The organism is Pseudomonas sp. FG29 (assembly GCF_057809355.1).
Map to the genome: position 1 here is coordinate 341,870 of NZ_JBMDJU010000002.1, position 57,114 is coordinate 398,983.

A 57,114-nucleotide genomic window follows, 5' to 3' on the forward strand; every position below is an offset into this window, starting at 1 on the left:
ACGTCGGTCACCAGGGCGCCGACAAGACCGCCAACATGCCCGACAGCATGGAAATCTGCGGCTGCAACGGCGTGTGCAAGGGCACCATCGTCAAAGCCATCCAGGAAAACGGCCTGTTCTCGGTCGACGAGGTGAAAAAGCACACCAAGGCCGCCAGCTCCTGCGGCTCCTGCGCCGGCCTGGTGGAGCAGATCCTGATCAGCACCGTGGGCGGCGCGGCGGACGTCAAGCCCAAGAGCGAGAAGGCCATCTGCGGTTGCTCCGACCTCAACCATGGGCAAATCCGCAAGGCCATCCGCGACGAGCACCTGACCTCCATGGCGCAGACCATGACCTTCCTCAACTGGAGCACGCCCAACGGCTGCGCCACCTGCCGCCCGGCGCTGAACTACTACCTGATTTCCACCTGGCCAGGCGAGGCCAAGGACGACCCGCAGTCGCGCCTGATCAACGAACGCGCCCACGCCAATATCCAGAAGGACGGCACTTATTCGGTGGTGCCGCGCATGTGGGGCGGCGTGACCAATCCGTCCGAGCTACGGCGCATCGCCGACGTCGCCGACAAGTACAACGTGCCCATGGTCAAGGTCACCGGCGGCCAGCGCATCGACCTGCTCGGCATCAAGAAGGAAGACCTGCCGGCCGTGTGGAAGGAGCTGGACATGCCCTCCGGCCATGCCTACGGCAAGTCCATCCGCACCGTGAAGACCTGCGTCGGCAGCGAGTTCTGCCGCTTCGGTACGCAGAACTCCACCCAACTGGGCATCGACCTTGAGCACGACCTGTTCAACATGTGGTCACCGCACAAGGTCAAGCTGGCGGTCTCCGGCTGCCCGCGCAACTGCGCCGAGGCCGGCATCAAGGACGTCGGCATCATCGGTGTGGATTCGGGCTTCGAGCTGTACATCGGCGGCAACGGCGGGATCAAGACCGAGGTGGCCGAGTTCTTCGTCAAGGTCAAGACCGCCGAAGAGGTGCGTGAATACAACGCCGCCTTCCTCCAGCTCTACCGCGAGGAAGCCTTCTACCTCGAACGCACCGTGCACTACCTGCAGCGTGTCGGCATGGAGCACATCAAGAAGGCGGTGATCGAAGACGAGGCCAACCGCAAGGCCCTGGCCGCACGCCTGCACTACGCCCTGTCGTTCGAGCAGGATCCGTGGAAGCAGCGCATCGAGACGCCGCAACTGAAGAAGGAATTCGACCCCATCAAGGTCGTGCAACTCGAGGAGGCCACGGTATGAACTGGCTGGATATCTGCGCCCTGGACGAAATCAACCCGCTGGGCTCGCGCATCGTTACAGGCCCCAAGGGCGATATCGCCATCTTCCGTACCGGCGACGACGAGGTTTTCGCCCTCGACGACCGCTGTCCGCACAAGGGCGGCCCGCTGTCCCAGGGGCTGATTTACGGCAAGCGCGTGGCCTGCCCGCTGCACAACTGGCAGATCGAGCTGGACAGCGGCACCGCGGTGGCGCCGGACGTGGGCTGTGCCCATCGACACCACGCCCGGGTGGAAAACGGCCGCGTACTGCTGGCCTTCGCCTAACGCCGTCTGGGAGGGGCTTTAGCCGCGACACCTCCCACTCTTTTCCCGTTTTCCGCAGGAACCACGACCATGGCCAGCCCCACTCAAGTCACTGCCTCCACCTGCTGCTACTGCGGCGTGGGCTGTGGCGTGCTGATCGAGCACGACGGCGAGCAGATCCTCGGCGTCACCGGCGACCCCAGCCACCCGGCCAACTTCGGCAAACTGTGCAGCAAGGGCTCGACACTGCACCTGACCGGCGACCTCGACGCCCGCGCTCTCTACCCCGAGCTACGTCTGGGCAAGGGCCTGGCCCGTACCCGCACGGACTGGGACAGCGCCCTCGATCACGCCACGGCAATCTTCGCTGAAACCATTCGTGAACATGGCCCGGACAGCGTCGCCTTCTACATCTCCGGCCAGTTGCTGACCGAGGACTACTACGCCTTCAACAAGCTGGCCCGCGCCCTGGTCGGCACCCACAACATCGACTCCAACTCGCGCCTGTGCATGTCCAGCGCCGTGGTCGGCTACAAACGCAGCCTCGGCGCCGACGCTCCGCCCTGCTCCTACGAGGACATCGAGCAAAGCGACTGCCTGCTGATCGCCGGCTCCAATATGGCCTACGCCCATCCGGTGTTGTTCCGCCGCCTGGAAGAGGCCAAGGCGCGCCGCCCGGAGATGAAGGTGATCGTCATCGACCCACGACGCACCGACACTTGCGAGCTGGCCGACCTGCATCTGGCGATCCTGCCCGGTACCGACGTCGCACTGTTCCACGGCATCCTGCATATCCTGCTCTGGGAGGGCTGGATCGACCGCACCTACATCGACGCCCACACCCAGGGTTTCGAGGCGCTGAAGGAGCTGGTGCGCGACTACACCCCCGCCGCGGTCGCCGACATCTGCGGCATCGACCGCGAGGCGCTGCAGACCTGTGCCCGCTGGGTCGGCCAGGCACCGAGCTTTCTCTCGCTGTGGTGCATGGGTCTGAACCAGTCCAGTGCCGGATCGGCGAAGAACAGCGCGCTGATCAACCTGCACCTGGCCACCGGGCAGATCGGCAAGCCCGGTACCGGCCCCTTCTCCCTCACCGGTCAGCCCAACGCCATGGGCGGCCGCGAGACGGGCAGCCTGAGCAACCTGCTGCCAGGGCACCGTGAGGCCAACAATGCCGAGCATCGCGCCGAAGTGGCACGCTACTGGGGCGTTGACGCCCTGCCGGAGACGCCTGGCCTGTCCGCCATCGAGCTGTTCGATGCTTTGCACAACGGGCGCATCAAGGCGTTATGGATCGCCTGTACCAACCCGGCACAGTCGCTGCCGAACCAGAGCAAGGTGCACGAAGCCCTGGCTGGCTGCCCCTTCGTGGTGGTGCAGGAAGCCTTCTTCACCACCGAAACCTGCCGCTACGCCGACCTGCTTCTGCCCGCCGCCAGTTGGGGCGAAAAGGAAGGCACAGTGACCAACTCCGAGCGCCGCGTCAGCCATGTACGCCGCGCCGTGCCAGCGCCCGCAGAGGCGCGGCCAGACTGGTCGATCACCTGCGACTTTGCCCGTCGCCTGGAAACTCTTCTCCGCCCCGGCCTGCCCAGCCTGTTCGATTTCCCCAGCAGCGAAGCGCTGTTCGAGGAATACAAGCACCTGACCGCCCAGCGCGACTTAGACCTCTCGGGGCTGAGCTACGCGTTGCTGGATGACCAGGGCCCCCAACAATGGCCATTTCCGCCCGGCGCACGCCGGGGTACCGCGCGTCTCTATGGCGACGGCCGCTTCCCCACCGCCAGCGGGCGCGCACAGTTCCATGCCGACCCGTACCGCGCGCCGAAGGAAAAACGCGAGGCGCGCTATTCGCTGACCCTCAACACCGGTCGCCTGCGCGATCAGTGGCACGGCATGAGCCGCACCGGCACTGCCGCACGCCTGTTTGGCCATGTCGAGGCCGCCGTGCTCGGCCTGCATCCGGATGAGCTGCGGCGCAGGCGCCTCAACGATGGCGACCTGGTCAAGTTACGCAGCCGTCGCGGCAGCCTGATCCTGCCGGTACAAGCCGACGAATCGGTACGCCCCGGCCAGGCCTGGCTGCCGATGCACTGGGGTGATCGTTTCCTCAAGGGGCTGGGCACCAATGTGCTGACCCAGCCCGCCTTCGACCCGCTATCCAAACAGCCGGAGCTCAAGCATGCCGGCGTCGAAGTGGACAAGGTCGAGTTGCCCTGGCAGCTGTTCGCCCTGGTCGAGGGCGAGGTGCAGACACGCTTCGAGGCCCTGCGCCCGCTGCTCGAAGACTTCGCCTATGCCAGCCTCACCCCTACCGGCCGCGAACGCCCAGCCCTGCTGATCCGCGCCGCCTGTGCCGTGGCGCCGCCGCCCGAGCTGTTGGCGCAGATCGACCGCCTACTATGCCTGCACGAAGGGCCGGTTCTGGCCTACGACGACCCGCGTCGCGCAGTCGGAAAACGTGTGCGCATCGAGGACGGTCGTATCCAAAGTATCCGCCTGGCCGGCGAAACCGCCGCCAGCGAATGGCTCAAGGGACTGTGGCGGGACGGCCAGGCCGATGCCGAACTGCGGCGCTGGCTGCTCGCCCCGGTTTCCGCGCCGCCAGGCAATGCCGAAGCAACCCCGCGCGGCAAGATTCTGTGCAACTGCCTGAACGTCAGCGAAGGCGCGGTGTGCGCCGGCATCGAACGCGGCCTGGATCTCGACGACCTCAAACAGACGCTCAAGTGCGGCACCAGTTGCGGCTCCTGCGTCCCCGAAATCAAGCGCCTGCTGGCTCGCCAGCCGGCAGCCGTACACGCCTAGAGGAACCTGATATGAGCGCAAAAGTCTGGCTGGTTGGTGCCGGCCCCGGCGACCCCGAACTGCTGACCCTCAAGGCGGTGAAAGCATTGGGTCAGGCCGAGGTGGTGATGATCGACGATCTGGTCAACCCCGCCGTGCTGGAGCACTGCCCCGGCGCACGCATCGTTGCCGTGGGCAAGCGCGGCGGCTGCCGCTCTACTCCGCAGGCCTTCATCCATCGCCTGATGCTGCGCTATGCGCGCCAGGGCAAATGCGTGGTCAGGCTGAAAGGCGGCGACCCGTGCATCTTCGGTCGCGGCAGCGAGGAAGCCGAGTGGCTGCAAGCACATGGCATCGAGGTGGAATTGGTCAACGGCATCACTGCAGGCCTGGCTGGTGCCACACACTGCGGTATCCCCCTGACGTTGCGCGGCGTGGCGCGTGGCGTGACGCTGGTCACCGCCCACACCCAGGACGACAGCTCGCTTAACTGGCAGGCCTTGGCCCAGAGCGGTACGACGCTGGTCATCTATATGGGCGTGGCCAAACTGGCGGATATCCAGAGCGGTCTACTCGCCGGCGGCATGAGCAGCTCGATGCCGGTGGCGATGATCGAGAACGCCTCACTGCCGCAGCAGCGTGAATGCCGCAGCAGCCTCGCAGCCATGCAGGATGACGCCACGGCATTTGCCCTGAAGAGCCCGGCCATCCTGGTGATAGGCGAAGTCGCCCGAGCCAGCACAGCACGTGGCATGCACCAGCGTCTGCATGCCTGAGCAGGTGCAACCGCCGTTTGCTCGCCGCCACTTGGCGGGCCGTTTTTGAGCAGAAAAAGAAAAACCCGGCCGAGGCCGGGTTTCTCTTTACAGCACCAGAAGCATTACTGCTTGATCTGGGCTTCTACTTCGGCTTCAACGCGACGGTTGATGGCACGACCAGCGTCAGTAGCGTTGTCAGCTACCGGGCGGGTTTCGCCGTAGCCGGCAGTGTTCACGCGGCTGCCGTCTACGCCGTACTGGTTGACCAGTACGTTACGCACAGCGTTGGCACGACGCTCGGACAGCTTCTGGTTGTAGGCGTCGGAACCGACGGAGTCGGTGTGGCCTTCAACGGTGGTGGTGGTCTGCGGGTACTGGTTCATGAAGTCAGCCAGGTTCTTGATGTCACCGTAGCTTTCTTCTTTCACGCGATCCTTGTTGAAGTCGAACTTGACGTCCAGCTCAACACGAACGGTTTCCAGAGCCGGTTCCGGAGCTGGCTCAGGCATCGGCTCCGGAGCTGCGGCTACAGGAGCCGGAGCCGGGGCCGGCTTGCTGCCGCCACCGAAGTTCAGACCGACACCGACGCCAGCTTGCCACTCGGTGTCGCCCTGGTCGATGTTGTACAGAGCCTCAACGCCGGTACGGGCGTAGAAGTTCTCGGTGAAGTAGTACTTGGCACCAGCGCCAGCGATGGCCAGCGTCGAGTGGTTACGACCACCGTCGTTGGCATCACCAATGCTCTGATGGCCGAAGCCGGCAGACACGTAAGGACGCAGACCTACACCCGGCTGGCCGAAGTGGTAGATGGCCTTCAGGTCGGTCAGGTTGCCCTTGATGTTCTTGCTGCCAGCAGCGCCTTCGCCACGCAGGTCGTGGTATTCGCCGTAGGACAGAGCCAGTTCGACATCATCGGTCAGGTAGTAGCCAACGCTGCCGCCGAACAGGTTGCCTTCATCGTGAGCGAAGTCACGCTGAGAGTCGGCGAAGTAGCGATTGACGAAGCCCTCCACCTCGACAGCGCCTTGGCCTTGTGCCAGCGCGCCGAAGGAAGTTGCGGCAACGAGAGAGCCAATGACGACGCCCAAGGTGTTTTTTACTTTCATCCGTTAAATCCCCATCTTGGTGGTTAATAAGTCGCCGGATAATGCGGTCGGCAACTTGGCGGCGATTTTAGCAGGGTTCGCCCTCCCCTTAGTGGTCGGAAAGCTGAACTAAGTTTCGGACGTTTCCGAAAAATTGTCCCGCAACCGGTCCAATGCTCGCTTGTAGCGCATTTTCGTAGCGCTCAAGCCCATGTGCATGATGTCGGCAATCTCTTGGAACTCGAGCTCTGCGACAAAACGTAGCACCAGAATCTCGCGGTCGATCGGGTTGACGTGCACCAACCAGCGATCCAGACCGCCACGCTCCTCGACTTTGGGAGCCTTTTCATCGGAAGCCTCTTCGAGCGGATCCAGACTTAGCGCGTCGATCAATCGACGCTTTCTGCGCTCTTTCCGATACTGCGTAATGCATTCGTTGTAAGTGATGCTGTAAAGCCAGGTCTTGAACTTGGATTTACCTTCGAAGTTCTTCAGACCATATAGAACCTTCAGCATCACCTCCTGACAGACATCGTCAGCGTCCCTTTCGTTCCCCAAATAGCGCGCGCACACGTTGAACAGGGTGCGCTGGTAACGGCGCATCAACTCTTCATAGGCACGCGTGATATGAAACAGCTCGTCGTGAGCGCGCGCCACCAGCTCCTCATCGGTGAGCTCGCGGGGGTCATAACGCGTGGGCAGGGTTTGAGCGTTGTTCAAAACAGGTCGGGCCGACGGACAGGACGAAAAGTGCCCGGCAGGTCATCCCGCCGGGCAGCTGCATAAAATACCAGATTGCTGTCAGCGACTGTTGACGCGTTGCTCGAGCATCACGCGATTGGCCACCGAAACCAGCTCGCCGGAGTCGGTCAGCAGGATGGTTTTCACCGTACCGATCTCCTCGATCTGTCCTTCGACCTCGCCCACGCGCACTTGTTGCCCGACCTGGAACAACTCGCGCACATAAATGCCGGCCAGAATCTGGCTGGCGATGTCCCGACTGCCCAGACCAAGTGCCAAAGCCACCGCCAGGCCCACGGAAATCAGCACGATGGCGATGACGTTGTTGAGCAGGTCGGTCTTGACCTCCAACTGGCCGATGGCCACGGAGATGCTGATGATGATCACCAGGCCTTGGGCCACTCGACCCAGCCCCTGCGCATAGTCCAGCCCGACACCCTCGGCCGCGCCGCGCACCAGGCTGCTGACCAATTGCGCCAGGAGTACGCCTGCCAGCAGCACCAGCGCCGCACCAAATACCTTGGGCAGATACAGCGCCAATACGTCCAGGGTCGAGGAAATACGCTGCAGACCGAGCGATTCGGCTGCCGACACCAGGAAGATCAGCAGCACGAACCAGTAGACGATCTTGCCGATCAGGGTCGAGACCGAAACCTGGATGCCAACACGCGCCAGCATCTTGGTCAGGCCCGTACCGGCCATCAGGCGGTCAAGACCGACTTTGTTAAGCAGTTTCGACAGCAGCGTATCGAGCAGCTTGGCCACGACGAAACCCAGCAGCACCAGCACCAGAGCGACGAACAGATTGGGAATGAACCCCGCCACCTTGGTCCACAGGGCGGTCATGGCGGAAATCAGGCTTTGAGTCCAGGGGTCGAGTTCCATTTCAATCGGCCTTATCAGCAGAAGCAGAGGATGGTGTACGGCGCACCGGCGCCACATGCGCCGAGCCATTGTTCAAGGCGATCATCAACGCCTGCAGCCAATGGCCCAGCAGACTGAACAGATCGCCGGCACCCACCTGACGGTTGGCGGTTTTCAGCACCCGATGCAGGCAGGCGTCATCATCGCGAGCCGACGGCGTCGACTTGAGCAGATCGCGCAGGGATTCTTCGAATGGATCGTGCATGGGCACCTCACAGGATGTCTGGGCTAGACGCCCGAAGCGCGGGACGGGTCACAGTTCATAGCCAACGCCAGCGGCGATAGAGCAGCAATTGCACGACGGCCAGGAGCACCATCAGGCCGCAAGCGAGGAAGAAACCGGTGGGGTTGTCCGCGCCCGGTATGCCGCCTACGTTGATGCCCAGCAGGCCGGTGAGGAAGGTCAACGGCAAAAACATGCCGGTGATCACGGTGAAGCGGTACATGATGCGGTTCATGCGTTCGCTCATGCGCTGGCTCTCGGCTTCGAGCACCAGGCTGACGCGCTCGCGAACCAGTTCCAGCTCCTCGAGATAACGCGTCAGACGGTTGTTCAGCTCGTTCCAGTAGTCGTCGTCATCTTCGACGAACCAGGGCTGGCGATTGCGCGCAAGCTGCGCATAGAGATCACGCTGCGGCGCCAGAAAGCGCCGCAGACTGGCGGCTCTGCGCCGAACCTGCAGCATCAGGCCGTGATCGGGCCGATAACGCTCGTCATCATCCAGTCGATCTTCTTCAAGATCGAGCTGCTCGCTGAGTTCGGCCACCAGATCGTCGACGCGACTGGTGAGGTGCCTGGCCAACTCCAGCAACAGTTCGGACGCCGTCCGCGGCCCCTTGCCAGCCTGCAGATCGGCAATCAGTGCATCGGTAGCCAGCAATGGGCGCAGACGCAGCGAGATGACCCGCCGCGCATCGGCGAAGATACGCACCGAAACCATGTCCTCGGGCTCGGCGCCCGGATTACGGTTGATGCCACGCAGGAACACCAGCAACTCGTTGTCCGGCAGCGGCAATAGGCGCGGCCGGGTGTTTTCTTCCAGCAGCAGGTCGCAACTGAATTCGTCCAACCCACTGCGCTCGCGCAACCAGCGCTGCGACTGAGGCTGACTACGATCCCAATGCAGCCAGAGGCTCTCCTGCTCACCGAGCTGGAGATCATCGAGCGACTGTCGCTCGATACTGCGCGCGCCACCATGCCCGTCGAGCACGAAGGCATGCAGCAGCGCCGAATCCTGATCCACCATAGGTTTAATCCGGCATGCTCAGGGCTTGCGGGGATACGATCACGCCGTTGTTGTCGGCATACAGATAATCGCCCGGCTTGAAGGTTACCCCACCAAAGGTGACCGGTACGTTCAGGTCACCGATGCCGCGCTTGTCGGTTTTCATCGGATGACTGGCCAGCGCCTGCACGCCAAGATCGGTCTGAGCGATGACGTCGACGTCACGGATGCAGCCGTACACCAGGATGCCTTCCCAGCCATTCTTGGCAGCCTTCTCGGCCAGCATGTCACCCAGCAGCGCGCGACGCAGCGAGCCGCCGCCATCGACCACCAGCACCTTGCCCTGACCGGGCAGATCCACCTGCTCTTTCACCAGAGAGTTGTCTTCATGGCACTTGATGGTGACGATCTGCCCCCCGAAGGAATCGCGACCGCCGTAGTTGGCGAACATCGGCTCAACCACCTGAACCAGGTCAGGATAGGCATCGCACAGGTCTGGGGTGATGTAGTGCATGGCAAGACTCCTCTTGAGCTGGAGCTGGCGAGCGCGAGCGCGAACCAGGTACCTCGATGAGACAGCGATTGGTGAACATCATCTCGACGGCGCGCCCGGAGAATGACCGGCGCCGCGTCGGGCGTCACATCTTACCGGGATGCCGTGTCCGAAGAAACGCCGTCATGCCATGGCCTTCTCGGGAACCTCGAGCGCCTGGGGCAGTTGCAGATGCCTCAGCCAGTACTCGACCTGAGGCCAAACTTCGGACTGCGCCTCCTTGCTGACCAGCATTTCGATATGGCCGAAGTCGCTGGAGAAACCGCTGTCCTTGCCCAGCAGGAGAAATGCCGTAGACGCCTCGCTGAACTGCTGCAAAAGCTTGCGACAGGCCCAGGCGGGATCCTGCTGATCGCCGGCCGCACTTACCGCCAGAACCGGCAGACGAACCTCCGCCAGCCCCGCCCACCAGTCATGTTCGCGGTCACCGAAACGACCGAACAGCCCCAGCCAACGCATGGTTTCACGTGCAATGCCGATCGGCTCGTCTTCCGGCCCGCGCTTCAATCGCCTGCCGGACAGATAAGGAAAGGCACGCAACGCCAACCGTGCGCCCCATTCCACCAGCGGAATCTTCAACGGCCAGTATTGCCGGCTGATCTGACTGCCGAACAGGGCAGCAGAGCGAACCCGCCTGTCGTCCAGATAGCGACCACCCAGTGCGGCGGTCAGAATCACGCCACCCAGGGAATGCCCCAGCCAATGCGCCGCCTGCCCGGTCTGTTCATAGACGAAATCGGCGATGGCCGGCAGGTCGTAGCGCACGTACTGCGCCACGCTGTTGTGACGATAGTTCTGGTTACGCGGCGACAGGCCGTGCCCCCGCATCTCGGCGATCCAAACGTCGAAACCGGCTCGCGCCAGATAGGCGCCAAGACCAATGCCACGAGGCGAATACCAGAAGCGTCGATTGGAAAAGCTGCCATGCAGCAACACGACCGGCACGCCGCGCCCAGCATCCTCAGTGGCTCGACCCAGTCGAGTCAGTGCCAATTCGACGCTGGGGTCGGGGCTGTTGTTGGGTTTGAGGCGATAGACATCTTCACTCAGATCTCCGCGCAATTCGGCGCTGATCAGCGCTACGGGGAAAAGCTCACTGCTGCTTTGCATGAATCGGACGACCGCACCGGCGACTTGCCATGAAAAAAACTCGAAACGGGCATTGAGCCCATTACGCCAAGCACGAAAAAGGGCGGGTTAGACCCGCCCTTTTTCGTCACTACCCGCGACGCTTAGGCCGACGCGCCTTCCGCGAGGAAGAACCAGGTATCGAGCACCGAGTCCGGGTTCAGCGACACGCTCTCGATGCCCTGCTCCATCAGCCACTTGGCCAGATCCGGATGGTCGGATGGGCCCTGGCCGCAGATGCCGATGTATTTGCCAGCCTTGTTACAGGCAGCGATGGCATTGGCCAGCAGCTTCTTCACCGCCGGGTTACGCTCATCGAACAGGTGGGCGACGATGCCGGAGTCGCGATCCAGGCCCAGGGTCAGCTGGGTCAGGTCGTTGGAACCGATGGAGAAACCGTCGAAGAACTCGAGGAATTCCTCAGCCAGGATGGCGTTGGACGGCAGCTCGCACATCATGATGACCTTCAAGCCATCCTGACCACGGGCCAGACCATTGCTGGCCAGCAGTTCGACCACTTGCGACGCCTCGCCCAGGGTACGCACGAAGGGCACCATGATCTCGACGTTGGTCAGGCCCATCTCGCCCCGCACCTTCTTCAGCGCACGGCATTCCAGCTCGAAGCAGTCGCGGAAGGATTCGCTGATGTAGCGCGAAGCACCACGGAAGCCCAGCATCGGGTTCTCTTCTTCCGGCTCGTACAGCTTGCCACCGATCAGGTTGGCGTATTCGTTGGACTTGAAGTCTGACAGGCGCACGATGACCTTCTTCGGCCAGAAGGCCGCGGCCAGGGTGCTGATCCCCTCGACCAGCTTCTCGACGTAGAAGTCGACCGGATCACCGTAGCCGGCGATGCGCTTCTCGACGCTGTCCTTGATCTCCGCCGGCAGGCTGGCGAAGTTCAGCAACGCCTTGGGGTGCACGCCGATCATGCGGTTGATGATGAATTCCAGACGGGCCAGGCCCACACCTTCGTTCGGCAGTTGGGCGAAGTCGAAAGCGCGATCCGGGTTGCCGACGTTCATCATGATCTTGAACGGCAGATCCGGCATGGCGTCGACCGAATTCTTGCGAATGTCGAAGCCCAGCTCACCTTCGAAGATGAAGCCGGTGTCGCCCTCGGCACAGGAGACGGTGACGCCCTGGCCGTCCTTCAGCACGCTGGTGGCATTGCCGCAGCCGACCACGGCCGGAATGCCCAGTTCACGGGCGATGATCGCCGCGTGGCAGGTACGGCCGCCACGGTTGGTCACGATGGCGCTGGCGCGCTTCATCACCGGCTCCCAGTCCGGGTCGGTCATGTCGGAGACCAGCACGTCGCCCGGCTGCACCTTGTCCATCTCGGATACGTCGTGGATCACACGCACCTTGCCGGCACCGATGCGCTGACCGATGGCACGGCCTTCGACCAGCACGGTGCCCTTCTCTTTCAGCAGGTAGCGCTCCATCACGGTGGCGCTGGCGCGGCTCTTCACGGTTTCCGGACGGGCCTGCACGATGTACAGCTTGCCGTCGTCACCGTCCTTGGCCCACTCGATGTCCATCGGGCGGCCGTAGTGTTTCTCGATGATCAGCGCCTGCTTGGCCAGCTCGCTGACCTCGGCGTCGGTGATGCAGAAGCGCGCGCGCTCGGCGCGGTCGACTTCCACGGTCTTGACCGAACGACCGGCCTTGGCTTCGTCGCCATAGACCATCTTGATCGCCTTGCTGCCCAGGTTGCGACGCAGAATGGCCGGGCGGCCGGCTTCCAGGGTCGGCTTGTGCACGTAGAACTCGTCGGGGTTCACAGCGCCCTGCACCACGGTCTCGCCGAGACCATAGGCGCCGGTGATGAACACCACGTCACGGAAGCCGGACTCGGTGTCCAGGGTGAACATCACACCGGCGGTGCCGGTTTCCGAACGCACCATGCGCTGCACACCAGCGGACAGGGCGACCAGCTTGTGGTCGAAGCCCTGGTGCACGCGATAGGCGATGGCGCGGTCGTTGAACAGCGAAGCGAAGACTTCCTTGGCGGCGCGAATCACGTTGTCGACGCCACGGATGTTGAGGAAGGTTTCCTGTTGGCCGGCGAAGGAAGCATCCGGCAGGTCTTCGGCGGTGGCGGAGGAACGCACGGCCACGGCCATGTTGTCATTGCCAGCGCTCATGGTGGCGAAGGCTTCACGAATCTGCTTGTCCAGCTCGGCGGGGAACTCGGCGTCCATCACCCACTGGCGAATCTGCGCACCGGTCTTGGCCAGGGCGTTGACGTCATCGACATCCAGGCTGTCCAGCGCTGCGTGAATCTGCGCGTTCAGGCCGCTTTGCTCGAGAAAGTCGCGATAGGCCTGAGCCGTAGTGGCGAAACCGCCAGGAACCGATACGCCGGCGCCGGCCAGGTTGCTGATCATCTCGCCGAGGGATGCGTTCTTGCCCCCCACATGCTCAACATCGTGATTGCCGAGCTTATCGAGGGAAACTACGTACTCTACCAAGGTGATCTCTCCACTAAGATGTTGGAAAAGCTCAGAATTCGCGTAAAGCCAATTGCGCTTCGGCCCTGCTGCATTAAAAGCAGGTTCTAGCTCGCAAGCCTTTGCACAAATTCTTGGGGGGCTGGATGCTCTGGCGGCTTACTCCGCAAGATTGTCGCCTTGCCCTTGAATAAGTAACAATGCCGAAACCCATGGGGCCGGCGAAAAACGCGGCCTATCATAGCCAAGAATCGAACTCAGCTTAAGGCCTTTGGCGCAAATGAAACGTACCGCTTTCTTCATCTCCGACGGCACCGGCATCACGGCCGAAACCCTGGGTCAGAGCCTGCTCGCGCAGTTCGAGAATATTCAATTCACCAAACTCACGCGTCCTTATATCGACAGCGTCGATAAAGCGCGCGCCATGGTACAACAAATCGATGCCGCCGCTGAAAGGGACGGCGTGCGCCCGATCATCTTCGACACCATCGTCAACCGCGATATTCGTGCGATCCTCGATACCGCAAATGGTTTCATGATCGACATCTTCTCCACCTTTCTCTCGCCGCTGGAGCAGGAGTTGAGCTCCCATTCCTCCTACTCCGTGGGCAAGTCGCATTCCATCGGCCAGAACTCCAACTATATGGAGCGTATCGAGGCGGTGAACTTCGCCCTCGACAACGACGATGGCGCCCGCACCCATTACTACGACAAGGCGGATCTGATTCTGGTCGGCGTGTCGCGCTGCGGTAAAACGCCCACCTGCCTTTATATGGCCATGCAATACGGCATCCGCGCAGCCAACTATCCGCTAACCGAAGACGACATGGAGCGCCTGCAACTGCCCGAGTCGCTGAAAAAATACCGCGACAAGCTGTTCGGCCTGACCATCGACCCGGATCGCCTCACCGCCATCCGTCACGAACGCAAGCCCAACAGCCGCTATGCCAGCTACGCCCAGTGCGAGTTCGAGGTACGAGAGGTGGAAGGCTTGTTCCGCCGCGAGAACATCGCCTTCATCAACTCCACGCACTTCTCGGTCGAGGAAATCTCGGCCAAGATTCTGGTGGAGAAAGGTGTTGAGCGACGCCTTAAATAATCACCGCAAGCTCATGTTTTAAAAGATAAAGGGCTCGAGACTTCGAGCCCTTTCTAGCTTCCGCCGTCAGAAACTTCCGCCCGGCACCCGCACCCTGCCTTCCATCAGGATGCGCGCGCTGCGGCTCATCACCGCCTTGGTCACTGTCCACTGGCCGTCGACCAGACTGGCCTGCGCGCCGACCCGCAAGGTGCCGGATGGATGACCAAAGCGCACCGCCTCGCGCTCGCCGCCCCCCGCAGCCAGGTTGACCAGCGTCCCCGGTATGGCCGCCGCCGTGCCGATGGCCACCGCGCAGGTGCCCATCATCGCGTGGTGCAGCTTGCCCATGGACAGCGCGCGCACCAGCAGGTCGACCTCGCCGGCCCTGATATCCTTGCCGCTGGACGTGCGGTAATCCTTGGGTGGGCTGACGAAGGCGATCTTCGGGGTGTGCTGACGTGTCGCCGCCTCTTCGGCCGTCTTGATCAGGCCCATGCGCAGCGCGCCGGCAATACGGATCTGCTCGAAACGCGCCAGTTGCGCGGGGTCGCCGTTGATGGCCTCGCGCAGTTCAGTGCCCTGGTAGCCGATGTCTTCGGCGTTGACGAAGATGGTCGGGATGCCGGCGGTGATCATGGTCGCCTTGAAGGTGCCGATGCCCGGCACTTCGAGGTCATCGACCAGGTTGCCCGTGGGAAACATCGAACCGCCCTCCTCGCCGTCGTCGGACGGGTCGAGGAATTCCAGCACGATCTCCGCGGCCGGGAAGGTCACGCCGTCTAGCTCGAAGTCACCGGTTTCCTGCACCTGGCCACCCGTGACCGGTACATGGGCGATGATGGTTTTGTGGATATTGGCCTGCCAGATGCGCACCACGCAGGTGCCGCTCTCGGGGATCCGCGCGGGATCGACCAGGCCGGCATGAATGGCAAAAGCGCCGGCGGCAGTGGACAGGTTGCCGCAATTGCCGCTCCAGTCGACGAAAGCCTTGTCGATGGAGACCTGGCCGTAGAGGTAGTCGACATCGTGCTCGGGCTGGCTGCTTTTCGACAGGATCACGCACTTGGAAGTGCTCGAGGTCGCGCCGCCCATGCCGTCGATCTGCGCGGCGTAGGGATCGGGGCTGCCAATTACACGCATGAACAGCTTGTCGCGGGCCTCACCCGGTATCTGGCAGCGCTCGGGCAGATCCTGCAGGCGGAAGAACACGCCCTTGCTGGTGCCGCCTCGGATGTAGGTGGCGGGGATTTTCACTTGCGGCAAATGGGACATACACGCAACCCTGAAAAAGTAGCCCGGATGCAATCCGGGAATGATGGCGCCGTTCTCCCCGGATTGCATCCGGGCTACGTGCACCGTTGGGAGTTATGCCGGCCCATTGACGGGCCGGCATGTCACGTCAGGTCAAGCCACCGCGCCGTCGAGGAAGTCCTTGGCGAAGCGCTGTAGCACACCGCCGGCCTTGTACACGCTGACATCCGCCGCGGTATCCAGCCGGCAGGTCACCGGCACCCGAACCACCTCGCCGTTACGGCGATTGATCACCAGGGTCAGATCGCAGCGCGGTGAAATATCCCCCTCAATGTCATAGGTTTCGGTGCCATCCAGACCCAGAGTCAGGCGCGTGGTGCCTGGCTTGAATTCCACCGGCAGCACGCCCATGCCCACCAGATTGGTACGGTGGATGCGCTCGAAGCCTTCAGCGACGATCACTTCCACACCCGCCAAACGCACGCCCTTGGCCGCCCAGTCGCGGGACGAGCCCTGGCCGTAGTCGGCGCCGGCAACGATGATCAGGTTCTGCTTGCGGTTCATGTAGGTTTCGATGGCTTCCCACATACGCATCACCTGGCCTTCTGGCTCGACGCGAGCCAGCGAGCCCTTCTTCACCTGCCCGTCGACCACGACCATCTCGTTGACCAATTGCGGGTTGGCGAAGGTGGCACGCTGCGCGGTGAGGTGGTCGCCACGGTGGGTGGCGTAGGAGTTGAAGTCCTCTTCCGGCAGGCCCATTTTCGCCAGGTACTCGCCCGCTGCCGAGTCCGCCAGGATGGCGTTGGACGGCGACAGGTGATCGGTGGTGATGTTGTCCGGCAGGATCGCCAGCGGCCGCATACCCTTGAGCGTGCGCTCGCCAGCCAGTGCGCCTTCCCAATACGGCGGGCGGCGGATATAGGTGCTCATCGGGCGCCAGTCGTACAGCGGGCTCTCGGCCTCCTGCACGCTGCCCAGGTCGAACATCGGGATGTAGATCTGCTTGAACTGCTCGGGCTTCACAGAGGCGGCGACAATGGCGTCGATCTCCTCATCACTGGGCCACAAGTCCTTCAGCGTGATCGGCTTGCCCTGGGCATTGGCGCCCAGCGCGTCCTGCTCGATATCGAAGCGCACGGTGCCAGCAATCGCATAAGCGACCACCAGCGGTGGCGACGCCAGGAAGGCTTGCTTGGCGTAGGGGTGAATACGACCGTCGAAGTTGCGGTTACCACTCAGGACTGCGGTGGCATACAGGTCGCGGTCGATGATTTCTTTCTGGATCACCGGGTCGAGCGCACCAGACATGCCATTGCAGGTGGTGCAGGCGTAGGCAACGATGCCGAAGCCAAGCTTTTCCAGCTCCGGCAGCAGGCCGGCCTCTTCCAGATAAAGCTTGGCGACCTTGGAGCCCGGCGCGAAGGAGGTTTTCACCCAAGGCTTGCGCACCAGGCCCAGCGCGTTGGCCTTCTTCGCCACCAGGCCGGCGGCGATGACGTTGCGCGGGTTGGAGGTGTTGGTGCAACTGGTGATGGCGGCGATGATCACTGCGCCGTCCGGCATCAGACCTTCGGCTTCTTCGACCTTGCCGCTCTGCAGCTTGGCTTCGTCGGCAATGCCACGCTCGGCCAGCGCCGAGGTCGGCAGGCGACGGTGCGGGTTGCTCGGGCCAGCCATGTTGCGCACGACACTACCCAGGTCGAAGCGCAGCACGCGCTCATACTCGGCGGTTTTCAGCGCGTCGCTCCACAGGCCCAGGGTCTTGGCGTAGTTTTCCACCAGCGCAACCTGCTCCGGCTCGCGGCCCGTGAGCTTGAGGTAGTCGATGGTCTGGCCGTCGATATAGAACATCGAGGCGGTAGCACCGTATTCGGGGCACATATTGGAGATGGTCGCACGGTCGCCGATGGACAGGCTGTCCGCCCCCTCGCCGAAGAACTCGACCCAGGCGCCCACGACCCTTTCCTTGCGCAGGAATTCGGTGATCGCCAGCACGATATCGGTGGCGGTGATGCCGGGTTGGCGCTTGCCGGTCAGCTCGACGCCGACGATATCAGGCAGGCGCATCATCGACGGATGACCGAGCATCACCGTCTCGGCTTCCAGGCCGCCGACGCCAATGGCGATCACGCCCAGGGCATCGACGTGCGGGGTGTGCGAGTCGGTACCGACACAGGTGTCAGGGAAGGCGATGCCACCGCGCGCCTGGATCACCGGGCTCATTTTCTCCAGGTTGATCTGATGCATGATGCCGTTGCCGGCGGGGATCACGTCGACATTCTTGAACGCGGTTTTCGTCCAGTCGATGAAATGGAAGCGATCCTCGTTGCGGCGATCCTCGATGGCGCGATTCTTCTCGAAGGCGTCCGGGTCGAAGCCCGGCGCCTCAACGGCCAGCGAGTGATCGACGATCAACTGGGTAGGCACCACCGGGTTGACCTTGGCCGGGTCACCACCCTGCTCGGCGATGGCGTCACGCAAGCCGGCAAGGTCGACCAGCGCGGTCTGGCCGAGGATGTCGTGGCAGACCACGCGTGCCGGGTACCAGGGAAAGTCCAGATCGCGCTTGCGGTAGACCAGTTGCTCCAGCGCGGCGGTCAGATCCTGCGACTCGCAGCGACGCACCAGTTGCTCGGCGAGCACGCGCGAGGTGTAGGGCAGCTTGTCCCAGGCACCGGCCTGAATCGCCTCGACTGCCTCACGGGCGTCGAAGTAATCCAGCGCGGTACCGGGCAGGCGCTTGCGGTATTGGCTATTCACGGTGTCATTCATCTTATTTGCGATCCTTGAGCGGCACGAACTTCAGGTCTTCGGGGCCTGTGTAGTTGGCGCTCGGGCGGATGATCTTGCCGTCGATGCGTTGCTCAATGACATGCGCCGACCAGCCAGCAGTGCGGGCGATGACGAACAACGGGGTGAACATGGCGGTGGGCACGCCCATCATGTGGTAGCTCACGGCGCTGAACCAGTCGAGGTTGGGGAACATCTTCTTGATGTCCCACATGATGGTTTCCAGACGCTCGGCGATGTCGAACATCTTGGTGTTGCCCTGCTCCACGGACAGCTCGCGGGCCACTTCCTTGATCACCTTGTTACGCGGGTCGGCGACGGTGTAGACCGGATGACCGAAGCCGATGATGACTTCCTTCTTCTCGACACGGGCGCGGATGTCGGCCTCGGCTTCGTCCGGGCTGTCGTAGCGCTTCTGCACCTCGAAGGCCACCTCGTTGGCACCACCGTGCTTTGGCCCACGCAGGGCGCCGATGGAACCGGCGATGCAGGAAAACAGGTCGGAACCGGTGCCGGCGATCACTCGCGAGGTGAAGGTCGAGGCGTTGAACTCGTGCTCGGCATACAGGTTCAGCGAGGTGTGCATGGCACGCACCCAGGACTCGCGCGGCTTCTCGCCGTGCAGCAAGTGGAGGAAGTGGCCACCGATGGAATCGTCGTCGGTGTCCACCTCGATGCGCTTGCCGTTGTGGCTGTAGTGATACCAGTACAGCAATGCCGAACCCAGGCTAGCCATCAGCTTGTCGGCGATATCACGGGCACCCGGGTGGTTGTGGTCGTCCTTCTCCGGCGCCAGACAGCCGAGTACTGAGACGGCGGTGCGCATCACATCCATCGGGTGGGCGGACGGCGGCAGTTGCTCCAGTGCGGCCTTGACCCCAGCCGGCAGACCACGCAGGGCCTTGAGCTTGGCCTTGTAGCCGGCCAGCTCGGCCACATTGGGCAGCTTGCCGTGTACCAGCAGGTGGGCAATTTCCTCGAACTCGCAGCGGTTGGCGAAATCGAGCACGTCGTAACCGCGGTAGTGCAGGTCATTGCCGGTACGGCCAACGGTGCACAGCGCAGTATTGCCGGCGGCAGTGCCGCTCAGGGCGACGGATTTTTTCGGTTTGAAGCCAGGGGTGGTTTCGGTGGCACTCATGGTTATCTCCTCGACTCTTTTTGTTCTGCTGAGTTCTGCGGGCGGCAATTCTCTTCGGCCCACCAGCAGCGCTGATGCGGTGGGCTGAAGCCCACCCTACCCTGATTACTTCTTGCCGGCGGCGAACAACGCATCGAGCTTCTGCTCGAAGGCGTGGTAACCGATGCGGTCGTAGAGCTCGGCACGGGTCTGCATCAGTTCGATTACGTCTTTCTGGTGGCCGTTCTGGCGAATCGAGGTGTAGACACTTTCCGCCGCCTTGTTCGCCGCACGGAAGGCCGACAGCGGGTAGAGCTGGATGGCCACGCCGACCGAGGCCAGTTCGTCGCGGGTGAACAGCGGCGTGGCGCCGAATTCGGTGATGTTGGCCAGTACCGGCACCTTCAGCGCCTCGACGAAACGCTTGTAGGTCGGCAGGTCGTAGGCCGCCTCGGCGAAGATTGCATCGGCGCCGGCCTCGACATAGCGCAGGCATCGTTCGATGGCGGCGTCGACACCCTCAGCCTGGATCGCATCAGTACGGGCGATCAGGAAGAAGTCAGGATCGGTCTTGGCGTCAGCGGCGGCGCGCACCCGGTCGCACATTTCCTCGCAGGAGACGATCTCCTTGCCCGGACGGTGACCACAGCGCTTGGCACCGACCTGATCCTCGATATGCGCGGCGGCGGCGCCGGCCTTGATCAGGTTCTTGATGGTGCGCTCGATATTGAAGGCGCTGGGGCCGAAGCCGGTGTCGATGTCCACCAGCAGCGGCAGATCGCAGACATCGGTGATGCGGCGCACGTCAGTCAGCACGTCATCCAGGGTATTGATGCCCAGATCCGGCAGCCCCAGGGAGCCGGCCGCGACACCACCACCGGACAGGTAGATGGCGCGAAAGCCCGCGCGCTTGGCCAGCAGTGCATGGTTGGCGTTGATCGCACCGATCACCTGCAGCGGTTGCTCTTCGGCGAGGGCCTGGCGGAAACGCTGGCCGGCAGAAAGCTGGGTCATGAATCACCTCGGGTCTTGGATGAAGTGGCGAGCGCTTCGGTGTAGTGGCGCTCGATATTGCGCTTGGAGGCGCCGATGTGACGGCGCATCAGCAGTTCGGCCAGCTCGCCGTCACGTTCGGCGATGGCATCGAGAATGCGGTGGTGTTCGGCGAAGGCCTGGTGCGGCCGGTTGGGCGTGGCGGAGAACTGCAGGCGGTACATGCGCACCAACTGGTACAGCTCGTCGCACAGCAGTTTGGCCAGGGTGCGGTTGCCGCTACCCTGGATGATCCGGTAGTGGAAATCGAAGTCGCCTTCCTGCTGGTAGTAGCCGACGCCAGCCTTGAAGGCAGCGTCCTGCTCGTGCAGCTCCAGCACCCGGCGCAGCTCGTCGATCTCTTTTTGCGTCATGCGCTCGGCCGCCAGGCGGCAGGCCATGCCTTCGAGGGACTCGCGAATCTCGTACAGCTCGATCAGCTCGGCATGGCTGAGCGACACCACCCGGGCACCGACATGCGGTACGCGCACCAGCAGCTTCTGACCCTCCAGGCGGTGGATCGCCTCGCGCAGCGGACCGCGACTGATGCCGTAGGTACGCGCCAGCTCCGGCTCGGAAATCTTGCTGCCGGGGGCGATCTCGCCTTTGACGATGGCAGCCTGGATCAGGCGAAAGACATGCTCGGAAAGTGTTTCCGAATCCACCTGAGGTGCAGCAGCTATATCTGATTCGAGTAGCATGATTGTCGACACTACATCCACTTGATGACCGTAAAGCTACGCCTAAAAGCGAATATCGTCAAAGCAGACCAAAGTATTGTCGACAATGTTTTCAGCAGAACCAGCTTCGGTTCTCGCGACCTTACTTGCAGAAAGCTACATAAGCGTCTGTCGGCACGGAAATTCCCCATGCTAGAATCCGCGCCTCAACGCCCGGCCATGCATTTTGCCGTGCCTGCTAGACTCCCAAGCAGGCAGCGATATGGCCGAATGCCGCCAGACGCTGCCGCCGACCCGCCCCTGGCAATACCTCTCAAGGACACATGAGACTGAAACCCTTCTGCTTCTTGCTCTGCCTGCTCACCTTGTCCTGCCCGGCTTTGGCCATGGGCAAGAGCGTCTATGGCCTCAACGAATACATCCATATCGAAGAGCTCGACCTGATGGTCGCCGCCAAGCTCGATACCGGCGCCAAGACCGCTTCGCTCAGTGCACGCGACATCAGGCGTTTCAAGCGTGATGGAGAAACCTGGGTCAGCTTCATTCTGGCCATCGACGATACTCACGAACGCACCTTCGAACGCCCGCTGGCGCGCATCAGCAAGATCAAGCGCCGCGCCGCCGACTTCGATGAAGAAGATGGCAAGAGCTACACCGCACGCCCCGTGATCGAGCTGGAATTGTGCATGGGTAACACCCTGCGCAGCATCGAAGTGAACTTGACCGACCGAAGCGCATTCCAATACCCGCTTCTGATTGGCTCCGAAGCACTCAAGCACTTCGAAGCCATGGTCGATCCGAGCCTTAAATATGCAGCCGGCAAGCCTGGCTGCACCAACGACGCAACCCCTGGCGAGTAATTCCCATGCGCTCTCTGAACCTGCATCTGAAAGTCCTGATCACCCTGCTGGTGACCCTGGGCGTTCTGATTACGGCATATCAAATCTTCATCCTCGGCATCCCGGTGACCGAAGACGAGACCGATGACCTGTGGAATATCGACGCCAAGGTCGAATTCCAGGCCAACCCACGTGAGCCGGTGAAGCTGCAGATGTTCGTGCCGCCGCTGAACCAGGACTACGTCAGCCTCAACGAGAGCTTCATCTCCAACAACTATGGCGTCAGCGTCAACCGTGTCGACGGCAACCGCCGCGTGACCTGGTCGGCGCGCCGGGCCAGCGGCAAGCAGACGCTGTACTACCGTCTGGTGCTGACCAAGCGCTACAGCGGTGAGCAAACTCAGGCCAAGGGCCCGATCTTCCGCGACAGCCTGCCGGTCGAAGGTCCGGAGAAGATCGCCGCCGAGGCGCTGTTGGCGCCTATCCGCCAGCACTCGGCAGACGTCGAGACCTTCATCAGCGAGACCATCAAGCGCGTCAACAACAGCAACGACGACAACGTCAAGCTGCTGCTGGGTGGCGACGCCTCCAGCATGAAAAAAGCCAAGGTCGTGGAGCTGCTGCTGTCCATTGCCCACGTGCCGATGGAGCGTGTGCACACCATTCGCCTGCTGAGTGAGGTGGCGCAGTCGCCGGAGCTGTGGCTGCGCAGCTTCAACGGCCAGAAGTGGCTGTACTTCAACCCGGAAACGGGCGAGCAAGGCCTGCCGGTTGACCGCCTGGTCTGGTGGACTGGCGACAGTGACCTGATCAACCTCGAGGGCGGCAAGCAGGCGCAAGTCAGCTTCAGCCTGAACAACAGCGAGATGAACGCCATCCGCCTGGCCAAGCTGACCGACGAGAACACCGACGCGACCTTCCTCGAATACTCGTTGTACGGCCTGCCGCTGCAGACCCAGCAGACCTTCATGATCATGGTGATGATCCCGATCGGCGTGCTGGTCATCCTGATCCTGCGCAACCTCGGCGGTCTGCAGACCCTGGGTACCTTCACTCCGGTGCTGATCGCCCTGGCCTTCCGCGAGACTCAGCTGGGCTTCGGTATCTTCTTGTTCACCATCATCACCGCGCTCGGCCTGTCGCTGCGCTCGTACCTCGAACATCTGAAGCTGCAGATGCTGCCGCGCCTGTCGGTGGTGCTGACCTTCGTCGTGGTACTGATCGCCACCATCAGCCTGTTCAGCCACAAGCTGGGGCTGGAGCGTGGTCTGTCGGTAGCGCTGTTCCCGATGGTGATCCTGACCATGACCATCGAACGCCTGTCGATCACCTGGGAAGAACGTGGCGGCAGCCATGCTTTCAAGGTCGCCATCGGCACCCTGTTCGCTGCCACCATCGCACACCTGCTGATGACCGTGCCGGAGCTGGTCTACTTCGTGTTCACCTTCCCGGCGATCCTGCTGATCCTGGTGGGTTTCATGCTGGCGATGGGTCGCTACCGCGGCTACCGCCTGACCGAACTGTTCCGCTTCAAAGCCTTCCTCAAGGACTAAGACCATGTTCGGCCTGATCAAGACGTGGAAGGCCCTTGAAGCCAAAGGCATCATGGGCATCAACCGACGCAATGCGGACTACGTGCTGAAGTACAACAAACGGCACCTGTACCCCATCGTCGACGACAAGATCATCACCAAGGAACGCGCCATCGAGGCCGGTATCGATGTGCCCGAGCTGTACGGCATCATCGATACCGAAAAAGGTATCGACAAGCTCGACGAGATCATCGCCGGGCACAACGACTTCGTCATCAAGCCGGCGCAGGGCGCCGGCGGCGACGGCATCCTGGTGATCGCCGACCGCTTCGAGGATCGCTTCAAGACGGTTTCCGGCAAGATCGTCAGCCACGAGGAGCTGGAGCAGCAGATTTCCAGCATCCTCTCCGGCCTGTATTCGCTCGGCGGTCACCGCGACCGCGCGTTGATCGAGTACCGCGTGACCCCGGACACCATCTTCAAGAGCATCAGCTACGAAGGCGTGCCGGACATCCGCATCATCGTGCTGATGGGCTACCCGGTGATGGCCATGCTGCGCCTGCCGACCCGCCAGTCCAACGGCAAGGCCAACCTGCACCAGGGCGCCATCGGTGTCGGTGTCGACCTGGCCACCGGCGTGACCCTGCGCGGCACCTGGCTGAACAACAAGATCAGCAAGCACCCGGACACCACCAATGCGGTGGACGGCGTACAACTGCCGAACTGGGACGGCTTCATGAAGCTCGCCGCCGGCTGCTACGAGTTGTGCGGCCTGGGTTACATTGGCGTGGACATGGTGCTGGATCAGGACAAGGGCCCATTGATTCTCGAACTCAACGCCCGCCCCGGCCTGAACATCCAGATCGCCAACGATTGCGGCCTGACCCATCGCGCCCATGCGGTGGAAGCACGCCTGGAAGAACTGAAGGCCAAGGGCATTCAGGAAAACGCCGAAGAGCGCGTGCGCTTCTCCCAGGAGCTGTTCGGCCACGTGGCTGCCAAGCAGGACTAACCGTCCAGACAGGAGCCCATCCGGGCTCCTGTACCCTCCCCCAGCCTTGCCTGGCAGGCGACTACGCCGCTTAACGCACCACTGCCAGCTCGAACTCGCCCTCATCGCCATGGGCATGGCGCTGCATCCCCGCCTCATCCACTGCCAACGCCTGCAGCGGCCGCTTGAACGGCTTGTTGTCGAGCGTCTGCAGGCCACGATCTTCATTGGTGGTCAGCAGCAGTACGTAGCGCTCACCGCGCTCGGCACGCACCTTGACCGTGCCTTCGATGAAGGCGTAGCGATACCAGGTTTCCGGATACAGCTGGTACACCGCATCGCTGACCAGGCGCGTGGGACGTTTGTTCTCGTCGAGAAACAGCAGCGAGGGGTAGACCACCTGGCGATTGGCGAAGCTGCGAATACGCAGGCCGTAGGTCTGCCTCGAAGCCGGCAAGCGCACGGCTGCGTAGTAGCTGCGCCCCATGGGGAAGTCGAAGCTGGGCGAGTAACGGCCCAGCTCCTCATAGCGCGGCTCCTCCGCTGAAAGCTCGGTGAAGTCACTCTCCCGCATCTGCCCGCAGCAGCGCGCCAGCAATTCCGCGTACAGGCCCGAGCCGCGTTCCGAGCTGCCTTCGAGCAACGCCTGCATGGCCGCTGTCGGCTGGCCATCGAGCATGGGCAAGCCAGGTGTCGCGCGCTCGAAATCGACCTGGCGGCCCTCGCTGTAGCGCACCGTTTGCGTGCCCTCGGCACGTTCGCCCTTGGTACGCGTGGCAACCGGCGAGTTGCGCACCCGCCCCTGCTCGTCGACCCAGGTGTAATAAGGGCTGTCGTACTCGCTGCGGGAAAACCCGCGCCCCTCCAGCTCATCGGCATCGATGTAATCACCAACCCGCTCGCCACTGCCGAGCAGTTGATCGCGCTCGGCGCCTTCGCGCTTGGCGTCGCCGAGGTAGAAGCTGTTGCGCAACTGACCCCCGCTATCGACCCAGGTGTAATAACGGCGCTTGCTCTCGCCAGCGCCCGGGCCATCACCCGCTGTTTTCGCCGCATCGGCCAGACGCGCACGATCGCTCTGTTCGGCACGCTGCTGCGCCAGGTGCTGCTGCTCGGCGAAACGCTCGTCGACGAAGGTGTTGTGCACCCGCCCAAGGTCGTCGACCCAGGTCAGGTAACGGCTGGCGGCCAGCAGCGGCAGGCTGGCCAGGAGCAGTGCGAAGCACAGCAGCAGGCGCATGGCGTCAGAACCTCGAGGTGTAGGTCAGGGCGAAGATGTAGGCCTTCACCGTGGTCTCGATATTGAGCCCGGCATAGGGGTTGTAGACCAGATTATCCAAGCCCTCGCAATTGGCGTTGCAACTGCTGCCGGCGGGGATTTTCTGCTTGGAGACGAAGTAGTTGAAGCCGGCATCGATGGTGGTGTCGCGATCCCAGCGATAGCCGAAGCCGAGGCCGTAGAGATCGGCATCACCGACTGGCGCGAGAACATCGGCCTTGTCCTTGGGAATGGCCGAGGGGCGGTATTCGTAGCCAGCACGCAGCGCCAGGCGGTCGTTGAGATCGTACTGCACGCCGGCACCCCAACTCCAGGTGGCGCGGTAGCCACGGTCGAGGATGATGCTACGACTGGTTGCATTGCCACCGCCGAAGGTCTTGGCGATGCGCAGGATGTCGAGTTCGCGGTCGAACTCGATCTCGAACTTGTTCCAGTCGCTGTAATCGACCCAGCGCAGGTCGAAGTTGAATTGCCACTTGTCCCAGGGCCGCAGCTTGATACCGGTGCTGAAGGCATCCGGGTAGGTCAGCTTGAGCGAGGCGTTGCCACTCTCTTCCTTCGCCCCATAAGGGAACAGCGGGCTGAAGATGGCGCCGAACAGCGAACTCTGCAGACCGCTCCAGAAGCCCGCCCAGTCCTTCGAATACTCGACGCGGTACTTGCCCTTCAGATTCATTCGCGACTCGCTCTGGTAGGTAGCCCCCCAGGAGAACCAGTCCGTAGGCTCCCACAGAACGCCCAGGTTATAGCTCGGCGCCAGACTCTGCTGCAGATCGAGGTCGAGGTTGGCCAGCGAGTCGAACGGCCCAATGCTGCCGCCGCAGACATTGAAGAATGATCCGATGACCTCATCCAGGCCGGGCAGGCACAAGGCTTCCTCAAGCATGCGGGTTAGCCCGGTGAGCATACCGGGGTTGCGAAAGTCCTGGTTCAGCGCCATCGCCTGGTGGGAAAAACCGATGGACAACCCCAGCGATAGCTCGTCGTTGACCTGGTAGGCCAGCGAGGGCGAGAAATAAGTGATGCGCTGCAGGGCCACCTGACGCCCCTGGAAGCGCCCCGGATCACTGTCCGAGTCGCGCGAATAGCCCAGCGCCATCGGCGCGTAGACATCGGTGGCGAAGGTGAACTTGGAACCCGGCGGGCTGATCGACAGGCCGGCCATGGGCGCCACCAGCATGGGCAACTCGGTCATGCCCCCCAGGCCGGGCAGGTACATGGTCGGCGTCAGCGTCCGACTGCTGGAGTTCTTGTAAGGGTCGTCGTCATAACCCATGAAGTTGTAGCCGGCACGCGGGTCGAAGTCGGCGCGGATGTCCATCACCCCGCTGATCATCTTGACCATGGTCTGGCGCCCCTTGAGCTTGCTCAGTGCGGCCGGGTTGTAGTGCACGGCGTCGATGCCGGTGGTATCGGCCGTGACGGCATTGCCCATGGCCATGGCCTTGGGGTTGCCGATGGTCAGGTTGTTGGCCAGCTGCGCCTGGGCCGGCTGCCAGCCGAGCAGGATGACCCCACCCAGCAGCGAAGCGCGCAGCGTTGCACGAGAATTCATGGCGGTCGCACTCGCTGCTTATTCGGCCTTCAGGCCCTTGATGTCCAGAGGCAGGGAAAAGCCCAGCAAAACGTCGGGCGAATCCTCGGTCATGCCGAATCCGGCATTGATGTTGATGATGCGATCAGGCGAGGTGCGCAGGCCCAGGGAGAAGTTCATCACCGCACTGGTCTGCTCGGTGCCCTCCAGCGTGGCGTCCTGGAACTTGAAAGTAGGCGCCAGGTTGTGCGCCATCTGCAGCGAAGTTGCCAGCGATACGTCATAGGACAGCGCATAGGCGAAGCCCATGCTCATGGACAGACTGGAGCCCGGATCCACCTCTTCCAGCAGACGGCCGCCGCGCACCTGATCGGCATCGCGAATCGGCAGGTTGTAGGTGTAGCCGAGTGAGCCGAACAGTACGACCGGATCGACCACATAGGACATGTTGGCGCCGACGCCCAGGCTGTAGTAGCCGTTGCCGGTGGCCATGCCATCGTCGACCTTGACGTCGTAAGGGCTTTCGCCAGTGGGCAGGCCGAGGGTGGCGAACAGGGTGGTCACCGGACGCCCACGCACCGAGGACCAGGGCTGCCAGCGCAGGCTGAGCGACAGATCGCCCAGGCTGTTGGTGTTGATGTCGCGCTCGGTGTCGTACTTGGCGACAAAGGGCACGCGCATGCTGAACGTCAGGTTGTCCCAGACGCCGTAGTCGAAGGTGAAGGAGTTGGTGAAGGTATGCTGCGCCTCGCTCTGGCCAATCACGCTGAACACGTTGTTACCGGTGCGCACCGTCTGGATCTGCATGTCGCGCAGCAGCGAGTAGTCGAAGCCGTAGGTCAGCGTACGCTCGCCCTTCTTGAGCAGCGTGTAGCTCTTCTCCGCCGCCTGGAACACCTCTTCCAGCGCCTTGCCGCTGTCGGCATCCTCCTCCTTCTTGGTCAGCGCCTCGCGGGCGTCGTCGACCGAGGTCTGTTCGGCAAGTACCTGCTGCGTCTGTGCTACGGCCAACAGCACGAATGCCAGCCGCGCATACCCCCAAAATCTCATGACGCTATCCCCAGATCGTTATTGTTATGCCGGGTGAATCACTTGCGGCGGATGTACTGAATGTCCCCGTCCGAGCCCAATCGGTCGGCCTGATCCGTCGTGAACTTGGCCACCTGGGGAAACTCGCGAAAAGCCAGCAGACTGATGGTGCGATCATCGATGGTACGCAGATCGCGGTCGTTCAATGCCAGCGCGTTGACCGGCTCGTTGCCACTGGGAAAGATCACGAACAGCACGTTCTGATCCCAGATTTCCTCGAAGCGCACTCGGGTGAAACTGATGTTGCCCAACGATGGATCGGCCACGAAGACGTGGTCGTTGTAGACGTCACGCACCACCACGAAATGTTTAAAGCCGGCGTACTCAATCGGCACGATGGCCGGGTGTTCCAGCGCATCGAGATCGCTGAATGCGGCGCGAAAGCCGCCACTCTTGTAGCCCAGCGCGGCAACGAAGCGCTTCATGTCCAACAACGAAAAGCCACGACGTTCGACGATCTTCTGCGCCTCGCCGAAGCGCAGCAGCCCCTCCATCACCTGACGTTCTTCCAGATTGCGTCCCAGGTAGTAGTCGAGCAGCGTGGTCAGCGCCGCAGAGCCGCAGCTGTAGTCGTAGGCCTGGCGGATGACGTTGCGAAACTGCAGCTGGCTCATCGGCTCGAGCACCACCGACTCGCGAAGAGGGCCATTAGGCAGTAGCGGCTGGCTGATATTCACGGTGCCGGCGGGAGGCGGTTTGGTGTCGACGGCCTCGGTGAAACCGAACAGGCCGATGAGGCTGCCCACGAGAATCTCGATCATATCGCTGTCCGCCTACTGCACATCCGCGAACGGAGGCTCGCTCCCGCATGGGAGCGAGCCTCCGGCTGCCGGTCAACTTAGGATCAGTGACCCCAGACCTTGACGGTAGAGCCCGCCATGTTCAGGTCGTTGATGGCGACGCCACCGATGCTGGTGTTGCCGATGTTGACGGCACCGACCTTGACCTCGCCGTTGATGGTCGGCAGGCCGATCTGCAGCTTGTTGTCAGCCACGTCGATGGTCAACGGAGCGTTCTCGTCGATGTTGAAGCCCGACAGGCTGACGGTGTTGAGGCTGAGGCTGTTGCTGCCATCAGTCACGTTGGCTTCGGTGTCGGTGTAGACGATGGAGCCGATGGTCGCGTTGAAGTTACCGGCGATGCTGATGCCGGCCTGACCGGTCACGTCCGCCAGATCGGTGTCGTCCAGCGCCTTGAGATCGGCGTGAGCGACGTAGGGAAGCGCCATGACAGCAGCGGCAAGAGCGATTTTCTTCAGGGTCATCATTGTTGTTATCTCCACAGTTCGAATGGGGGTTCCCCGGGCTCTGCCGGTGACATCCTGTCACCGCCAGGCGGATCGGCTCGTGCCGACCACCAGCCCTGTCGCGGCTTCCCTAGGAGCGCCAGGCCTGGATTCGCGAAACGCGGTGCGCTGCGCGATGGCTACAAGCTACTAATCCGCGATCACGCTGCCAGCCCATCCAAGGGATGGCGCTTTGACAGCTCAAGCTCGCGGGTTTGCCCTCAGGCCTCACTCAACAGCCCCAGGCTTTTGCCCTTGAGTACCGCCTGGGTACGACTGCGCACCCCCAATTTGGCGAACAGGTTGTGCAGGTGCCATTTGATGGTGGCCTCGGACAGGTGCACGGTCTGCGCGATATCGCGGTTGGACAGCCCCGCCGCCACGAGCCGCAGAATCTCCCGCTCTCTGTGGCTAACACCCTGATTTTCCTCGAATTCCTGCGGATCGACAGCCAGGCGCCGACACTGTTCGCGCAGCAGTTCGGCCACGCCTTGCCAGGCAACGGCCTGCCTGGGATGCGCTGCGCTCCACGCCTCCCAGAGGGGCAGCAGCCACAGAGCGTCGTCCTGGAACAGGCGCCGGTAACCACGCGCCCATGCATCGGCCAGGGTATTGGCGAAAAGTTCGAAGGCCTTGTCGCTGTTACCTTTGCGCCAGTACGCCACAGAAAGTAACAGCGCCAGACGCAAACGCCGGTCACGCTGGTGCTCGGCATTCTGCTTGAGCAGGCAGGTCTCCAGGCTCGACACTGCCTTGTCCACCTGCCGCTCGCTCAGGGCCAGGCGTGCCTGCGCCAGGGCCAGCGCCGTATGCGCATCGCCATAACGCTCGATGGGCAACGCGGCGAGGTGCCGTTCCAGTTGCAAGAGGATGCGCTGCGCCTCGTTGGGGCGGCGCAGCCACAGCAGAAACTGCACCTTGCAGCCCATGCCGAGGGCGAACACCCGCTCGTAGCCCGGCCCCTGAAGACAGACCAGCCACTCTTCCAGTTGCCCCAGGCCCTGCTCCGCCTCGCCGGCGAAGAAACGTGCCCGCGCCATCACCAGTTGCCCCCGGCTGATCAGCTCCACCGGCGTCGCCACGTCGCGCCAGGTGGTGGCCAGCGGCAATTCGGCGAGAATCGCGCCGTGGCGATCCTGCTCATACAGCAGATCGGCATAGGCCAGCGCCAACGGCCCGCCTACCCGGCTGCGCCGGCCGAAGACCTGGGCCACCCGTGCTCGCGCGCTTTCGGCCTGGGAGCGGCCGCGCTCCAGCTCACCGTATTCCTTGCAGATCAGCGCCTCGATCAGGCTGGCCATCACGTGCAGGTATTCACTCTCGCAATCGCGCAGGCTTTCACGCGCCACAGCGATCGCCTTGGCCGCCTCGCCGAACTCGCCGAGCAGGGCGAACGCCGCTGCCTGCACGCAGGCCAGGCTGGCGCGAAATACCGGCTGGTTGTGCGGCACCATGGCCAGCCACTGGCCGGCGACCTTGAGGCAGTCCTCGAGCTTGTCCTGGTACAACAGCACCAGCGCCTTGAGCACCTGCGCCGCGGCCATCAACTCGATCAGACCGAAATGCATGCCTTTGCCCCGGCCCTGCGCCAAACGCACGCTGACTTCTTCGATCAGCGCCTCGGACTCGGCGAATTTCTGCTCGAAGGCCAACTGCCAGGCATAGAAGATCTGGAACACCGGCTGCTCGGCGATCACCAGCGGCGGAATGTCCTTGAGAATGGCGAGGATGCCGTACACCCGGTTGCCGGCGATCAACCTGGCACCCTGGCGCTCCAGCAGTTCGGCGGCGAAGGTGTAGTCACGCGCGCGCAATGCGTACTTGATGGACTTGTCGGCCAGCTCGTGCGCCTCGCACCAGCGCGCAGCGGCATGCAGCAGGTGGGCGGGGTCGCCGCGCTTGATCACCCGCTCCTGAAGGAATTCGGCGAACAGGTGGTGATAGCGGAACCACTCGCCCTGCTCGTCCAGCGGGATGATGAACAGTTGCTCACCCTGCAGGCGACGCAGCATGTCGCGCCCATCCTGACGCCCGGTCAGGGCGTTGCACAGCTCGGCATTGAACTCGTCGAGCATCGAGGTCTGGTCGAGAAACAGTTGCAGACTCTCCGGCAGGCTCGCCACCACGTCCTCGGCGAGGTAATCGGCGATGTCGCGCTCGGCGCCGGACAAACCGGCGAGAAAGGCGGCGCGATCGCGCTGCCTGGGCAATGCCAGTGCAGCCAGGTGCAGCGCCGTGATCCAGCCTTCGGTGCGGGCATAGAGCTGGTTCAGCTCGCCGTCTTCGAGCTGCATGTGCTTGATGTCACGAAAGTAGGCTGCCGTTTCCTCACGATTGAGGCGCAGGTCTTCGGCCAGCAACCAGAACGCCCATTTGCCGAGCACGGGCTGGCCATCGAGGAACCTTGGGTGGTAGCGCGTACTGACCACCAGATGCACGTGTTCGGGCAGGTGTTCGAGCATGTAACGCGCGCCCTCGCCCAGAGATGGGTGGCGCACCCGATGGAAGTCGTCGAGCATCAGATGCAGCGGATGGCCGAGGGTCTTGAGATCCTCGATGAAGGCGTCGATCACCGCTTCCAGGGGCCAGTTGATCTCTCCCTGAAGCAGGCTGGCGGTGCCGCTGCCGAACCCCGGACAGGTGGCCTCGATGGAAGCGACCAGATACTGCAGAAAGCGCGTCGGCTCGCTGTCTGCCTCGTCGCACGACAGCCAGGCGACAGCTGCTCCCTGCTCCAGCAGACGGCGACGATACTGGCTAAGCACGGTGCTCTTGCCGAAGCCGGCCGGGGCACTGAGGATCACCAGGCGATGATCGCGCGCCGTCATCAATCGTTCGAGCAACGCCACGCGCTCGAGCAGCGGCGTGCCTTCGCCATGATGGGGATGCAGCTTGGTGCGTAGCAGCGCGAAGGCATGCAGACGAGGCTGGGATTGATCGTTCATGGTTCCAGTAGGCTCAGTTCACGGGCGCGACGGATGGCTTGGGTGCGGTTACGCACCTTGAGCTTTTCGTAAATGTTGTGCAGGTGCCATTTGACGGTGCCCAGGGCCAGCGCCAGTTGCTGGCCGATTTCCTCATTGGACAAGCCCTTGGCCGCCAGGCAGACCACCTCGCGCTCGCGCTCGGTGAGCCCCTCCTCGAGGCTGTCCGTGGCCTGCTGTGCGGCTCGCCCTGGCCAGATCGCCAGCAGGCTGCGCAGGAAATTCTGCAGCGCCGGCTGGCGCTCGGCCGCCTCGAGCTGTTGCAGCAACTGGCGGATCGCCTCCCCCTCCTCGATGAACAGGCTGCGCACCTCCTCGCGCTCGGCACCGATCAGGCATTGCGCCAACAGGCTCTGCGCCCGTTCCTGATATCCCAGGCGCTGGTAACTCAGGGCTGAGAGCAGATCCAGGCGCAGGTGATGCAGATCGTGCATGCCCTGCTGCAACTGGCTGCGCAGTTGCGCGATCTCGTGCAGCGCCTCGCTGTAGTGGCCCCGCGCCTGCTGCAGGCGGATACGCGACAACCCCTGCACCCAGAGCACCTGATTGAATGCACGGGTGCGGTAATGACCGGCCAGCTTGGCCCAGTCCACCGCCTTCAGGCGCTGTTCGGCGCGCTTGCTGCGGTCGGTGGCCGGTTCCTGCAGGATCAGCGCAACCTCCTCGCCGACCGCCTGCACGTAGAAACGCCACGACTGGTGCCGCGCCGCCAGATTCTGCATCAGCACCAACGTGGCGCCTGCCTCCTTGCAGCGTCCCTGCATGCGCTGCACCCGCGCCAGACAGAGCATGGCCTGGGCGTACAAATCGATGGGGTTGATCACATCCACGGTGGCCAGCGCCCAGCGCAAGCGTTCCTCGAGACCGTCCAGACGTCCCTGGCGGTAATCGATCAGTGCCTTGGTGATGGTGGGCAATACCACCGCCCGCGAACGCGCGCCGAACCAGGGCGTGAAACGCTCGCGCAATTGCTGGAACAACAGCTGCGCCTGCTTGACCCGCCCCTGTTCCAGGCACAGAAGTACCTCGACGTTGGCCAGTTGCATATCGAGGTAGCGCCCTTCGAGGAAATGGTTGCGCTGCTGCGCCAAGGCCAGCAAGCCACGCGCGGCACTGGCCTGGCCCAGCATCACCAGCGCCATGGCGCCGACGATGAGGATGGCCACCTCGAGAAAGGCGGTGTGCTGCCCCAGTTGCGCCTCGATACGCCGCGCCAGCGCCACGCAGGTGTCGAGATCGTCCTTCTGCAGAGCGATGACCGCCTTGATCGCCAGAGTCGCCAGCAGCCGCTCGCTGAGTGGGCCATTGCCACGGCTATCGCCCCAGCGCTGCAACAACTCGTCAAGCAGGCGATTGGCTTCGCTCAGCCCCATCTCGGTCGCACGTGTCCAGACATCCGCCAGCACCAGTACCGGATAGCGCGCGGCTACGTCATCGGGCACCTGCTTGCGCCATTTGTAGATCAGGCCGAGCTGGCCGCGATTGATCAGCTCCAGACCACAGCCATCGAGCAGGGCCGCCAGCATTTCCGCGTCTTCGGCAAGGCTGGCATGCTCGATGGCGAGATTCTGCATGTGGTGGTTGGTGAACCACAGGCTGGCGTTGAAATGCAGTTGGCGGAAACGCTCGAGATCGCGCTCGCGCAGGCGGGCACGCAGGAAATCGGCGAACAGGTTATGGAAGCGATACCACTGCCGTCCGCGATCCAGCGGCAGCAGAAACAGCTGTAGCGACTCCAACTCCTCCAGGAGCCGCTGGCCATCCGGGCGACCGGTCAGGGCGCTGGCCAGATCGCCACTGAGCTGCTGCGCCACGCCGAGCGCCAGGAGCTGATCCTGGCGCTCGGCCGGCAGTTGTTCGAATACCGAGCGCAGCAGGTAATCCCCCACGACCCGCTGTGGGTCGTCCAGCTCCACCATGCCGCTTTCGGTCTGCGGGCGATTGCGCAGCCACAGGCTGGCCAGGTGCACGCCGACCATCCAGCCTTCGGTGTGCCCGTAAAGCGTCTTGAAAGTCTCATCGGCCAGTTGCAGCCCGTCACGCTGCAGGTATTGCCGGGCTTCGTCGGGATCCAGGCGCAGCTCTTCGGCACCCAGTTCGAGCAGCAATCCCTTGGCGCGCAGCGTGGCCACGTTGAGCGCAGGCTGCGAGCGACTGCCAATGGCCAGTGTGAAGGTCGGCGGTGCCAGCTTGACCATGCGGTTGAGCGAGGCCAGCAGTTCGCAGTCCTGGATCAGGTGCACATCATCGATCACCAGCAGCAGCGGCTCCTGCAGTTGCCCCAGCTCCATCAGCAGGCTCTCCATCACCGCGGAGGCCGGCACACGCATGGCATTACGCAGATAACCGGCGGCATCCTGGCCGAGGCCGGGGATGGCGCAGCCAAGTGCATCGATCAATTGCTGGAAGAAGCGCACCGGCTCGTCGTCATCGACATCCAGCGAGAGCCAGGCCACGTGCGCGCCCTGCTCGCGGCGCTGGGCGCAGAAATCGGCCAGCGCGGTCGTCTTGCCGAAACCGGCCGGCGCGCACACCAGCAGGAGATTGACATGCGGATTGGCGGCCAGTGCAGCGGCCACACGCGGCCGTGCCAGGTGATCGGCACTGACCGGAGGAGGTGAAAGTCTGGAGCGCAACAAACTTCCGGCAGCAGGATCTCGAACTACGTCCATGGCCTGGGTCCCTTCGTCAATTATTGTTATGGCGCGACCGTTCAACGTCTGGGAAACCTCATACTAATCAGCGCACGCTGTTCGAGTAAACCGGCAGGAGAAGCTCTAGGATGAATGTTGGCCGCACATTACAATCGCCGCTCCACCTCCCTTGACCGACACGCATGCCCACCTGCCAGATTCACTCGCTGCCTTATCGATCCGATCCCGGCGACTACTTCGAGCGCATTCGCCAGGCTCCGGGCGCCGTGCTACTGGATGCCGGCCGGCCCACGGCCACACGCGGACGCTATGACCTAATGAGCGCCTGGCCATTGGCAGAACTGGCGCCGCTGGCCGACGAATCGGCCAAGGACTTTCTGCAGCGCCTGCGCAGCGCCCTTGACGGCCTGGGCCATGCCCAGCCGCCAGCAGCGCTGGAGCTGCCCTTCGTCGGCGGGCTGATCGGTTACCTGGCCTATGACTTCGGCCGTCGCCTGGAGCACCTTGCCCAGGGCAGCCAGGACGACCTGAACCTGCCAGATGCCAGCTTCGGCCTGTATGCCTGGGCACTGGTCAGCGATCACCACCTGGGCACCAGCCAACTGGTCTTTCACCCCCGCCTACCGGCTGAGGAGCGCCAGCGCCTGCAGGCGCTGTTCGAGCATGCGAGTGAGGCGGCGCCCTCGCCTTTTCGCCTGCATGCGCCTTTCCGTGCGGATCTGCAGCCCAGCGAATACCAGGCCGCCATCGAGCGCATCCAGGCCTACATCCTGGCCGGCGACTGCTATCAGGTGAACTACACCCAGCGCTTCCAGACCACCTGCGAGGGTGATCCCTGGGGCGCCTATCGCGCCTTGCGCCAGGCCTGCCCGACGCCATTTGCCGGCTACCAGCGGCTGGCGACGGGTGAAGCCATCCTCAGCCTGTCGCCGGAGCGTTTTCTCAAGGTCAACCAGGGCCAGGTGGAAACCCGCCCGATCAAGGGTACCCGCCCACGCGGCGAGACCCTGGCCAGCGATCAGGCGCATGCCGAGGCACTGCTCGGGAGCCGCAAGGATCGGGCAGAAAACCTGATGATCGTCGACCTGCTGCGCAACGATCTTGGCCGCAGTTGCCGCACTGGCTCGGTACGCGTGCCCGAGCTGTTCGCCCTGGAGAGCTACCCCAACGTCCATCACCTGGTCAGCAGCGTCACGGGTGAACTGGCGGAGGACAAGGACGCACTGGATCTGATTGCCGGCAGTTTCCCCGGCGGCTCCATCACCGGCGCGCCGAAGATCCGCGCCATGCAGATCATCGACGAGCTGGAGCCGACCCGGCGCGGGCCCTACTGCGGCTCACTGCTCTATCTCGACGTGCGCGGCGAGCTGGACAGCTCTATCACCATCCGCACCTTGCTGGTCAAGGACGGGCGCATCAGTTGCTGGGGCGGCGGCGGTATCGTCGCCGACTCGGACTGGCAGGCCGAATACCAGGAGTCGATCACCAAGGTGAAAGTGCTTCTGGAGACGCTGGAGGGGCTCTAGATACGCAGGCCGGGTGCACGCCAAATCGTGATGGCGGGTTGCACCCGCCCTACGTCGACTGATCCAAATGAACAACGCCGCGAAATCGCGGCGTTGTCGTTACAGGCTCAGCTTACGGTTGGAAGCCTTGAGGAACTCCTGCTTGAGGTCTTCATAGGTGTGCACTGCGGGGAATTGCGGGAACTCACGAATCACGTTGTCCGGCGCATGGAACAGGATGCCGGCATGGGCTTCGCTGAGCATGGTGGTGTCGTTGTACGAATCACCGGCCGCAATCACGCGGTAGTAAAGGCTCTTGAAGGCAATCACCGACTGACGCTTGGGATCCTTCTGGCGCAGTTGATAGCTGACTACACGATCGTTCTCGTCAGTGATCAGACGATGACAGAGCAGCGTCGGGAAACCGAGCTGACGCATCAACGGCTGGGAGAATTCGTAGAAGGTGTCGGAGAGAATCACCACCTGGAAACGCTCGCGCAGCCAATCGACGAACTCGACGGCGCCGTCCAGCGGCTTGAGCGTGGCGATCACGTCCTGAATGTCCTTCAGCTTCAGGCCATGCTCATCGAGGATGCGCAGGCGTTGCTGCATCAGCACGTCATAGTCGGGAATGTCGCGGGTAGTCGCCTTGAGCGACTCGATGCCGGTTTTTTCCGCGAAGGCGATCCAGATTTCAGGAACCAGTACGCCTTCCAGGTCGAGACACGCGATTTCCACAGGACACTCCTCGGTTGAGCTGAAAGATGCGGCACTCTATCGGCTCGCTTTGACGGGTGCAACGCGCCTCTTATAACCATAAGAAAGGCTGGCTGGCTCCTTAGTTATTTAGCCGCATAACCCGCCTTTGCTACCATCGAGGCCCTCACGCACACTCGACCTGGAGTCCGCAACATGGAACTCGACCTGGACGCGCTCAACGCCGAATACGGCCGCCAGCCGGAAAAACTGGTGCAATGGGCCATCGGCCTCGGCAAGCCGGCCATCTGCACCACCAACTTTCGCCCCTTCGAAGCGGTGATCCTGCACATGGTCAGCCAGGTCAAGCCGGACATTCCGATCGTCTGGATGGACAGCGGCTACAACACCGAAGCCACCTACCGCTTCGCCGATGAAGTGACCCGCAAGCTGGGCCTGAACCTGATCACCTACCTGCCCAAGCGCTCGCGCGCGCACCGCGAAGCCATCGACGGCCCCCTGCCGGGGCTGGACGATCCGCGCCATGCGGCCTTCACCGAAGAAGTGAAGCTCGAACCCTTCGCCCGCGCCCTGCGCGAGACGGCACCGAGCGTCTGGTTCACCGCATTGCGCGCTACCGACACCGCCGTACGGGCGCAGATGGAGCCGATCAGCATCAACCCGGACGGCCTGATCAAGGTCGCCCCGCTGCTGCACTGGACGTCCAAGGACCTGTATCAGTATCTGGTCGCCCATGACCTGCCGAACGAGTTCGATTACTTCGATCCGACCAAGGGCGAAGAAAACCGCGAGTGTGGCCTGCACCTCAGCCACTGATCAGCGGCTCGTAACGAAGAATGGCGCCTGATGGCGCCATTTTTCATGGGATCGAGAGGTCAGTGCATCGGCAGCTCGACGCCCTCGAACAGCTCTTCCAGCTCGGACTTGTTGTGGCACTGCACCGCCTTGGTCAACATGTCGCGGGTCAGGTGCGGGGCGAAACGCTCGATGAAATCGCACATGAAGCCACGCAGGAAGGTGCCACGACGGAAGCCGATCTTGGTCACGCTGGGCTCGAACAGATCATCGGCATCGAGCACCACCAGATCCGGATCCAGCTTGGCGTCGACGGCCATCTTGGCCACGATGCCCACCCCCAGATTCAGGCGCACGTAGGTCTTGATCACATCGGCATCGGCGGCAGTGAATACCACCTTGGGCGTCAGGCCACGATGGCTGAAGGCTTCGTCCAGCTTCGAACGACCGGTAAAACCGAACACGTAGGTGACGATGGGATGCTCGGCCAGCGCTTCGAGGGTCAGCTTCGGCAGCTTGGTCAGGGGGTGCCCCTGGGGCACCACCACGCAGCGGTTCCAGCGGTAGCAGGGCATCATGATCAGGTCGTTGAACAGCTCCAGGCCTTCGGTGGCGATGGCGAAGTCGACGCTACCATCGGCGGCCATTTCGGCGATCTGGGTCGGCGTGCCCTGGTGCATGTGCAGGGCGACGTCCGGGTACTGCTTGATGAAGGCGCTGATCACGGGCGGCAAGGCATAGCGCGCCTGCGTGTGGGTGGTGGCGATGGACAGCGTGCCTTTCTTCTCGTTGGAGAACTCCTGGGCGATCTGCTTGATGCTCTCGACCTTGCGCAGGATTTCGCCGGCGGTGGTGATGATGCGCTCACCTGCCGGGGTGACCCGGGTCAGATGCTTGCCGCTGCGAGCGAAGACCTCCACGCCCAACTCGTCCTCCAGCAAGCGAATCTGCTTGCTGATCCCTGGCTGCGAGGTGTACAGGCTTTGTGCGGTAGCCGATACGTTGAGATCGTGATGCGCGACTTCCCAGATGTAGCGCAGTTGCTGAAGCTTCATAGATTTCCCTCAAAGCTGAACGGCCAGCTCATGACGGCCGGCACTTATATAACCATATTACTGGTTTAGGTCTTAAGCATAGATCATTTCTTTGTGTTGCTCCTGCTTCCCTCTACAACTCACCATGCCCACGATGCTGCAGCATCGGCACCAGGTACACCGGCACCTCGGACAATTGCAGCAACCTGGCTGCCGTGCGCCCCAGCGGCACCGCCAGTTCGGCGCCATGGCTGTGACTGCCTACGACCAGCAGATCGACGCCTAGTTTCTGGGTTTCCTCAAGAATCACCGTGGGTGGATCGCCCTGCAGCACCCGCACAGCACGAATCAGATGAAGATCCGCCACCCCATCGCCCAGTTCGTCGCGAAAGCCTTCCAGTACCCGCTGCTCGATACTCGACATCACGGTACCCAAGCCATTGCGCCGCAGTTCGCCGAGGGTGTCGTCATCCAGATAGGTTTGCAGCACGGATTCGGCGAACAGCCCCATGGGCTCCACCGCGTGCACCACGTAGAGATCAGCGTTGAAGCTGCGCGTCATTGCCAGCGCATGCTGCAGCACGTAGGAGGCATAGAGCCCAAGATCGGTGGCGTAAAGTATCGAGCGGATCATGCGGCCTCCTTGACTGCTGACTAGGGCCCGTATCTGAGCTTAGCAGTACGGCAGACAACGCAAGGTAGACCGCGCTATTTAGGACGAATGGCTATATGTGCGCCACTCATGGCTGGGGCTCGTTGCTCACCCCATGAGGTACATGACCGGTGGCCACGACCTGGCGTGCCGCCTCACAGTGGCCGGTCTGATCATCGAAGAACACATCAGCGGCGAAGGCCTCGAGCACGGCGGACTTGTCCAGGCCACCGAGGAAGAAGGACTCATCCAGACGAATGTTCCACTCGCGCAAGGTGCGAATCACCCGTTCGTGGGCTGGCGCGGAGCGCGCCGTTACCAGCGCTGTACGAATCGGGCAGGCCTCTTCCGGAAACTCCTGTTGCAACCGGTGCAGGGCCGCCAGGAACGGCTTGAATGGTCCACCCGGTAACGCCTGGCGCGCGGCGTCGCGCTCATGGCTCTGGAAAGCGTGCAGACCGCCACTCTGGTAGACCCGCTCGGAGTCATCGGAAAACAGCACGGCATCGCCATCGAAGGCGATGCGCAACTCGTTGCTCGAGGCCCGCCGTGAGCCACCGGAGAGCAGCGTCGCCGCGCCGAAACCGGCCTTCAGCGCACTGCGCACGTCGTCAGCGTGCGTGGAGAGAAACAGGTGGCAGCCAAAGGCCGCCAGATAGGGATCGGGGCTGCGTCCGCCAACGAACGCGGCACGGGAGATGCCCAGGCCATAATGCTGGATCGAATTGAAGGCACGCAGACCGGTATCGGCACTGTTGCGCGACACCAGGATCACCTCGACACGCTGATCACTCAGCCGGGCGTTGAGCCCCAGCAGCTTTTCCACCAGGGGGAAGGCGTCGCCCGGCATCAGCACTTCGTCTTCATGCTCGATCTGATAGCGCCGGTAAGCTTCCACGCCCTCTTTCTCGTAGATCTGGTGGCTCTCGCTCAAATCGAACAGTGCTCGTGAGGAAATCGCCAGCACCAGCTTGTCACCCAGCCCCTTGCCCATACCTAGGCCTCCCGACGCGCCTGAATGAAACGCAGCGCCTGATACAGGGCGCGCACCTTGGGCATATCGCAGCCCACGCCATCAGCCGCCGCCAAAGGCGCTTCGTAGATAGCCTGCAGCTCCGCCGGGCGACCCTGGGCGAAATCGTGATACATGCTCGGCAGGTAATCGGGCATGCGATCGGTGGCCGCCAGCAGCTTGTCGGCGTAGTTGTTCGGCATGCCATGGCCAAGCGCCTGGGCCGCCTGCACCACTTCCAGCATCATGTCGCGAATCAGTGTGCGGCTGTCTGGGTTAGCCATCATCGTCCGGGTATCGGCATCCAGCAGCACGGAGAGGCCGTTATAAGGCACGTTCCACACCAGTTTCTGCCAGCGCGTCTGCTCCAGGTTGGCCATGGCCTGCGAATCCAGCCCGGCAGTGCGGAACATCGCCGCGCCCTCTTCGACCAGCGCCTGGCGCACGTCTTCAGCAATCGCAGGCCCGCTGTGATAGGCCAGGTTGATCGCACCAAGGGCCTGATGCTCGACGACGCCGGGAGCACTGCGATGAACGCAGATGTAGCAGAGACCACCGAGCAGGTGCAGACCGTCGTCCAGCAGCGGCCGGAGCTGCGCCTCCACACCGAGCCCGTTCTGCAGCAACACGACGCGGGCTTCGGGGGCGGCAACCTGTTGAATCAGCGGTGCCAGCTCGGCATTGGCCGTGGTCTTGGCGCCCACCAGCAGCCAGTCGCACGCGGGCATGTCCTCAGCACGGGCGTAGGCCTGCACCGATGGCAGGTGCATCGCCCCGTGCACCAGGCTGTTGACCTGCAAACCGCGCTCCGCAACCGCGGAGTATTCGCTGCGCAGCAGAAAGTGCACATCGAAGCCGGCTCGTACCAGCATCGCACCATAGAAACCGCCAATGGCGCCCGTGCCGATGATGCCGATACGCGGTGGGTTGTTCAGGGACATCAGGGAAGCTCCTCAGCCGGACTGCGCAGGGCGCGGTCGATGGCGGTGATCAGTTCGTTCGGATTGAGAGGCGCGCGCAAGGCGCCATGAAATTGACCATTGCGTACGACAAACAGGGCGGGCAGGTGAAACACCTCGTAGCGCGTCACCAAACCGGCATTATGCCCGGCATCGACCCAGCACAGCCTGTCCACCGGCAGGCCCATGCCTGGCAGGGTCTGACGCGCCCTGCGGCAGCTGGCACAGCCCATGCTTGTGAAGATCAGCAACGATGTGCCGTCGAGGTCGAGCAGACGTCGGTCGGCATCCAGGTCGGTCAGTTCCAGCTGCGCGGCTATACTGGACTCACTGATATCAATTGGCCGGTAGTCGAGGTCGGTGCTCATGCGTAAGTTTCTGCGTCATCCCAGCGACATGCCGGTGGAACTGGTGCTGCGCAAACAGCCCAACGTACCTCGGCAAAGGCTGCACAATATCAGCCTCGGCGGGGTCGCTTGCAACTCGAGCCGCGCCTTTCGCCGTGGTACTTCGGTCGAGATGCGCATTCCACTGCTTGGCGAGCAGGCACGCTACCCCGGCGTGGTCGCCTGGTGCCAGCGCCAGGCCGAAGGCTATCTGGTGGGTATCGCCTTCACCGACGAGGACACGCTGTTTCGCGCGCGCATGGTCGAGCAGGTATGCCAGATCCAGCATTACCGCCTCCTGCTCGAGAAAAACAGCGGCGCCCCGGTCGCCATCGAACACTGCGCCCGCGAATGGATCGCGCAGCATGCCGCGGAGTTTCCCCAGCTGTCCTGAAAGTCCCGTCTATCGGCCTCATTAGACCTCCGGGGCATTGTCGCGCCGCGCCTTACGCGCTAAGGTTCGGCACCCCCTGCGCAAACTGGCCGTGATCACCTCAGGGGAGCGCCGACGGCCTGCACCCGTGACCTGACGACCCTGACCTGATGACTAGCACGATGGCTGATTTACCGATCAACGACCTCAACGTCGCCTCCAACGAAACGCTGATCACTCCCGACCAGCTCAAGCGCGAAATCCCCCTGACCGACGTGGCGCAACAGACCGTCGCCAATGGCCGCCAGGTAGTACGCGACATCCTCGACGGCACGGATCATCGCCTGTTCGTCGTGGTCGGCCCCTGCTCCATCCATGACATCAAGGCCGCGCACGAATACGCCGAGCGCCTCAAGGTACTGGCTGCCGAGGTCTCCGACACCCTGTTCCTGGTAATGCGCGTGTACTTCGAAAAACCGCGCACCACCGTTGGCTGGAAAGGTCTGATCAACGACCCCTACCTCGACGACTCGTTCAAGATTCAGGATGGCCTGCACATCGGTCGTAAGCTGCTGCTCGACCTCGCCGAGATGGGCTTGCCCACGGCCACCGAAGCACTGGATCCGATCTCCCCGCAGTACCTGCAGGATCTGATCAGTTGGTCGGCCATCGGCGCGCGTACCACCGAATCGCAGACCCACCGCGAAATGGCCTCGGGTCTGTCCTCGGCTGTCGGTTTCAAGAATGGCACCGACGGCGGCCTGACCGTTGCCATCAATGCCCTGCAGTCGGTATCCAGCCCGCACCGTTTCCTCGGCATCAACCCGCAGGGTGGCGTCTCCATCGTCACCACCAAGGGCAACGCTTACGGCCACGTGGTACTGCGTGGCGGCAACGGCAAGCCCAACTATGATTCGGTCAGCGTCGCCATCTGCGAGCAGGAACTGACCAAGGCCGGCATCCGCCCGAACATCATGGTCGACTGCAGCCACGCCAACTCTAACAAGGATCCGGCCCTGCAGCCGCTGGTGATGGAAAACGTCGCCAACCAGATTCTCGAAGGCAACAACTCGATCGTCGGCCTGATGGTCGAGAGCCACCTGGGCTGGGGCAGCCAGTCCATTCCGAAGAACCTGTGCGACCTCAAGTACGGCGTATCCATCACCGATGCCTGCATCGACTGGGATACCACCGAGAAGGCGCTGCGCGGCATGCATGCCAAGCTCAAGGACGTACTGCCGAAGCGTCAGCGCGCCTGACTGCCGGGCAGTAAAGAAAACGCCGGGCAATTGCCCGGCGTTTTCATATCCGCTTTGTCTTCAACTGGCCTGATGGCGCTGGCGCCGCTCCAGATAACGCTCGACGTAGGAACACGACGGGATCACCGTGTAACCGAGCGCCTCGGCATAACGCAACGCATGCTCGGTCAGGGCAGCAGCGATGCCGCGACCGCGCAGCGAGTTGGGGACGAACGTACGGTAGATATCCAGCGTCTGCTTGCCCAGATCCATGTAGGCCAGGTAGGCACGATCACCGTCGACGGTGGTCACGAACTGATGACTGGCCTGGTCGTGGTGTATGGATAAACCTTCGCTCATTTCGACTCCTCTGTACTTCGCTGTGGTCTCGTCACAGCGGGTCGGTGCAGCGGCAACCGCTCGGTATTCGTACCGACGCTTCAAACAAAGCGCAAACATTTGCCCTGCAAAAATCTGTAACCAATTGAGCTTATCAGGCAAAAGCGCTAACAGCCATGCGCAATCAATCACTTAGGTCAGACTGACGGGCATGGCCATTGGCCCGGCTACGCCAGGCTCAACGCCGCGATGCAGGCCAGGCTGGCAATGACTGGAATCAGAACGGTGATCACGAAGATATCCTTGTAGGCCTGCTTGTGGGTCAAGCCCATGATCATCAGCATGGCAATCACCGCTCCGCAGTGCGGCAACGAATCCAGCCCGCCTGCCGCGATATTGGCGATACGGTGCAGCACCTGCGGCTCGATGCCCATTTCCAGATAGCGCGGCGCCAGCGTCTGCATGAAGATCTGCAAGCCGCCGGAAGACGAACCGACGATCCCCGACACCACACTGACCGAGGCGAATACCGAGAGCAGCGGCGGCATCTCCACCGCCACGATCCATTGGGCGAACTGAGTGAAACCCGGTGTCTGCGTGACCACACCGCCAAAACCGATGACCGCAGCGGTGTTGAGTAACGGCATGATCGAGTCATCCGCACCCTGCCCCAGGGTATTCAGGGTATTGCGCCGCAATGGCGCGAACATCAGGATCGCCAGCCCTGTCGCCAGCACCAGTGCCAGGCTAGGCCAGAGGATCGGTTGAGTCTGACTGAATGCCAGCAGCTGCCCCAACGCCCCTTCGCCAGGGATCGCCAACCCAGACAGCGCCAGCATCCGTGGCAGGAGGATGATCCCCAGCACCGCCACGATGGGCATCGATGCCAACACCCAATGCGGCCCCGCGCCGGGCGCCCCGGCCAACTGCTCCATGCGCACGTCTTGCGCATTGGCCTCGAACCCCTCACCGCGCTCGCGCGCCAGGCGCCATTCGCGCTGCAGATAAGCCATACCCAGCCCAACCATCAGCACGCTTGCAAACAGACCGATCCCGGCGCCTGCGAACAGATCCGTACCCAGCGCGCTGGCGGCAATGACGTTGTGAATCGAGGGCGACCCCGGTAGCGCGGTCATCGTGAAGGTACCGGCCCCGAGGGCCAATGCCGCACAGAACAGACGCTTGGGCAGGTTTGCCTCACGCATCAGCGAAACGCCCAGGGGATACATGGTGAAAATCACCACGAACACCACCACGCCGCCGTAAGTCAGCACGGCACAGACCAGCATCGCGACCCACAGCGTGCGCTGCGTGCCGAGGCCGCGAGTAATTGCCTGGGCAATACTGTTCGCCGCCTGGCTGGCCGCCATTACCTTGCCGAAGATGGCGCCGCACAGAAACAGCACGAAGAACTTGCCGGCAAAGGTAAATGCGCCCAGTGGCCCGAATGGAAAATGCTCCAGCAGCGCCTTGGGCACAGAAACGCCGTTGGTCACGGCCACCAGCACTGCACAGAGCAATGCGGCGATGAAGATATTGACCCCGCGCAAGGCCATGACGATCAATAACGCGAGCCCCACTAACAAGCCTAAGTTACCCAGCATTGTTTACGTCCTTTGTTGTTTTTAGTTGGATCGCCGGCAACTGGTCGCTTTGCCCGTAAGCACCCTACTGCAGCGGTTCCAGGGCAAGCCAGTGCTTTTTGTTTGTTTTTTGTACAGAGCACCCCACACAACCTGTGAAAGCCCTTCGAAGAGTGAAAAAAAACTGCAACTCTTGCCCTCCCTCCGTTTACTTACTAAAAGTAATAGGTAGTATGTAGGCCGGCTAATTTCCCGCAGTTGGGGAATTGCTTTTATGGAAAACTCCACCTCAAGGGGAACACGATGAACAACGTTCTGAAATTCTCTGCTCTGGCCCTGGCCGCTGTTCTGGCTACCGGTTGCAGCAGCATGTCCAAAGAAACCGAAGCTCGTCTGACTGCTACCGAAGACGCAGCTGCTCGCGCTCAAGCCCGTGCCGACGAAGCCTACCGCAAGGCCGATGAAGCTCTGGCCGCCGCTCAGAAAGCTCAGCAGACCGCTGACGAAGCCAATGAGCGTGCTCTGCGCATGCTGGAAAAAGCTAGCCGCAAGTAATAGCGACTGGTCTTTTCAAAAGCCGATCCGGGCAACCGGATCGGCTTTTTTATTGCCCTTGCAAACAGCATTAGCACACAGCCATTAAAAAGCCCGCCGATGCGAACATGGGCGGGCTCGATGACATGGCTGGCTTAGAAAGCCTGCTGCTCGCTGGTAGCCACCACGCTATTGTCGACCTGGGCGATAGGCACCGGCAACCCATCTTCGGACGCCACCACTTCACGCACCATATCCCAATCCAGACGCAGCCCCGTCAGATCCTCGCGCTTGAGCAGCGAGTTGATCACCGCCGTATGCTTGTCCACCACCGACGGCTCGCCCTGATCGTTCAGCGGAGCATGCGCCTCCAGGTACACCTTGCCGCCACTGACGCCGAACTTGTAGGGCTCGTTGATGATGCGCACCGGCGTATTTACCGGGGCCATTGCCGCCAGTTCCAGGACGTTATGGTTGAACATACGGAAGCAGCCATGACTGACCTGCATACCGATACCGAATTTCTTGTTCGAACCGTGGATCAGGTAGCCAGGGAAAGACAGAGACATCTTGTAAGGGCCCAGCGGGTTGTCCGGGCCTGGCGGCACGACGGTCGGCAGCGGATCACCTTCGGCAGCGTGCTCCTCACGGATCGACTTCGGCGGATACCACGCCGGATTCGGCGTCTTGGCGGTGATACGCCCCGATCCCAGCGGCGAACCCCAGCCATCGCGGCCGATGCCGAGCGGGAAGGTGTACACCACGTTCTTGTCTTTCGGGTAGTAGTAGAGGCGGTATTCGGCGAGGTTGATCACGATGCCCTCGCGCGGGCCAGGCGGCAGGATGAAGCGCGTCGGCAGGACGACCTCCTTGCCCTCACCCGGCAGCCAGGGATCGACGCCCGGATTGGCCGCGACCATTTCCAGATAGCCCAGGTTATTGGCCTTGCCCAGATCGGCGAAGGTGTCCTCGTACTTGGCCTTGACTACCTGTACCTGGCCGACGATGTCGTCGCCGGGAGCCGGCAGGGGAAATTCGAGTGCCTGCACCGCGGCACTGGAACACAGCGCCAGAGCAGCGAAACAGCGGCTGACCGCAGAGAATCGCGACAACATCCGGGAATCCTTGATGGGTTGAGGTTGAAAGAAGTCGATTGTACACCGCCGCCGAGCGTGTAGGCAGCCGTCAGGCATCCACCCAGTTCGAACATAGCCCCTGGCGCTGAGCGCGCAACGTCGCCAGACAATCAGGGCACAGACGCCTGTCACGCAACAGCAGGTTATCCAGTGCACGCCAGCGCGGCTGCGCCGGCAGCAATCCGCCACACAGCGTACGGTCAGCATGCCCGCCCAGGCGCAACTGTCGAGCCACCAGATGCAGACGCACCTCGCGACAGGCGAACAGATCGAGCTGTTCATCCGGCTCGATGAGCTGGTAGGCATAAAGGGACCAGACGGGACGCGGCATCGCAGGCTCCAGGGCGGGGCGGCCACATTAGCCGAAAGCCCCAGCCCGGAAAAGAGTCAGAGCAATGGCTGCAACGCAGGCCAGGCGTTCTCCAGCAAAACAGGCTGCGCCGTAACGTTGGGGTGAATGCCATCGGCCTGCATCATGCCCGGCACGCCGCCCACGCCCTCGAGAAAGAACGGCACCAGAGCCACCTGCTTCGCCTGCGCCACATCGCTGAACACCTGGGCGAAAGCCGTGGTGTAGCGCACGCCATAATTGGGCGGCAACTTCATCCCCAACAGCAGTACCTTGGCCCCGGCCTGCTGCGACGTCTCAACCATCGACGCAAGATTCTGTTGCAATTGCATGGGCGGCTGACCGCGCAGGCCGTCGTTACCTCCCAGCTCGATGATCACCACTTGCGGCTGATGCTCTGCAAGCAGCGCCGGCAGGCGCGCCAGGCCGCCTGCGCTGGTGTCGCCACTGATCGAGGCGTTGATCACCTGATGGTCAAAACCTTCGTCCTGCAGGCGTTTTTCCAGCAGAGCGACCCAGCCCTGGCGGCTATCCAGGCCAAAAGCGGCGCTGATACTATCGCCGACCACAAGCAGGGTGCCTGCCCACGCCCCTTGGGCCCAGAACAGCAGGGTCAAGGCACCACTCAGCCACCATGCACGCATTGGAATCTCCATGACTTCGAGCATTCTCGCTGCGCGGAACCTTAGCAAAGTGGTCAGCAGCGCGGAAGGCGAGCTGACCATCCTCCACGATCTCGATCTGAATCTGGACAAGGGCGACAGCCTGGCCATCGTCGGCAGCTCCGGTTCGGGGAAGTCCACCCTCCTCGGTCTGCTGGCCGGGCTCGACCTGCCCACGGGCGGCTGCGTCCTGCTGGCCGGCAAGGATCTGAGCCAGCTCGACGAAGACCAGCGCGCCCGCCTGCGTGCCGAGCATGTCGGTTTCGTCTTCCAGTCATTCCAGTTGCTCGACAGCCTCAATGCGCTGGAGAACGTCATGCTGCCCATGGAGCTGGAAGGCCATGCCGATGCCCGCCAGCGCGCCCGCGCCCTACTCGAACGGGTCGGCCTGGGCCAACGCCTGTCGCACTACCCGCGCCAGCTCTCGGGCGGCGAACAGCAGCGCGTGGCCATCGCCCGCGCCTTCGCGGCCGATCCGGACGTGCTGTTCGCCGACGAACCCACCGGCAACCTCGACAGCCAGACCGGTGAGCGCATCAGTGACCTGCTGTTCCAGCTCAATCAGGAACGCGGCACGACACTGGTGCTGGTCACCCACGACGAACGCCTGGCCCACCGCTGCCATCGCCTGATTCGCCTGGAAGCCGGCCATCTGATCGATCGCGTGGAGCCCTGATGACACGCATGCCCTTTGCTCGCCTGCTGTCGCTGGCGGCCCGCCAGCTTTCGCGCGATGCCCGTTCGGGCGAACTGCGCGTGCTGTTCTTCGCCCTGCTGGTCGCCGTCGCCGCCAGTAGCGCCATCGGCTACTTCAGCGCACGCCTGAACGATGCCATGTTGCTGCGCGCCAGCGAGTTCCTCGCCGCCGACCTGCGCCTCAGTGGCAGCTCGCCGGCCAGCCCGGAACAGATCGATGCCGGCACCCGCCTGGGCCTGACACATTCCCGCGTGGTCGAGTTTTCCAGCGTGATCGCCGCCGACCAGGGCATTCAGCTCGCCAGCATCAAGGCCGCCGATGGCGCCTATCCGCTGCGCGGTGCACTCAAGAGTGCCGCCGAGCCTTACCAGGCCGAAGAAGTCGGCCAAGTGCCGGCCGCAGGCGAAGTCTGGGCCGAAGCACGCCTGATGGTCGCGCTGGGCCTGAAGGTCGGTGACCAGATCGAAATCGGCGCCAAGCGTCTGCGTCTGAGTCGCGTCCTGACCTATGACCCGGATACCGCGGGCGACTTCTACAGCCTGACGCCTCGGGTGCTGATGAATCTCGACGACCTGGCCGCCACCGAGGTCGTGCAGCCTGGCAGCCGCGTGCGCTACCGCGATCTGTGGCGTGGCGAAAGCGAAGCCCTGGCCGCCTACCGCCAGGCCGTGGAGCCTGGCCTGCAACCAAACCAGCGCCTGGAAGACGCCCGCGATGGCAACCGCCAGGTCGGTGGCGCCCTGGGCCGCGCCGAACGCTATCTGAACCTGGCCAGCCTGGCTGCCGTACTCCTGGCCGGGGTCGCCGTGGCGCTCTCTGCCAGCCGTTTCGCCGCCCGCCGCTTCGATGCCAGCGCCCTGCTGCGCTGCCTGGGGCTGTCGCGCCGCGAGGCACTGAGCCTGTTCAGCCTGCAACTGGCCCTGCTCGGCCTGCTGGCGTGCGTCATCGGCGCCCTGATCGGCTGGTTCGGCCAGTACGTGCTGTTTCATCTATTGCGCGGCCTGGTGCCCGCCGACCTGCCACCTGCCGGCATCTGGCCGGCACTGGCGGGCATGGCGACCGGCCTGGTAGCACTGGCCGGCTTCGCCCTGCCGCCCCTCGCCGCCCTGGGCCGGGTGCCGCCACTGCGCGTGTTGCGCCGCGACATGCTGCCGGTGCCGGCCAGTTCCTGGCTGATCTATGGCGCCGCGCTGTTGGCCCTGGGACTGATCATGTGGCGACTGAGCCTGGATCTGCGCCTGACCCTATCGCTGCTGGGCGGCGGCTTGCTCGCCACCTTGCTGCTTGGCGGCCTGTTGCTGGCTGGCTTGCAGAGCCTGCGCCGGTTGCTGCAGCGCTCTGCCCTGCCCTGGCGGCTGGGCCTGGGCCAGTTGCTGCGCTACCCGCTGGCCGCCGCCGGACAATCGCTGGCCTTCGGCCTGATCCTCCTGGCGATGGCTCTGATTGCCCTGCTACGCGGCGAGCTGCTCGACACCTGGCAGGAACAGTTGCCGGCCGATGCGCCCAATCACTTCGCCCTCAACGTGCTGCCGGCCGAACGTGAGGCCTTCGCCGCGCGCGTAGCCGAACTGTCGCCGCATCCCGCACCGCTTTACCCGGTGGTGCCAGGCCGACTGGTGATGATCAACGACGAGCCGGTTCGGCAGATCGTCAGCAAGGACAGTCGCGGCGAACGCGCCGTACAGCGTGATCTGAGCCTGACCTGGTCGCAGGAATTGCCGGCAGACAACCACATCGTCGCCGGCGCCTGGTGGTCGCAGCGCAAAGCGGACGAGCTGCCGGGCGTTTCGGTCGAATCGGAGCTGGCGCAGAGCCTGCAGCTCAAGCTGGGCGACCGCCTGCGCTTCAACGTCGGCGGCATTGAGCGCGAAGCCCAGGTCACTAGCTTGCGCGAGGTGGAGTGGGACAACTTCCAGCCCAACTTCTTCATGATCTTCGAGCCGCACACGCTGCAGGATCTGCCGGCCACCTACCTCACCAGCTTCTACCTGCCACCAGGTCACGATGCCGATCTGGTCAGCCTCAGCCGCGCCTTCCCCAGCGTCACTCTGTTGCAGGTCGATGCCGTGCTGGCGCAATTGCGCAGCATCCTCGCCCAGGTCACCCTGGCCATCGAATACGTGCTGCTGTTCGTCCTCGCAGCGGGCGTCACCGTGCTGCTGGCCGGCCTGCAATCCACGCTCGACGAGCGCATCCGCCAGGGCGCCCTGCTCCGGGCTCTAGGGGCAGAGCGACGCCTGCTGATGCAGGCCCGCCGCGCCGAGTTCGGCCTGCTGGGCGGCGCCGCCGGCTTGCAGGCAGCCCTGGGCTGCGAGCTGGTGAGCTTCCTGCTGTATCGCTATGCCTTCGATATCGCCTGGCAACCGCACCCCTGGCTGCTGGTGCTGCCGTTGATCGGCGCGCTGCTGGTCGGTGCTGCTGGGGTGCTAGGCACCCGCCGCGCACTGAATGCCAGCCCACTGAGCGTATTGCGCGAAGGTTAAGCCGGATGAAGGGGTTTGCTAGACTGGCGCCCCCTTGATCCTGTCGAGTCACCATGAGCCGCTATCGCCCCCCACGCCCTGCCGGTACTCCACTGATCACGCCTGAAGGCGAAGCGCGCCTGCGCGCCGAATTGCACGAGCTCTGGCACGTGCGCCGTCCGCAGGTCACGCAGTCGGTCAGCGAGGCCGCAGCCCAGGGCGACCGTTCGGAGAACGCCGAATACACCTACGGCAAGAAGATGCTGCGCGAAATCGACAGCCGCGTGCGCTTTCTCACGAAGCGCCTGGAAAAGCTCAAGGTGGTCAGCGACAAGCCGTCCGATCCGAACAAGGTGTATTTCGGCGCCTGGGTCACTATCGAGGACGAGGACGGCGAGCAGTCGCGCTACCGCATCGTCGGCCCGGACGAGCTGGATCTGAAGCAGGGGCTGATCAGCATCGACTCACCGCTGGCGCGCGCCCTGGTCGGCAAGCCCCTGGACGCCGAAGTGCGCGTGCACACGCCCACCGGCGAGAAGACCTGCTACATCGTCGAAATCGACTATCCCTGATCGCGCGACGCCTCGACCACGGCCAGCCACTCGGCGAAGGACTCGGCCAGCCATTGGTTACCCGGTTTCAGGTTGGCCGGATCGTAACGGCGGGCACGGCCGCCGAACCAGTTCCACCAGCCCTGCCCCGGTATCTGGGCCAGAGGCACATCGAACTCCTTGATGTAGAAGCAGGTGCCTGGCGGAAAGTCCGTTTCACGCATAGCAGGATCAGCGACGCGTGATCAGGCCCTGGCGCGCCACGCGCACCAGCTCGGCGATGCGTTGTTGCGCCTGCTCGGCTGCCGGCGCCTGCACCACGGCGAAATCGAAGGCGTCGGCAGGAAAGCGTGCCAGCGACTCGTCGCGCTGGACGAACTGAATGCGGAAGGCGCGCGGGCCGCTCCAGCGCTTGGGCCAACCTTCCAGATAACGCAGCAGCGTCGGCTGGTGGCTACCGGCGAGGAGAATGCGAGGATTGCGCAACGGCAGGCCCGAAGTGATGGGCGCCAGGCGAATGTGCGATTGGGGACAGGTCATGGTCGAGTCTCCGCCTCTTCGTTACCGCTGGGCAGCGGTGGGAGGCGACACCGAACCAGCGCTTTAGCGGAATTTCGGGCGTCTTCGACTCCCTCTGGCGCCCCGCAAGTAGCTGTTTAAATCGGCGCAGAGCGGCATCCTAGAGAAGCGGCGCGGCAGCGTCAAGGGCGGGTCAGGTGGCCGCGCGTACCCAACCTTCGATTGGCTGGAGCCTTTTTTGCGCACACCATCCAATCCGTCAGCGTTCCCCCGGCGCGACCCAGAAGGGCTCGCGACGTTTCGCCCTGTAACAGATCGATAGCAGCACGTTAGCCACCAGAACCTGCACGATTATCGCAAAGCCTTACCCTAGAGCCCTGCTCATCGCTATCGCCACGATGGCACGCTTCCTGCCAATAGCCTCATTGACGTACGCGCAACGGGACGAGCGCGCGAAACCGCAGGATGCGCCCAGACTGCCCCCCAACCACGAGAGCGCCCATGAATAAGAACAAGACCCTGCTCGCCCTCTGCCTCGGTGCCGGCCTACTGGTCAGCGGTCATACCCAGGCTGCCAGCTCCGGCTACACGCAAACCAAGTACCCCATCGTCCTCGGCCACGGCATGCTCGGTTTCGACAGCATCCTCGGCGTCGACTACTGGTATGGCATTCCCACGGCCCTGCGCCGCGACGGCGCCACCGTCTACGTGACCGAGGTCAGCCAACTGGACACCTCCGAGGCACGCGGTGAGCAGTTGCTGGCGCAAGTGGAGGAAATCGTCGCCATCAGTGGCAAACCCAAGGTCAACCTGATCGGCCATAGCCACGGCGGCCCGACCACACGCTACGTCGCGGCGGTGCGTCCGGATCTGGTGGCCTCGGTCACCAGCGTCGGCGCCCCGCACAAGGGCTCGGCTGCAGCGGACTTCCTCAAGAGCGTCAGTGATGGCCCGGTCGGCCCGGTCGCCACACCGATCCTGGTGGGCATCACCAACGGCCTGGGGGCGCTGATCAACTTCCTCTCCGGCAGCTCCAGCACCACGCCGCAGAATGCCCTGGGCTCGCTGGAATCGCTCAACAGCCAGGGCGCCGCGCGCTTCAACGCCAAGTTCCCGCAGGGTCTTCCGACCAGCGCCTGTGGCGAAGGCGCCTACAGCGTGGGCGGTGTGCGCTACTACTCCTGGAGCGGCACCAGCCCGCTGACCAACGTACTCGACCCCAGCGATCTGCTGACCGGCGCCGCTTCCCTGACCTTCGGCAACGAGGCCAACGATGGCCTGGTCGGGCGCTGCAGCTCGCATATGGGACAGGTGATTCGCGACAACTACCGGATGAACCACCTCGATGAGGTCAACCAGACCCTGGGCCTGACCAGCCTGTTCGAGACCGATCCGGTGACGGTCTACCGCCAGCATGCCAACCGTCTGAAGAACGCAGGCCTGTAATCCCTCGCCTCGGTCGGGGTCACTCCCGGCCGAGGCGTTGCTCGGGGAAACTCCGTGAAGAAAGCCCTCCTCCTCATGCCGCCCTTGTTTGCGGCCAGCCTGGCGCTGATGCTGTACCTGCAGCCGCCGTCCGATACACAGCCAAGCAGTATCATGCCGCCCAACTCCGCGCCCGCGCAGCCGGAACGCAGCGAGGCGAAAACCTCTGCACCCGCCACAACGTCGAAGCCCGCCAAACCGGCGCCACCGCTGAACCTGCCGCCCTCGTTCGCCGGCACCGAAGTGGATGGCGGTCTGCATGTCGACGCGAGCGGCCAATTGATCATCGACGAAGACATCCGTCGCCTGTTCGACTACTTCCTGGCCAGCCTCGGCGAGGAGAGCCTCGTGACCAGCGTCGAGCGCCTGCGCAGCTATATCGACAGCCGCCTTGACGAGCCAGCCCGCGCACGCGCCCAGACACTGCTCGACCAGTACCTCGATTACAAACGCGAGCTGGTGTTGCTGGAGCGTGACCTGCCACAACTCGCCAATCTCGATGCTCTGCGTCAGCGCGAAGCCGCCGTACAGGCCCTGCGCGCGCGCCTGTTCGACGCCGAGACCCACCAGGCCTTCTTCGCCCAGGAAGAAGGCTACAACCGCTTCACCCTGGAACGCCTCGCAATCGCCCAGGACGCGGGGCTCGACGCCGACGCCAAGGGCCAGGCCATCGACCGCCTGCGCGCCGGTCTGCCGCCAGAGCTGCAGGACGCCGTACTGCCACAGCTGCAACAGGAACTGCGCCAGCACACCGCGCGCCTGCAGGCCGCAGGCGCCAGCGCCGCGCAGATCCGTCAGATGCGCCAGCAAGTGGTCGGTGCCGAGGCCACCGTCCGCCTGGAGGTGCTGGATAACCATCGGCAGAACTGGCAACGCCGGTTGGACGACTACCTCGTAGCCAAGGCGCGGATCGAGGCTAGCGAAGGGCTCAGCAGTAGCGACCAGCATGCAGCCATCGAGGCGCTGGCAACGGAGCGCTTCGATGAGCGTGAACGTCTGCGCCTGGATGCGGCCGAGCAGCTCGCGACAGCACGCAAGAACGACTGAGCACACCGTCAGCGAGCCATGGCTGGCACCATGGTCCCGATCCGACTCATCGGTTCCAAACCCACTGCATTCCCGCTAGAGTGACATTCGTGTTCGCCTCGCCGATCTTGAGCGACGAGCGAACCGGCAAAAAAGAACAAGAGGCTGCGAGACAACGCACCACTCGAAGGAGTGCCAATGAGCATCCACACCTCGGGATCCTGCCCCAGTGACCTGACTGCCTTCGTTGCGGATCATTTCCCCGAGCGCAACATTCGACCCGACGCGCCCATCGTCCAGTCCTGGTATCGCAGCGTCATGCAACATCGCCTCGATCCACACGGCATCGGCGAAAAGCATGTGCTCACTGCCAGTGAACTGCGTGAACACCAGCGTCTGCATCAGGATTACCTGAGCATCGCCAGCCAAGGCGTCACCGGGCTGGCCAAGCGCGTGGTACCGGCGGGCTTCGCCGTACTGCTCAGCGACGAGCATGGCGTTACCCTCGATACCCGCCTGCCGCTGCAATACGACGTTTACACCCAAGCCGGCCTGATCGTCGGCGCCTGCTGGGATGAGTCCACGGTCGGCACCAACGGTATCGGCACTGCGCTGGCCTCGCGCCAGGCGATGACCATTCACCACCAGGAACACTTCCTGGTCTCCAATTTCCGCCTGAGCTGCTCGGTGGCACCAATCTATGACGCGCAGAACATCCTACGTGGCTGCCTCAATGCCACCTGCCTGAACAGTGCAGGGCCGAAGGAAACGCAATACCTCACCCTGCAACTGGTACTCATGTACGCACGGATGATCGAGAACGCCAGCTTCCGCCAGCGTTATCGCGACCGCATGACGCTCTCGGTGAAATCCCACGACGACATCAGCGACCTGGCCAATGAACAGTTGCTGGCCCTGGACGAACAGGGCCGGATCATCGGCGCCAACCATGCGGCCTTCGTCAGCTACCAGCAGGAACGCCAGATTGACCTGCTCGGCAGCCGCATCGACCAGTTGTTGCCGGCCAGCGTTGACGAACTGCTGAGCCAGAGCAATGGCGGCGCCCGCAGCCTCAACCTGCGCACGCTGCAGGGCGACGCGCCAGTCGGCGTCAGCCTGCGTATCCCGGCCTTGCAGCCACAGACGCGCCCCCGCACGGCACCTGCCGGCAACAGCGAACATCCGGATCTGCAGCGCCTGGGCGGCAGCGATTCACGCCTGCAGGAAGGCGTGCGTCGCCTGCGCAAGGTACTCGACAAGGACATTCCGATCCTCATCACTGGTGAAACCGGCACCGGCAAAGAAGCCTTCGCCCGCGCCATTCACCAGGCCAGCGCACGCGCTCGCGGCCCATTCGTGGCGCTGAACTGTGCGGCGATTCCGGAAAGCCTGATCGAGAGTGAGCTGTTCGGCTATCGCGGCGGCAGTTTCACCGGCGCCAACAAGAAGGGCATGAAGGGCAAGCTGGAGTTGGCCAACGGCGGCACGCTGTTCCTCGACGAGATCGGCGATATGCCAGCGCATCTGCAGACCCGCCTGCTGCGCGTACTGGCCGAGCGCGAAATCTTCCCACTGGGTGCCGAAACGCCGGTACCGCTAGATGTACAGGTGGTTTCGGCAACCCACCAGGATCTGACGCAGATGATCGCCAGCAAGGCGTTTCGGGAGGACCTGTTCTATCGCCTGAATGGCATGCCGCTGGCGCTGCCGGCGCTACGCGAGCGCACCGACCGCATGGAGCTGATCGATGACTTGCTGGCCCGCCATGGT

The 57,114-nt window shown here is 63.1% G+C and carries 52 protein-coding genes (2 of these 52 only partly in view); 19 read left to right on the forward strand and 33 right to left on the reverse strand.

The window, feature by feature from the left end; translation table 11 throughout:
• The 4 genes from nirB to cobA form a co-directional block, all read left to right on the forward strand.
• On the forward strand, positions 1-1,244 hold the 3' portion of the coding sequence (gene nirB, locus ACODS1_RS04930) for a nitrite reductase large subunit NirB (protein WP_489084761.1). 1,213 nt of this gene lie to the left of the window's left edge; only the last 1,244 of its 2,457 coding nucleotides appear in the window; its start codon lies beyond the left edge, outside the window; its stop codon occupies positions 1,242-1,244.
• Complete coding sequence (gene nirD, locus ACODS1_RS04935) at positions 1,241-1,549, forward strand: nitrite reductase small subunit NirD (protein ID WP_489084762.1); 309 nt, start codon at positions 1,241-1,243, stop codon at positions 1,547-1,549. The genes nirB and nirD overlap by 4 nt, the downstream gene beginning before the upstream one ends.
• 69 nt (positions 1,550-1,618) lie before the next feature.
• Entirely contained in the window at positions 1,619-4,336 is a 2,718-nt protein-coding gene (locus ACODS1_RS04940; RefSeq protein WP_489084763.1) for a nitrate reductase, read from the forward strand.
• Between the two features lie 11 nt (positions 4,337-4,347).
• Complete coding sequence (cobA, locus tag ACODS1_RS04945) at positions 4,348-5,091, forward strand: uroporphyrinogen-III C-methyltransferase (protein WP_489084764.1); 744 nt, start codon at positions 4,348-4,350, stop codon at positions 5,089-5,091.
• Positions 5,092-5,195: 104 nt separating this feature from the next.
• Here cobA and ACODS1_RS04950 read toward each other — a convergent pair whose 3' ends face one another.
• The 8 genes from ACODS1_RS04950 to ppsA all read right to left on the reverse strand — a co-directional run bounded on the left by ACODS1_RS04950 (position 5,196) and on the right by ppsA (position 13,207).
• Positions 5,196-6,179, reverse strand: coding sequence for an OmpA family protein (locus ACODS1_RS04950; RefSeq protein WP_322977662.1), 984 nt, complete (start codon positions 6,177-6,179; stop codon positions 5,196-5,198).
• 108 nt (positions 6,180-6,287) lie between these two features.
• Positions 6,288-6,878: an RNA polymerase sigma factor SigX gene (sigX, locus tag ACODS1_RS04955; protein ID WP_489084765.1), complete on the reverse strand. Its 591-nt coding sequence runs from the start codon at positions 6,876-6,878 to the stop codon at positions 6,288-6,290.
• Positions 6,879-6,959: 81 nt separating this feature from the next.
• Positions 6,960-7,784 (reverse strand): mechanosensitive ion channel family protein, encoded by an 825-nt coding sequence (locus ACODS1_RS04960; protein ID WP_322977660.1) that lies wholly within the window; start codon positions 7,782-7,784, stop codon positions 6,960-6,962.
• Between the two features lies 1 nt (position 7,785).
• A complete protein-coding gene (locus ACODS1_RS04965) occupies positions 7,786-8,028 on the reverse strand; it encodes a CrfX protein (protein ID WP_322977659.1) in 243 nt (80 codons plus the stop codon).
• Between the two features lie 55 nt (positions 8,029-8,083).
• Positions 8,084-9,070, reverse strand: a complete 987-nt coding sequence (locus ACODS1_RS04970) for a zinc transporter ZntB (RefSeq protein ID WP_489084766.1) — start codon at positions 9,068-9,070, stop codon at positions 8,084-8,086.
• A 4-nt stretch (positions 9,071-9,074) separates the two neighbouring features.
• Entirely contained in the window at positions 9,075-9,563 is a 489-nt protein-coding gene (gene rraA / locus ACODS1_RS04975; RefSeq protein WP_322977657.1) for a ribonuclease E activity regulator RraA, read from the reverse strand.
• A 162-nt stretch (positions 9,564-9,725) separates the two neighbouring features.
• Positions 9,726-10,712 carry an alpha/beta fold hydrolase gene (locus tag ACODS1_RS04980; RefSeq protein WP_489084767.1) on the reverse strand — a complete coding sequence of 329 codons (987 nt, stop codon included), beginning with the start codon at positions 10,710-10,712 and terminating at the stop codon, positions 9,726-9,728.
• 122 nt (positions 10,713-10,834) lie between these two features.
• Positions 10,835-13,207 (reverse strand): phosphoenolpyruvate synthase, encoded by a 2,373-nt coding sequence (ppsA, locus tag ACODS1_RS04985; RefSeq protein ID WP_322977655.1) that lies wholly within the window; start codon positions 13,205-13,207, stop codon positions 10,835-10,837.
• A 259-nt stretch (positions 13,208-13,466) separates the two neighbouring features.
• Between ppsA and ppsR the strand changes: the two genes are divergently transcribed.
• Positions 13,467-14,285: a posphoenolpyruvate synthetase regulatory kinase/phosphorylase PpsR gene (gene ppsR, locus ACODS1_RS04990; RefSeq protein WP_322977654.1), complete on the forward strand. Its 819-nt coding sequence runs from the start codon at positions 13,467-13,469 to the stop codon at positions 14,283-14,285.
• Between the two features lie 66 nt (positions 14,286-14,351).
• Here the strand turns inward: ppsR and prpF are convergent, their stop codons facing one another.
• From prpF to ACODS1_RS05015, 5 genes are all read right to left on the reverse strand, one after another.
• Positions 14,352-15,539 carry a 2-methylaconitate cis-trans isomerase PrpF gene (gene prpF, locus ACODS1_RS04995; RefSeq protein ID WP_489084768.1) on the reverse strand — a complete coding sequence of 396 codons (1,188 nt, stop codon included), beginning with the start codon at positions 15,537-15,539 and terminating at the stop codon, positions 14,352-14,354.
• Positions 15,540-15,671: 132 nt separating this feature from the next.
• Entirely contained in the window at positions 15,672-18,281 is a 2,610-nt protein-coding gene (gene acnD, locus ACODS1_RS05000) for a Fe/S-dependent 2-methylisocitrate dehydratase AcnD (RefSeq protein WP_489084812.1), read from the reverse strand.
• A 13-nt stretch (positions 18,282-18,294) separates the two neighbouring features.
• The gene (gene prpC / locus ACODS1_RS05005; protein ID WP_489084769.1) at positions 18,295-19,452 is read right to left on the reverse strand and encodes a bifunctional 2-methylcitrate synthase/citrate synthase; all 1,158 of its coding nucleotides are present in this window, start codon (positions 19,450-19,452) and stop codon (positions 18,295-18,297) included.
• A gap of 105 nt (positions 19,453-19,557) precedes the next feature.
• Positions 19,558-20,445, reverse strand: coding sequence for a methylisocitrate lyase (gene prpB / locus ACODS1_RS05010; RefSeq protein WP_275545215.1), 888 nt, complete (start codon positions 20,443-20,445; stop codon positions 19,558-19,560).
• Positions 20,442-21,164, reverse strand: a complete 723-nt coding sequence (locus ACODS1_RS05015) for a GntR family transcriptional regulator (protein ID WP_489084770.1) — start codon at positions 21,162-21,164, stop codon at positions 20,442-20,444. The genes prpB and ACODS1_RS05015 overlap by 4 nt, the downstream gene beginning before the upstream one ends.
• Positions 21,165-21,466: 302 nt before the next feature.
• On the opposite strand from ACODS1_RS05015, the gene rloA reads away from it, so the two are divergent.
• Genes rloA through ACODS1_RS05030 form a run of 3 tightly spaced genes read left to right on the forward strand, consistent with a single transcriptional unit; the run spans position 21,467 to position 24,526 of the window.
• Positions 21,467-22,003, forward strand: a complete 537-nt coding sequence (rloA, locus tag ACODS1_RS05020) for a retropepsin-like aspartic peptidase RloA (protein ID WP_489084771.1) — start codon at positions 21,467-21,469, stop codon at positions 22,001-22,003.
• Positions 22,004-22,008: 5 nt separating this feature from the next.
• Positions 22,009-23,535 carry an osmotic stress tolerance membrane protein RloB gene (gene rloB, locus ACODS1_RS05025; RefSeq protein WP_322977648.1) on the forward strand — a complete coding sequence of 509 codons (1,527 nt, stop codon included), beginning with the start codon at positions 22,009-22,011 and terminating at the stop codon, positions 23,533-23,535.
• A gap of 4 nt (positions 23,536-23,539) precedes the next feature.
• The gene (locus ACODS1_RS05030; RefSeq protein WP_489084772.1) at positions 23,540-24,526 is read left to right on the forward strand and encodes an alpha-L-glutamate ligase-like protein; all 987 of its coding nucleotides are present in this window, start codon (positions 23,540-23,542) and stop codon (positions 24,524-24,526) included.
• Between the two features lie 70 nt (positions 24,527-24,596).
• Here the strand turns inward: ACODS1_RS05030 and ACODS1_RS05035 are convergent, their stop codons facing one another.
• The 7 genes from ACODS1_RS05035 to ACODS1_RS05065 form a co-directional block, all read right to left on the reverse strand.
• Positions 24,597-25,745 carry a MalM family protein gene (locus ACODS1_RS05035; RefSeq protein ID WP_489084773.1) on the reverse strand — a complete coding sequence of 383 codons (1,149 nt, stop codon included), beginning with the start codon at positions 25,743-25,745 and terminating at the stop codon, positions 24,597-24,599.
• A 4-nt stretch (positions 25,746-25,749) separates the two neighbouring features.
• Positions 25,750-27,339 carry an outer membrane protein transport protein gene (locus ACODS1_RS05040; RefSeq protein ID WP_489084774.1) on the reverse strand — a complete coding sequence of 530 codons (1,590 nt, stop codon included), beginning with the start codon at positions 27,337-27,339 and terminating at the stop codon, positions 25,750-25,752.
• A gap of 18 nt (positions 27,340-27,357) precedes the next feature.
• Positions 27,358-28,368, reverse strand: a complete 1,011-nt coding sequence (locus ACODS1_RS05045; RefSeq protein WP_322977644.1) for a transporter — start codon at positions 28,366-28,368, stop codon at positions 27,358-27,360.
• A 38-nt stretch (positions 28,369-28,406) separates the two neighbouring features.
• Positions 28,407-29,168 (reverse strand): C39 family peptidase, encoded by a 762-nt coding sequence (locus ACODS1_RS05050; protein WP_322977643.1) that lies wholly within the window; start codon positions 29,166-29,168, stop codon positions 28,407-28,409.
• 83 nt (positions 29,169-29,251) lie between these two features.
• The gene (locus tag ACODS1_RS05055) at positions 29,252-29,674 is read right to left on the reverse strand and encodes a DUF6160 family protein (protein ID WP_322977642.1); all 423 of its coding nucleotides are present in this window, start codon (positions 29,672-29,674) and stop codon (positions 29,252-29,254) included.
• Positions 29,675-29,913: 239 nt separating this feature from the next.
• On the reverse strand, positions 29,914-32,637 hold the full coding sequence (locus tag ACODS1_RS05060; protein ID WP_489084775.1) for a helix-turn-helix transcriptional regulator: 2,724 nt from the start codon (positions 32,635-32,637) through the stop codon (positions 29,914-29,916).
• On the reverse strand, positions 32,634-35,348 hold the full coding sequence (locus ACODS1_RS05065; RefSeq protein ID WP_489084776.1) for a winged helix-turn-helix domain-containing protein: 2,715 nt from the start codon (positions 35,346-35,348) through the stop codon (positions 32,634-32,636). Before ACODS1_RS05065 ends, ACODS1_RS05060 begins: the two co-directional genes overlap by 4 nt.
• A 164-nt stretch (positions 35,349-35,512) precedes the next feature.
• On the opposite strand from ACODS1_RS05065, the gene pabB reads away from it, so the two are divergent.
• Positions 35,513-36,856: an aminodeoxychorismate synthase component I gene (gene pabB / locus ACODS1_RS05070; protein ID WP_489084777.1), complete on the forward strand. Its 1,344-nt coding sequence runs from the start codon at positions 35,513-35,515 to the stop codon at positions 36,854-36,856.
• A gap of 99 nt (positions 36,857-36,955) precedes the next feature.
• Here the strand turns inward: pabB and thrH are convergent, their stop codons facing one another.
• A complete protein-coding gene (thrH, locus tag ACODS1_RS05075; RefSeq protein ID WP_024308402.1) occupies positions 36,956-37,573 on the reverse strand; it encodes a bifunctional phosphoserine phosphatase/homoserine phosphotransferase ThrH in 618 nt (205 codons plus the stop codon).
• A 174-nt stretch (positions 37,574-37,747) separates the two neighbouring features.
• Here thrH and ACODS1_RS05080 point away from each other — a divergent pair, with 174 nt between their 5' ends.
• Entirely contained in the window at positions 37,748-38,368 is a 621-nt protein-coding gene (locus ACODS1_RS05080; RefSeq protein WP_322977638.1) for a phosphoadenosine phosphosulfate reductase domain-containing protein, read from the forward strand.
• Positions 38,369-38,427: 59 nt separating this feature from the next.
• On the opposite strand, the gene cysB is transcribed toward ACODS1_RS05080, so the two are convergent.
• The 5 genes from cysB to ACODS1_RS05105 all read right to left on the reverse strand — a co-directional run bounded on the left by cysB (position 38,428) and on the right by ACODS1_RS05105 (position 42,372).
• Complete coding sequence (cysB, locus tag ACODS1_RS05085) at positions 38,428-39,402, reverse strand: HTH-type transcriptional regulator CysB (protein WP_489084778.1); 975 nt, start codon at positions 39,400-39,402, stop codon at positions 38,428-38,430.
• A gap of 112 nt (positions 39,403-39,514) precedes the next feature.
• Positions 39,515-40,015: a universal stress protein gene (locus ACODS1_RS05090; RefSeq protein WP_322977636.1), complete on the reverse strand. Its 501-nt coding sequence runs from the start codon at positions 40,013-40,015 to the stop codon at positions 39,515-39,517.
• Between the two features lie 106 nt (positions 40,016-40,121).
• Entirely contained in the window at positions 40,122-41,027 is a 906-nt protein-coding gene (locus ACODS1_RS05095) for a 5'-nucleotidase (protein WP_322977635.1), read from the reverse strand.
• Between the two features lie 2 nt (positions 41,028-41,029).
• A complete protein-coding gene (locus tag ACODS1_RS05100) occupies positions 41,030-41,986 on the reverse strand; it encodes a putative 2-dehydropantoate 2-reductase (RefSeq protein ID WP_489084779.1) in 957 nt (318 codons plus the stop codon).
• Positions 41,986-42,372 (reverse strand): YbbN family protein, encoded by a 387-nt coding sequence (locus tag ACODS1_RS05105; RefSeq protein WP_489084780.1) that lies wholly within the window; start codon positions 42,370-42,372, stop codon positions 41,986-41,988. Before ACODS1_RS05105 ends, ACODS1_RS05100 begins: the two co-directional genes overlap by 1 nt.
• Here ACODS1_RS05105 and ACODS1_RS05110 point away from each other — a divergent pair.
• Both ACODS1_RS05110 and ACODS1_RS05115 read left to right on the forward strand, forming a co-directional pair.
• The gene (locus ACODS1_RS05110; RefSeq protein WP_322977632.1) at positions 42,371-42,784 is read left to right on the forward strand and encodes a PilZ domain-containing protein; all 414 of its coding nucleotides are present in this window, start codon (positions 42,371-42,373) and stop codon (positions 42,782-42,784) included. The genes ACODS1_RS05105 and ACODS1_RS05110 overlap by 2 nt on opposite strands.
• 161 nt (positions 42,785-42,945) lie before the next feature.
• Positions 42,946-44,022, forward strand: coding sequence for a 3-deoxy-7-phosphoheptulonate synthase (locus ACODS1_RS05115; protein ID WP_322977631.1), 1,077 nt, complete (start codon positions 42,946-42,948; stop codon positions 44,020-44,022).
• Between the two features lie 60 nt (positions 44,023-44,082).
• Here the strand turns inward: ACODS1_RS05115 and ACODS1_RS05120 are convergent, their stop codons facing one another.
• Complete coding sequence (locus ACODS1_RS05120; protein ID WP_322977630.1) at positions 44,083-44,361, reverse strand: GNAT family N-acetyltransferase; 279 nt, start codon at positions 44,359-44,361, stop codon at positions 44,083-44,085.
• Positions 44,362-44,567: 206 nt separating this feature from the next.
• Positions 44,568-45,944: a GntP family permease gene (locus ACODS1_RS05125; protein ID WP_489084781.1), complete on the reverse strand. Its 1,377-nt coding sequence runs from the start codon at positions 45,942-45,944 to the stop codon at positions 44,568-44,570.
• Between the two features lie 282 nt (positions 45,945-46,226).
• Here ACODS1_RS05125 and oprI point away from each other — a divergent pair, with 282 nt between their 5' ends.
• Positions 46,227-46,478 (forward strand): outer membrane lipoprotei OprI, encoded by a 252-nt coding sequence (gene oprI / locus ACODS1_RS05130; protein WP_003239826.1) that lies wholly within the window; start codon positions 46,227-46,229, stop codon positions 46,476-46,478.
• Between the two features lie 134 nt (positions 46,479-46,612).
• Here oprI and ACODS1_RS05135 read toward each other — a convergent pair whose 3' ends face one another.
• The 3 genes from ACODS1_RS05135 to ACODS1_RS05145 form a co-directional block, all read right to left on the reverse strand.
• Positions 46,613-47,572: a L,D-transpeptidase family protein gene (locus ACODS1_RS05135; RefSeq protein WP_489084782.1), complete on the reverse strand. Its 960-nt coding sequence runs from the start codon at positions 47,570-47,572 to the stop codon at positions 46,613-46,615.
• Positions 47,573-47,642: 70 nt separating this feature from the next.
• Entirely contained in the window at positions 47,643-47,924 is a 282-nt protein-coding gene (locus tag ACODS1_RS05140; protein ID WP_322977627.1) for a hypothetical protein, read from the reverse strand.
• A 56-nt stretch (positions 47,925-47,980) separates the two neighbouring features.
• Positions 47,981-48,586: an arylesterase gene (locus tag ACODS1_RS05145; protein WP_489084783.1), complete on the reverse strand. Its 606-nt coding sequence runs from the start codon at positions 48,584-48,586 to the stop codon at positions 47,981-47,983.
• Between the two features lie 10 nt (positions 48,587-48,596).
• On the opposite strand from ACODS1_RS05145, the gene ACODS1_RS05150 reads away from it, so the two are divergent.
• From ACODS1_RS05150 to greB, 3 genes are read left to right on the forward strand one after another with little or no spacing between them, the layout of a single operon-like run.
• A complete protein-coding gene (locus ACODS1_RS05150) occupies positions 48,597-49,280 on the forward strand; it encodes an ABC transporter ATP-binding protein (RefSeq protein ID WP_489084784.1) in 684 nt (227 codons plus the stop codon).
• Positions 49,280-51,784 carry an ABC transporter permease gene (locus tag ACODS1_RS05155; protein ID WP_489084785.1) on the forward strand — a complete coding sequence of 835 codons (2,505 nt, stop codon included), beginning with the start codon at positions 49,280-49,282 and terminating at the stop codon, positions 51,782-51,784. The genes ACODS1_RS05150 and ACODS1_RS05155 overlap by 1 nt, the downstream gene beginning before the upstream one ends.
• 53 nt (positions 51,785-51,837) lie before the next feature.
• Complete coding sequence (gene greB, locus ACODS1_RS05160) at positions 51,838-52,335, forward strand: transcription elongation factor GreB (RefSeq protein WP_322977623.1); 498 nt, start codon at positions 51,838-51,840, stop codon at positions 52,333-52,335.
• On the opposite strand, the gene ACODS1_RS05165 is transcribed toward greB, so the two are convergent.
• A complete protein-coding gene (locus tag ACODS1_RS05165) occupies positions 52,326-52,538 on the reverse strand; it encodes a hypothetical protein (protein WP_322977622.1) in 213 nt (70 codons plus the stop codon). The genes greB and ACODS1_RS05165 overlap by 10 nt on opposite strands.
• A 7-nt stretch (positions 52,539-52,545) precedes the next feature.
• Positions 52,546-52,854 (reverse strand): class I SAM-dependent methyltransferase, encoded by a 309-nt coding sequence (locus ACODS1_RS05170; protein ID WP_322977621.1) that lies wholly within the window; start codon positions 52,852-52,854, stop codon positions 52,546-52,548.
• A gap of 480 nt (positions 52,855-53,334) precedes the next feature.
• Between ACODS1_RS05170 and ACODS1_RS05175 the strand changes: the two genes are divergently transcribed.
• The 3 genes from ACODS1_RS05175 to ACODS1_RS05185 all read left to right on the forward strand — a co-directional run.
• Positions 53,335-54,279: a triacylglycerol lipase gene (locus tag ACODS1_RS05175; protein WP_322977620.1), complete on the forward strand. Its 945-nt coding sequence runs from the start codon at positions 53,335-53,337 to the stop codon at positions 54,277-54,279.
• A 54-nt stretch (positions 54,280-54,333) separates the two neighbouring features.
• Positions 54,334-55,365 carry a lipase secretion chaperone gene (locus ACODS1_RS05180; RefSeq protein WP_489084786.1) on the forward strand — a complete coding sequence of 344 codons (1,032 nt, stop codon included), beginning with the start codon at positions 54,334-54,336 and terminating at the stop codon, positions 55,363-55,365.
• Between the two features lie 177 nt (positions 55,366-55,542).
• On the forward strand, positions 55,543-57,114 hold the 5' portion of the coding sequence (locus ACODS1_RS05185; RefSeq protein WP_489084787.1) for a sigma-54-dependent Fis family transcriptional regulator. It continues 360 nt past the right edge of the window; only the first 1,572 of its 1,932 coding nucleotides appear in the window; the start codon lies at positions 55,543-55,545; the stop codon falls past the right edge of the window.

Bases quoted from the DNA above. Each gene is read 5' to 3' on its own strand.
- ACODS1_RS05030 (WP_489084772.1), top strand. From the start codon at position 23,540: ATGTTCGGCCTGATCAAGACGTGGAAGGCCCTTGAAGCCAAAGGCATC.
- ACODS1_RS05135 (WP_489084782.1), bottom strand. From the start codon at position 47,572: ATGTTGTCGCGATTCTCTGCGGTCAGCCGCTGTTTCGCTGCTCTGGCG.
- prpB (WP_275545215.1), bottom strand. From the start codon at position 20,445: ATGACCCAGCTTTCTGCCGGCCAGCGTTTCCGCCAGGCCCTCGCCGAA.
- ACODS1_RS05095 (WP_322977635.1), bottom strand. From the start codon at position 41,027: ATGGGCAAGGGGCTGGGTGACAAGCTGGTGCTGGCGATTTCCTCACGA.
- ACODS1_RS04970 (WP_489084766.1), bottom strand. From the start codon at position 9,070: ATGGTGGATCAGGATTCGGCGCTGCTGCATGCCTTCGTGCTCGACGGG.
- rloB (WP_322977648.1), top strand. From the start codon at position 22,009: ATGCGCTCTCTGAACCTGCATCTGAAAGTCCTGATCACCCTGCTGGTG.
- ACODS1_RS04960 (WP_322977660.1), bottom strand. From the start codon at position 7,784: ATGGAACTCGACCCCTGGACTCAAAGCCTGATTTCCGCCATGACCGCC.
- ACODS1_RS05040 (WP_489084774.1), bottom strand. From the start codon at position 27,339: ATGAATTCTCGTGCAACGCTGCGCGCTTCGCTGCTGGGTGGGGTCATC.
- cobA (WP_489084764.1), top strand. From the start codon at position 4,348: ATGAGCGCAAAAGTCTGGCTGGTTGGTGCCGGCCCCGGCGACCCCGAA.
- ACODS1_RS05155 (WP_489084785.1), top strand. From the start codon at position 49,280: ATGACACGCATGCCCTTTGCTCGCCTGCTGTCGCTGGCGGCCCGCCAG.
- ACODS1_RS04940 (WP_489084763.1), top strand. From the start codon at position 1,619: ATGGCCAGCCCCACTCAAGTCACTGCCTCCACCTGCTGCTACTGCGGC.
- ACODS1_RS05110 (WP_322977632.1), top strand. From the start codon at position 42,371: ATGCGTAAGTTTCTGCGTCATCCCAGCGACATGCCGGTGGAACTGGTG.
- ACODS1_RS05145 (WP_489084783.1), bottom strand. From the start codon at position 48,586: ATGCGTGCATGGTGGCTGAGTGGTGCCTTGACCCTGCTGTTCTGGGCC.
- cysB (WP_489084778.1), bottom strand. From the start codon at position 39,402: ATGAAGCTTCAGCAACTGCGCTACATCTGGGAAGTCGCGCATCACGAT.
- ACODS1_RS05105 (WP_489084780.1), bottom strand. From the start codon at position 42,372: ATGAGCACCGACCTCGACTACCGGCCAATTGATATCAGTGAGTCCAGT.
- ACODS1_RS05100 (WP_489084779.1), bottom strand. From the start codon at position 41,986: ATGTCCCTGAACAACCCACCGCGTATCGGCATCATCGGCACGGGCGCC.
- rloA (WP_489084771.1), top strand. From the start codon at position 21,467: ATGAGACTGAAACCCTTCTGCTTCTTGCTCTGCCTGCTCACCTTGTCC.
- oprI (WP_003239826.1), top strand. From the start codon at position 46,227: ATGAACAACGTTCTGAAATTCTCTGCTCTGGCCCTGGCCGCTGTTCTG.
- ACODS1_RS05115 (WP_322977631.1), top strand. From the start codon at position 42,946: ATGGCTGATTTACCGATCAACGACCTCAACGTCGCCTCCAACGAAACG.
- ppsR (WP_322977654.1), top strand. From the start codon at position 13,467: ATGAAACGTACCGCTTTCTTCATCTCCGACGGCACCGGCATCACGGCC.
- nirD (WP_489084762.1), top strand. From the start codon at position 1,241: ATGAACTGGCTGGATATCTGCGCCCTGGACGAAATCAACCCGCTGGGC.
- ACODS1_RS05080 (WP_322977638.1), top strand. From the start codon at position 37,748: ATGGAACTCGACCTGGACGCGCTCAACGCCGAATACGGCCGCCAGCCG.
- prpF (WP_489084768.1), bottom strand. From the start codon at position 15,539: ATGTCCCATTTGCCGCAAGTGAAAATCCCCGCCACCTACATCCGAGGC.
- ACODS1_RS05055 (WP_322977642.1), bottom strand. From the start codon at position 29,674: ATGATGACCCTGAAGAAAATCGCTCTTGCCGCTGCTGTCATGGCGCTT.
- ACODS1_RS05150 (WP_489084784.1), top strand. From the start codon at position 48,597: ATGACTTCGAGCATTCTCGCTGCGCGGAACCTTAGCAAAGTGGTCAGC.
- ACODS1_RS05060 (WP_489084775.1), bottom strand. From the start codon at position 32,637: ATGAACGATCAATCCCAGCCTCGTCTGCATGCCTTCGCGCTGCTACGC.
- ACODS1_RS05175 (WP_322977620.1), top strand. From the start codon at position 53,335: ATGAATAAGAACAAGACCCTGCTCGCCCTCTGCCTCGGTGCCGGCCTA.
- ACODS1_RS05120 (WP_322977630.1), bottom strand. From the start codon at position 44,361: ATGAGCGAAGGTTTATCCATACACCACGACCAGGCCAGTCATCAGTTC.
- ACODS1_RS05050 (WP_322977643.1), bottom strand. From the start codon at position 29,168: ATGATCGAGATTCTCGTGGGCAGCCTCATCGGCCTGTTCGGTTTCACC.
- ACODS1_RS04980 (WP_489084767.1), bottom strand. From the start codon at position 10,712: ATGCAAAGCAGCAGTGAGCTTTTCCCCGTAGCGCTGATCAGCGCCGAA.
- pabB (WP_489084777.1), top strand. From the start codon at position 35,513: ATGCCCACCTGCCAGATTCACTCGCTGCCTTATCGATCCGATCCCGGC.
- ACODS1_RS05165 (WP_322977622.1), bottom strand. From the start codon at position 52,538: ATGCGTGAAACGGACTTTCCGCCAGGCACCTGCTTCTACATCAAGGAG.
- greB (WP_322977623.1), top strand. From the start codon at position 51,838: ATGAGCCGCTATCGCCCCCCACGCCCTGCCGGTACTCCACTGATCACG.
- ACODS1_RS05065 (WP_489084776.1), bottom strand. From the start codon at position 35,348: ATGGACGTAGTTCGAGATCCTGCTGCCGGAAGTTTGTTGCGCTCCAGA.
- ACODS1_RS05090 (WP_322977636.1), bottom strand. From the start codon at position 40,015: ATGATCCGCTCGATACTTTACGCCACCGATCTTGGGCTCTATGCCTCC.
- ACODS1_RS05015 (WP_489084770.1), bottom strand. From the start codon at position 21,164: ATGCTACTCGAATCAGATATAGCTGCTGCACCTCAGGTGGATTCGGAA.
- ACODS1_RS04965 (WP_322977659.1), bottom strand. From the start codon at position 8,028: ATGCACGATCCATTCGAAGAATCCCTGCGCGATCTGCTCAAGTCGACG.
- ACODS1_RS05045 (WP_322977644.1), bottom strand. From the start codon at position 28,368: ATGAGATTTTGGGGGTATGCGCGGCTGGCATTCGTGCTGTTGGCCGTA.
- rraA (WP_322977657.1), bottom strand. From the start codon at position 9,563: ATGCACTACATCACCCCAGACCTGTGCGATGCCTATCCTGACCTGGTT.
- prpC (WP_489084769.1), bottom strand. From the start codon at position 19,452: ATGAGTGCCACCGAAACCACCCCTGGCTTCAAACCGAAAAAATCCGTC.
- ACODS1_RS05170 (WP_322977621.1), bottom strand. From the start codon at position 52,854: ATGACCTGTCCCCAATCGCACATTCGCCTGGCGCCCATCACTTCGGGC.
- ACODS1_RS05035 (WP_489084773.1), bottom strand. From the start codon at position 25,745: ATGCGCCTGCTGCTGTGCTTCGCACTGCTCCTGGCCAGCCTGCCGCTG.
- ACODS1_RS05140 (WP_322977627.1), bottom strand. From the start codon at position 47,924: ATGCCGCGTCCCGTCTGGTCCCTTTATGCCTACCAGCTCATCGAGCCG.
- ACODS1_RS05125 (WP_489084781.1), bottom strand. From the start codon at position 45,944: ATGCTGGGTAACTTAGGCTTGTTAGTGGGGCTCGCGTTATTGATCGTC.
- ACODS1_RS04950 (WP_322977662.1), bottom strand. From the start codon at position 6,179: ATGAAAGTAAAAAACACCTTGGGCGTCGTCATTGGCTCTCTCGTTGCC.